This window comes from Roseivirga sp. (genome assembly GCF_049099775.1).
Lineage (GTDB): Bacteria > Bacteroidota > Bacteroidia > Cytophagales > Cyclobacteriaceae > Roseivirga.
The window spans coordinates 345572-403242 of the sequence record NZ_JAGDZM010000001.1 but is presented as its reverse complement, the minus strand read 5'-3'; the positions used below and the strand labels follow the sequence as shown (position 1 = coordinate 403242).

Genomic DNA, 57671 nt, shown 5'->3' with positions numbered 1-57671 from the left:
TGATCCTTGCCAATTCTTGATTCAACTTGGGGACAAACCTAAAGCTGATGAAGAATCTATATTTCGCATTTCTATTTCTTTTAATTGCTGCTTGTCAGCCCGCTGGAGATGATGAAGTCTCAAGATGGGAGGCCCAAGCTGAGCAAGTTAATATTATACGCGACGATTACGGTGTTCCCCATATTTATGGTAAAACAGATGCTGATGCTGTTTTTGGAATGCTTTACGCACAATGTGAAGACGATTTTCCACGAGTGGAAAGAAATTATTACTGGGCCATTGGCCGCTTAGCAGAAGCTGAAGGAGAGTCGGCACTTTACAGTGATCTAAGAGCAAGACTCTATATGACTACTGATGAAGCAAAAGAAGCCTATGCTTCAGCACCGGAATGGTTAAAGGTGCTATGCCAGGCCTATGCCGATGGAATCAATTACTATCTACATACCCACCCAGAAGTAAAACCAAAAGTACTCACCCGATTCGAGCCGTGGTTTCCGATGTTCTTTTTTGAAGGATCGATCGGTGGAGATATTGAAAGCGTTTCTACAAGACGAATTGAAAATTTCTACGGAGAAGGTAAAGCCACTGCTATGGCCGATTTTCTTCCGCAAGATGTATTAGAGGAAGAGCCAAAAGGATCGAATGGTTTTGCTATTTCAGGTGAGCATACAGCCTCAGGTAATGCGATGTTACTCATCAACCCACATACATCATTTTATTTCCGAGGCGAGTCTCAAGTTGTTAGCGAAGAAGGACTGAATGCCTATGGTGCTGCCACGTGGGGTCAGTTCTTTATCTATCAAGGATTCAACGAGAAAAATGGCTGGATGCATACTTCGACCCGTGTGGATTTTATGGATGACTTTTTAGAGACCGTTCAGGAGAATGACGGAAAGCTTCAATACAAATACGGAGAAGAATGGAGAGATGTTGAGGTTTCGGAAGTGACCTTGAAATACAAAGATGGTGACGAGATCAAAGAGAGAACTTTCCCTACTTATAGAACGCATCACGGACCGATAACGGGTAAAATCGATGATAAATGGGTTGCTACGAAACTAAATTGGGAACCTGTTGACGCATTAATTCAGTCATTTACAAGATCTAAAACCAGTAATCATGATGAATTCTGGGAGATGATGAAAATTAGAAGGAATTCTTCTAATAACACCGTTTATGCAGACGCCGATGGTACAATCGCCTATTATCATGGAGATTTTGTACCGAAAAGAGACCCTCAGTTTAATTACCAAAGACCAGTTGATGGTAGCAACCCAGCCACTGATTGGCAAGGGATGCATGAGCTAGATGAAATCATTACGATTGTAAATCCGGGAAATGGATGGATTCAAAACTGTAATTCAACACCATTTACTGCCGCTGCGGAATTTAGCCCGAAGCGGGAAGATTACCCTTTCTATATGGCACCAGACGCTGAAAATTTCAGGGGCGTACACGCAGTACAAATGCTAAGTAATGTGAAAGACCTTACCATAGATGGTCTAATTGAGTTGGCTCATGACCCATATCTCCCAGCATTTGAAAAAGTTATTCCAGGCTTACTTAAGGCGATCGAAAGAAGCCCTGCTAAAATGAGAAGTTTAAAAGGACCTTACGAAGTATTGAATAAATGGGATTTGAAAACATCTAAAGAATCTGTGGCCATGACGCTAGCCCATTTCTATGGTAGCCTTTACATGAGAAAAGGCAAGAACCCTCAAAGACTAAGCGGCAACGAAAGATTCGATTATTTCGGGACAGGCTCGCCATATGAGGAGCGAGTTTCTATTTTTGAAGAAGCTGTAGCTCAAATTGAAACGGACTTTGGATCTTGGGAAACGCCTTGGGGAGAGTACAATCGCTTCCAAAGACTTTCTGGTGATATGGACTTAAAATATGATGACAATGCGCCAAGTATACCTGTTGGAATGACGACAAGTCGTTGGGGTGCTTTGGCAGCCTACGGCGCAAGAAATTTCGATGGTTCAAAACGCATTTATGGTTACCGCGGTAATAGCTTTGTGGCTATGGTAGAATTTGGAGATCGTGTGAAAGCTAAAAGTATGTTGGCTGGCGGTCAGAGTAATGATCCAAATTCTCCACATTTCGACGATCAAACTCAACGCTATGCCGATGCTCAGTTTAAAGATGTTGCTTTTTATAAAGAAGACGTAGAAGCCAGAGCGGAAGAAACATATCAGCCAGGAAAACGCAAGTAATATTAGGTCATCAATTTCAATGAGGCCCAAAAGCAAAGCTGCCTGTATTGAGTTACTCAATATAGGCAGCTTTTTTATTTCTTTCTATTCATTCTGTAAGGAATCCACTGGGTTTTGCCTTACGGTATTCCATGTTTGACTGGAGACCAAAAGTGAGATTAGAATAGCAAAAATCAGAAAGGCTCCGGCGAAGTGATAAAACTTCAGTGATAGGGGTACTGAGAAATCTGGAGATACCTCTTGAAAAATAAAATATGCCGCAGGTCCGGCGATTAGTCCGGCAATAATGAGCTGTGTGAACGTAGAACGTAAGAGTAATTGAATCACCTGCTGAAAACTTGCACCTAAAACTTTTCTGATTCCAATCTCCTTCTCTCTAGTTTTGGCCTGGTACATAGCCATACCAATTTGTCCCATTAGCGTGATAGCAATTATGGAGGCGAACACAAACACTAGTGCCCGAACCATATTTCTAAACTGCTTTAAGCTATTGTCTAAAACATCATCAAAGAAGACAGGATAAAAATCGTATTCAGGGTAGCGAGTTTGGTATAGTTCGCCTATTTCTTTTAGTGTTCTAGCAAAAGAGACCTCATTCAGCCGCATCATCAAGGTTGCATAAGGGTATTCATTTTCAATCAGAATCGCTGCTGGTTTTGCTACTTCAGTAGGGTCGGTAAGGTTTAAATCATTGATTATTCCTAAGACAGGGTAAAAATCTCGACCAAGTGAGAAGGTTGTCTCATCAAAACTTTTGATTGAATCACTCAATGCTTTAGCAAAAGCACTGTTGACCAAGAAATAGGGGCGGTCTTGCTGCGCTTCTTTATTGGTCAGCCACTCAATTGAATTACCAAAAGTGGCCACAAATCCACTGTCTGCGTTAAGAACTGCACTCGTAAAACTGTTTTGTGATTCTTGTAAATGATGTTTTCGAACCCCATAATTACCAAATGTTCTTGCATATGGTACGCTGCCAACACCAGCGATAGATTCGACTCCATTAAGACGCGCTATTTGGTTCCTAAATACAGTGGTTAGACTATCAGAGCCAGGTAAGTCTATGGCAACAATTTTTTCGCCATTAAATGGGGTTGCCTGATTCAGAATGAGTTTTGATTGTGATAAGACTAAGAAACCCAAAGTAAAAACCAATAAGCTCACTGATACTTGCGTAATAATGATGCCTTTTTTTATGAAGCCAACTGAAAACTGGTTTTGATTGATTGACTTCCTGAACAGTGTGAGAATCGAAAGTCTAGAGAAGAATAATCCAGGTATAATCCCAGAAATGAGCCCAGTTAAAAGTGCAAACAAGAAGAAGACCGACACTTGTTCTACCGTTAGATTTTCTTGGAAAGCAAAATCCGTGAAAGAAGCAACACTAGGCCCAAGGAGTTTGAATATCAATAAGCCAAAACCTAAACCAAGTAATGATAAGAGCGTGGTTTCAATGAGAAACTGATATATAAGAGAGTGCCTGCTTGAACCAAGTACCTTAGATATTCCAACCTCCTTTGTCCTAGTAAGAGCGCTAGCCATGGCCAAGTTGGTGTAATTAAAAATTGCTATGATTAATGTGACTAAAATTAAAGCCATTACCATTTTTTGCGAATCCTTATCGAGTAATGCTGCTTGGTTTGAACTAGCGTTTGATTGTGCAACCTCGGCGAGAGGTTCAAGTACATAATTATAGTAAGTGTCTTTCTCTGCATTATTCAGTTCTTCATTAATATTAACTGATAGCTGAGAAAGCTTCTGCTGAACATATTCTGGGTCTGTTTCAGGTAGAAGTTTCAAATAAAGATGCTGCATAGTATATACCTGCCAACTGGTATAGAAAGGAGAACCCGTATGGTCTACAAATTCGCTATGCAAAAACTCAAAATCTAGATGTGATACCTCTGAAGGAGTCTCCATAACACCACTAATGATGTACTTGCCTAATTTAGAACCAATGACAGTTTCTTTAGAATAGTATTGGTCCATCACCTTCTTCGTTATAATGATGTTTTTAGGATTAGTGAAAAGGTCTTCCTCATTGCCTAAAATCATTTCGAAATTAAAGACTTCGAAAAAGCCCTTACTAACACCTTGGCCCAATATAGATCTTGATGATCCCTTTAAGTAGGAGTTAGTATACATTACTTGCTGTTGGATAATGACAATGTTTTCAGCCTCGGGTATTGCCTCTTGTACTTTTTGATAAAGCGAGATTTGAGTTGTAGCACTAAGGCTAGGACCATTTAAGTCTTCTATTTCCAAGTTTACACGATAAATGCGGTCACCATCCGCAAACTTCTTATCCAACTGATAATTCGAGTAAATGGCATTAATACAGAACAGACATACAGCCAAGGCCGCTGCAAAACCTACGACATTAAGAAGGGTATAGGATAAGTTCTTTTTCAGGTTTCGAATACTAATTTTGAGGAAGTGTCCTATAAGAGATTGACGCATAATGCTATTGATAAATGTTGTTTTGACCACCGATGGTCTGATCATTTTGATAACTTCTTTTCTGTATTGGCGAGCAGCCCTTTTTTGTCCTATCAACGAAGAGTTTTCGAAGAATTCTTCTTCCAAATCACCCTGTAGCTCTAAATAATATTCCTCCTTACAAAACCAGCGGAAGAGTTTTGTATATAGACTGGGAGGGGAGATTTTTTGACTAGACATTTTTAAAGGCGAGTTGGCTACTAGGAATCCTATTCCAAAGACTATCTCGCATATCACGTAACTCATGAAGAGCTGACTTTCCTTTGTTACTCACTTCATAGTAGCGCTTTGGCCTACCTCCGCGTGCTTCATTTGCCTCACCTTGCCGAGATTTCAAATAGCCTTTTTCCTCCAATCGCGTGAGTGCCGTATGTAGCGCGCCTCTACTGATAGCAGTGCTTCGATTACTATTGATTTCTTTTTTGATACTGACGCCATAAGCATCATCTCCTAACACCAAAATTGTAAGCAAGGCAAGTTCTTGAAATTCGCCTAAATGTGAACCTTTCATAAGTATCTAGTTCTAATATGAAGACTAAAGTAAGTGTTTATGTTCTAAAATGAAGACATGATTCCAAAAAAAGAGTAGAAACAACAGTTTCTACTCTTAATTAGGTGTTTATTGGCCAGTTATTTTTCTAAGAGTTCGGATAATTTCTTTCTAAGTTCCTTTGGCTTAATGTTGATAGCTGCAATATTTCCTTCAGGATCGAGTAAATAGTTTGAAGGTAAATATTGAATTTTGAGTTTTTTCAGGGTTTCATTGCTAAACTCACCTTCAGCTATAGTGTTTTCCCAAGTAAGTCCATCTTTTTCTATCGCGTTTAGCCAAGCAGATCGACTGGCGTCGATCGAAACACCTAGAATATCAAATCCTTTTGTAGAAAATCCTTTTCTGATTTCTACCAATTCAGGGTTGGCAATTCTACAGCCTCCACACCATGAAGCCCAAAATTCAACGAGTAAATAGGAACCTCTGTAATCTTCAACGCCAATAGCCTGACCATCTACATTCGGAAAATCGAAAGTAGGAAATGGGTTGCCAATTTTGGTACTCTTGAGCTTTTCAAGAGAGACTTTAAGAGCATTCAAATCATCTTTAGATTGAACGGTAGTGTCTAATTTGCTAAACAATGACATAGCCTCTTCGAAAGTGAAGATGGGGTCCATGATGATATCAGAAAGCATGGTGCCGATCAACTGATTCCTCGGATTTTGAGAAATAACATCGTCCATTTTATCATAGAATAAGCTTCTGAACTCTTCTTTCTCGCTGTTCTCTTCGAAAAAGGACACGATGTCCATAGTTATATCGTGCGTTTTATTTCCGCTAATCGAGGTAATGGAGGTTACGTTATTCTGGATTGAAATTTTTACTGTGGTTTTACCATCTTCTAGGTATACACCGTCAGTAACATAGCCGTTCTTGGTATGAATTCTTGCTTCCGTAACGTGAGTAACCTTACCCTTAAATGAAAACTTATTGTCTATTACCTTAAGGCTGTCTACCTTTTTTTCATAGCTTAAATAGATGTAGTCATTGTAGTCTTGTTCGATAGAACCTACAATTTCAAAATTCAGCGTGCTCTGAGCCTTTCCATAGATACAAACTAAGGAGAGGACTATTATACTCAGTGTTTTTCTAAAGTTTTTCATGTTGCTTTTATTTTTGTGTGAATTGACTTTTAAAATTTCATATCCGTTTATTCATTTCTCAAAGAAACACTTGGGTTCAAGCGTGCAGTCCTTAATGTTTGAAGGAGAATAACGCCGACAACTAATCCGGTGAGCCCCAAAACACCCTCAATTCCAGCAATTAGGCTAATGTGCGTATCAACCGATATTTCGAGCATTAATAGACTTCCAATTATGGAGTAGGCGAGTGGTGCTGAGATTAATAATGCGATAACAAGTGTTTGTAGTGTACCACCCAATAGTAGTTTAAGCAATTGTGCGCGACTTGCGCCAAGAACTTTTCTTATGCCTATTTCTTTGGTCCTGCGTTCGGCATTGTACAAGGCCATTCCGAGTTGCCCTAATACAGCAATAAGGATTACGCAAATCCCAAGAAACCATATCGTTTTAATGATTCCTGTTAATAAAGCATAAGAATTCTTAATCTCATCTTCTGTAAATATGGGTTCAAAAGTACTTTTGGTGCTTAAAGTGCTATAGACCTCATTCACTTCTTCGAGTGTCTCATTTAAGTTCTTTGAATCTATGTCAATTGAAATAATGTTCATTTTGGCATCCTTATCGGCCAATTCAATCACAAAAGGAATTTTGTATGACTCAAGGGCATTTCTAACGAAATCATCCATTACACCACCTATATATTTCAATTCAGCTGGCTGACCTCTGTAACCACTTAGCAAAACCTCATGGTTTATTGCACTATCTATTGGGATTTGTAAGCGTTGAAGAAATAATGGGTTTACTAATATTTGATCCGATGTTTTTGTCAATTTCTCAGGTTGATTTCCCTTCAATATCTTGAGGTCATAAACAGCACTGATATTATAATCTGCCAATGCCTTGTAAATAATGATGGTATCTCGACTGTTTGGGTAATATGCTTTATTACTCGTGTTATGATCTACACCAGGTGTAAATGAACTAAGCGAAAAAGCTTTAATTGAAGTAATCTTAGATAGCTCGTTTTGTAGTACATCTGTATCTATTTCATGTGTTTTGAATGTAACTACACCTTCATAATTAAAGCCAAGGTCTGATCTTAGAACTTGCTGATAAATATTGTTGCCAAAGGCCATTAATAATACAGCCAGCATAGAAATGGTCAACTGTGAACCAGTTAACACTTTCCTAAGTGTTGGAACAGACAGGCGGTTCTTTAACAACTTAGCTTTGACGGCATCTAAAGGATTAATTCTAGCAAAATGGAGTGCAGGAAGAATACCTACCACTATGCCAATAAGAAGGCTAAAAATGAAAAATGAGAAGACCAATTTTGTATCTAAAGTTTCTGCAAAAACACCTGATATTTCTTCCAGAACCGACGAAAAAGTCATGGCAAAAAAACGATAACTTATCAGTGCAAGAACAAATGCAAAAGCAGAGAATAGTACCGTTTCAGTCAAAAATTGACCAACTATCTGTAGTTCGGTACTTCCGTTAATTTTTCTGATGCCAATTTCTTTGGTCCTTTGGATACCTCTAGCAATAGAAAGGTTGGTGTAATTAAAAACGGCAATCAGGAGAATTATAAGACCAAGAAGTAAAATAGGAAAGAGCAATGACTTGCTCACAACATAGGTATAATCAAAAGTTATGAATTTACCGAAGGTGATGTCTTTTACCAGTTGACTAGAAAATATAAAACTTCTGTTTTTAGTTTCTGGAACTGCTTTAATGCTCTTAGAAATACCCAAAAGCTTAGCGTCTAATTGGCTTTGCGTGAGTTGATCGTTCAACCGAAAATAGATGAATTCACCACTCGCTGGTTCCCAATTTCTTAAATCGCTGCTAACAGATTCTCGATTTAGTTTTTCAGAAGGAAGGTAACCCAAGGCTTGAAAATCGAGATGTGAAACCGTTTTCGGGTTTTCGATAACTGCTTTAATTACCTTGCCATCCAAGGTTGTTTTACCAATGGCACTTTTATCGGGAAATACCTTTCGAGCAATTTCTTCGGTAATAACTATACTGTTTAAGTCATCGAATAAACCAGAAGGATTACCCTCTAAGATTTCAAAATTGAATAATTCAAAAAAATTGTCGTCAACAAGAATGCTTGAAGCAGGAAGACCTTCATTCCCCCAATCGAACTTGTAAGTAGGACCGAACGCGACAATAGACATTATTTCAATTTCCGGCAGATCCGTTTTAAGAATCTCGATTAAAGGTGTTGGGTTAGTGGCGCTATTGATCTGAAATCCGCTTCTTTTAGATTCTTGAGTTAGAATTCGATAAAACCTATCATTTTCAGGGTGTTGATGGTCCTCCGATAAGCCTGTCAAAACCATGTTTACAATGAACATACAGACGGAAAGTGCTGCACCAAGACCGAGTATATTGATGGTACTGTAGACTTTGTTTCGTTTTAAGTTTCTAAGCGAAAGGATAAGGTGAATTCGAAGGAGTGATACATTAAATAAGCCGGGTAACTTATTCTTCAATTTTAAAACTGAAGGACGTACCATTTTTAGAACCTCTTTGCGGTATACGGCTTTTGCTTTTTGATCTCCAAACTTCTCCTGATTGATAAAATACCTTTCTTCAAGGTCTCCTTGGAGTTCTTCAAAAAACGAGTCATCACAAAGCCATTCGAATAGCCTTGTCCAGAATTTTGGGGTATTATTCATTTCTCAAAGACTCAGACGGATTTACTCTTGCTGTTCTCCAGGTTAAAGTCGACACTAGTCCGGCTACAATAACTGTTAAGCCCAATATTGCCTTTAGGAATATCCAAACGGTAGGCTTGAAAGGCGTATTAATTTCGCCCATGAAACTTGTCGCAAAGAGCTGATAAGCTAAGGGTGAAGCAATCAACGCTGCAATTGATAATGTAACCACCGTGTTCTTCAAGAGTAGTTTTATTATTTGACGCATTTTTGCACCTAATACCTTACGAATTCCGATTTCTTTCACTCGGGTTTCTGCATTGTACAATGCCATACCGAGTTGGCCTAGCAAGGAAATAGATATTATGCAAAGCCCTAGAAAACCTAAGATTCGGATTAGGTTGGTAAAAGAACTAAAGGCTGACTCGTAAATATCTTGATAGAACTTAGGCTGAAAACGATCTTCGGGATATACCTTGTCCCATGCTGCTTCCATTTTTTTTATAGCAAGTTTTGTCCGACCCTTTGATGTTCTAATGATAATTTTACCTCTGTTTGCAGGCATTCTATTGGCAACCATTAAGGCGGGTTTATCATATGAGAATACATCTCCACCTGATATTCCGTCTAGTAGCCCAACAACTTTATAGGTTATACCATGATTTTTGACAGTTTCACCTATGATATTCTCTTTATTGAGACTAAGCGTACTGATAAATGATTCATTGATCAACACTTCAATAAAACCATTGTATTCCGTTGATTCCGAAAACCCGGTACCTCGAGAAATTTCAGGTGCAAAGACATCTGCAAATTGATTGTCGCTGAGCATAAAGTTTACCATAATGGTACTATCATTGGAAACAGCGTCTTTAAAGAGCATTGCCCCACTAGCAGAAATTCCTGGAAGCCCAGTGGTTATTCCTGCAGCTTCTACTTCAGATATTTTTCTGAATTCATCTAGTAAAATTTGTGAGTCTCCTTTAATACCATCTATGACTAAAAGACCTTTTTGATCAAACCCTAAGGATGTGGTCAATACAGACTTTCTTTGCTCAACTATAAGTGTAACAAAAATTAAAACGAACATGGAAAGCGTCAGTTGGAAACCAACCAATAGCTTTCTCAATGTGTGGAAGGATAATTTTTTTGATTTGTCTCTTGTCTTAAAAAGAGAAAGCGGTTTAATTTTTGAAAAGTAAATAGCTGGAAAAACACCAGCCAAGAGTCCTGTGATCACCGAAAATAATACAAAGACAAGAATAATTTGTGTGTCTAGAGTTGTCTGGAAAGTCGCTGAAAAGTCGCCAACTACTTCTAAGAATGTTGAACTAAAGTACCGGTAGACAAAAAAGCCTATCAATAAGCCGAGCATTGAGAAGATGAGTGTTTCAAGCAAAAATTGATTGATAATTTGCCATTTGGTACTCCCCACAACCTTGCGAATGCCTACTTCCTTGGTTCTTTGTATAGCCCTTGCTATCGACAGGTTCGTATAATTGAAGCTGGCTATCAATACCATGATTAAAATAAGCGCTGTAAAAATATAAACACCTTCTTTACCGATAGCAGGGCCTAACTCATTAATGGCTTGTTCTGCGAAAACAATCCCTACTACTGGCTGTAGTTTAAATTCGAATTTCTCCTTCGATTCCGAAGGCAAGGCGTTTACATCTTTTGCAATAACCTTTAGCTTTTCGGAAGTTGCAATTGGGTCAAGTCCTGGCATTAATTTCACGTAAGTGAAGTCTTGATAGTGAAACTGCCATGATTTGAAGGCCTGATTCATCGTGCTTTTGAATGACGCTATTGAAGTGATAGCATCGAACGGAATGTGAGATTTTCCGTGCGAAGACTCAATGATGGCTCTGACAATAAAACCATCTTCTGTTACTTTACCTATTGGCTCCTCATCAGGAAAAAGTCTTTCAGCAACTTTATCAGTAATAATGACTGAGTTAATATCATCGAAAATTGAATTTGGGTCACCAGTAATCGTTTTGAAACTGAAAATCTCAAAGAAATTTTCGTCCGTATAAAGACCTTTGAGTGGAATGTCTACACCATTTATCTTGAATTTGGGTTTGAAAGAATTATTGACGTGTGTTACGTATTCAAAATCAGGTATTGACTCCCTCACTAAATCGCTTAATGGGAATCCACTAGCAGCATAGAGATTTTTACCGTAAGATGCCTCTACATAATTCGAAACTCTATAGATTCTTTCAGCATCCCGATGGTGACGGTCTAATTGGTAGCCGGTGTAAAGTAAGTTTACAATGAAAAGACTCACCGCTATAGCGGCACCAAGACCAAAAATGTTGACAACACTGAAAGTCTTATTACGAACCATATTTCTGATGGCTAGTATGAAGTGTATTTTTAGGATGGATGCTCTTATTAGCATAGGGATCTTCTTTTGTAGTCCGATTACGGAGGGTCGGATCATTTTTATGACTTCTTTTTTATAGATCAATTTTGCCTTTTTGGAGCCTAGTTTTTCCGTGTTGCGATAGAATCGCTCCTCTAGGTCGCCCTGTAGTTCTTCGGCAAACTGATCGTTGCAAAACCAACTGAATAGCTTTGTCCAATACTTTGGCAGTTGGTTATTCATTATGGAGTGATTCTGATGGGTTAAGGTTGGCGGTTTGCCATGTCTGAAGCACCACTATGGCTATTATGGCAGCCCAGAGGACTAAAATTCCTTTTATAATTACACCAATAGGAAGGCTTAATTCGATAGCAAATTGTGGTACGATAGACTCATTAAAGAAAAAGTAAACTGACGGAATTGCTATTAACGCACTCACAATAAGTGTGATTAAAGTATTTCTTGCGAACAACTGGGCCAGTGAACTGAAATTGGCACCTAGGACTTTCCGAATACCTATTTCCTTCACCCTACTTTCTGCATTAAATAAAGCGATGCCGAACTGGCCAAGCACAGCAATAAGGATAATTATTGCACCTGTCAACTCCATTAAATGCATCATTCCGTAAAATGCAGTATAGTTCTTGGCTATAATATCATCGACATAAATTGGATTAAAAATCTGATCTGTAGCGCTCATTGAAAAACCAGATTCGATTTTCCTAAGTGTATTAGGAACGTTGTTTGATCTGATATCAAGCGTGATATATTTTGTTTGAAGGCTATCAATTTTGTTTCTAATTGCTAGTGGATAGTTGCTTCGAGAGGTAAGGCCAGAAAAGGTGAAATCTTCCAGTACTCCCACAATTTTTAGTTCCTCTTCCAAGTCATAATGCATGACTTGAACGGTAGAACCAATGGCATCTCCTATAGGAAGGTTGATCCTTTTTAAGAAGGGCTCATCTACTAAAATTTCATTTGGTACACCTTGAGTAAAACCAGGGCCAATTTTGAGCTTTGGCGTATATACTTCATGGAAGTTTACATCAGCAATGCCGTATAGCGTAGCGAAGGTGTCTTGCTTATTTTCACTAACCATAAACCTCCTATTCATATTTCCTGTTCCTGGAATCATAGAAGATGAAGTGTAAGACTTAACTTCAGGTATTTTATCGAGCTCGGCGGTAAAAATATCTAGGTCAATTTTATTAATGGGCACTGCCATAAGGCCATTCGTTTCGTAGCCTAAATCGGCATTGAGGACCTCATTTTTTTGATGAGTTATGAGCGCGATAAAAAGTATGCTGAATGTGGAGACGCAAACTTGAATACCAACAAGCGCCTTTTTCATATTGGGTAAACTGGCAATGCTCTTTTTTAGTCTATTGTTGATGGCTAATAGCGGTGATATTTTGGCAAAGTGCAGCGCGGGAAAAATGCCGGCTGCAAAACCAACCAAAATACTAAACGCACCAAACCAGATGAGCATTTCTGTGTTTAAGCTCGGGCTAAAGAGCGAGGAAAATTCTTGAATGTAGTTTTCAAAACTCGGTAACACTAGCTGATAGGCGAATATGGCCAAGGCCAAGGCTAGTAAAGAGAAAATCGTTGTTTCTGTTAAGAATTGGGAAATGACTTGCCATTTTGTACTTCCTGTAAGTTTTCTAATTCCTATTTCTTTTGAACGCTGAAGCGACCTTGCAATGGATAGGTTTGTATAGTTAAATCCGGCCAGGGCTATCAGAATAGTAATGGCTATAATGAGTGCAATTAATGTAGCTTGAGGATGAACCGGGCGCATTTCTATCATGAATTCTGGCCCAAACATGATGTCGCTTAGCCTTTGTGTACCTAGTTCTATCTTCGTATTTCTACCAGCACTTTCCTCTATTTTGTTATTGTATAGGGTAAGTAAACTATTGACATCACTGATAGAAGTGTTTTCAGCAAGGCGGAAATAATTAAAATGGTCATTCATGTATTCTCCCCAATTGAAGAGTCTGGCTTGTCGTTCTTCAGGACTCATTCTGCTCCCCATAAAGCCTACGTTGTGAATGAAATCGAATTTTAAATGAGATATTTTGTCAGGAGATTCTATAACTGCTTTGACTACTGCACCTGAATTACTCTTTTTTCCAATTGGGTTTTCATTCCCAAAGAGTCTTTTAGCAGCCTTATCGGTAATTACAATCGAACTGTAATCTTTGAAAATGTCTTGTGGGTTTCCAGCGATTACCTTGAAATTGAAAACATCGAAGAAATACTCATCAACGGAATAGCCAGCAATGGAAATGGTTTCACCTTTTACATCATATGAGCCAAAGATATTTGTGAGAAAGAATGTAGAGGTTTCAATTTGAGGCATTTCCTTTAGATGCCTATCAAGCGCATAAGGGGAGGAGGCCAAGTTTAGTGTCCTTTCTGGTGTGGTAGCTTTGTTAGTAACTCTATAAATTCTTTCTGAATTTATGTGTTGTTTGTCGTAGCTATAGCCGGTGTAAATCATGTTTACGGCAAAAAGACATAATGTCATTGCTGCAGCTAAGCTAAATACATTGACAGCGCTAAATACCTTGTTGCGCTTCATGTTTCGTGCCGTGAGCACGAGATGCATTTTAAAGATGCTAAATGAGAATTGACGTTTCATTTTTGTTGTTTTGATGACCGAAGGACGAAGCATTTTTAATACTTCTTTCCTATAATTTTGACCTGCCACTATTTCCCCTTTGACCTTATAATCGTAGAAATAGCGCTCTTCTAAATCGCCCTGCAATTCCTCGAAGAAGTCGTTGTTACAAACTCTCCTAAACAGGGTGGTCCAGAATTTTGGGGTTGAATTCGAATTCATTAACCCTTGATGTTTTGTATTGAGATTTTTGGAACACTGCTCCATAGATCATCTCGAACTGACTTGGCCTCTTCAAGTGCATTTTTCCCCAAGTTGCTCACTTGGTAGTAGCGTTTTCTTCTGCCACCTCGTTCTGCAGTTGCTCCACCGTACTCGGATGAAATAAATCCTTTCTCGTCAAGCCTTGTCAGTGCTGTGTGCAATGCACCCCGACTAACATCTCTTCCTGTTCTGCTCGCAATTTCATCTTGAATGGTGATGCCATAGGCATTTTCTCCCAGGACTAATATGGTCAGCAGAACAATCTCTTGGAACTCTCCTAAATATGTGCCTTTCATGATTTAATACTTAAATGAAGACCAAACCTAATGATTAAATTCTTAAATGAAGACATAATGACTAAAAAAATATTGAGCGTAAACGGAGAAACCCTCTTTATATTCATTAAAGAGGGTTTTGTTAGGGAGTGTATTATTTTGTAGTAGCCAGCATTTCTCTACTTTTTATTTCTTTTTTAACTTGTTTGAAATTGGCTTTGGTTACTTTTTCACCAGTGCGCAAATGATGTTCAATGGCGATGAAATAATCGTTGATAAGTTTTTTGAAACTGCCTTTCGCAAAGCCGCCCATAAAGGCTGGTTTGGTCCGGTATTGCATCGTAAAAGTCATTAAGCTAGTACCATTACCCAAGTCATCAACATTATATACCGCTCTAGTATATTCAGGGTTAACCGGAAACCTTCCTGCTTGAGATACTTGGTTTGTAAAAGACATGGTTTCTGGGGAATAGTCTACCATTTTTTCTTGAAGATATTGGGTGTGCTTTTGGTTGAAATAGCAAACACGCTCAGCACCTTCCTCAGCTTTTAAACTGCCATTAATATATTCTGACTCAATAATTTTGGGGTGAGAATAGGCTACTGCTCCGTAGTCTTCTCCGACAATAGCCCAAACTCTTTCAGCTGGAAAAGGAATTACTTTTGATACTTCGAATTTTTGTACCTTTTTTTCTTTTTGCGCTAATGCAGTAGTACCTGCTAGTGTTGTGACTGCCATCATTAAAATTGTTAATAGATTTCTCATGATTCATTTTTTTTAGTTAGAGCAAGAGATCATCTATGTGTTACAACCTTAATTGAGATTTAATAGTGAAATGACACGTTCATCGCTTATAAAATCGTTTAAGAATTCTTTCTTATCGAAGGTGTCATTATAAGGCAGTTGGCTATGAAGCGCCAGAACCTTTTCCTCCATCAAATCGGAAAGGTTTTCGGGGCTATCGCCTATGTAATTCTGAAATGAAGCGTATTCTTCGCGATTGAAGAGTAAGTTCTTACTATCTAAAATTTGATTTTCAACTACTGCAGTCACCTTTTTGTGGCACCGGCAGGGATTAGATTTATTTACTAGGCCGCATTGATTGTTCATAAAGTTGAAGAGATCCTTTTTGGCCCTTGAAAGTCTAACCCTAAAATTACCTTTACTAATACCTAAAATATCAGCACCAACGGTGTGGTCTGCGTTGAATAAAGAGCCTAGAATGTAGACAAGCCGCTGTTCTCTTGTTAAACATAGCAACATGCCCGACATGCATGCCATATTCATTTCGCGTATTTCAACTGCTTTTTCTTCAATTTCTATTAATGTTATTTCTACATCGGGTAAACCAGTGAGTCTTTCTGTAAAAGCATCAAAATCTTCGTTTACAAGGGTTTCGCGTTTTTGCTTCTTCATTTGAAGAAAATGGTTCGTAACAATTCGGTAAAGCCATGTTCTAAACTCAGATTCTCCACGAAATTTAGATAGGTTGGTGATGACTTTTACCATTACCTCCTGCGTTATATCTTGAGCGTCATCAGGCATTTGCACCATTTTCCAGGCGATATTGTAAATGTATGGCTGGTGTTTTTTAAGCAGATTTTCAAGTGCGTTTCTATTGCCTTTTATGGCTTGCTCGATTAAAGATTGGTCGTCCTGATCAGTAGAGTATGCGGTTGTGAAATGATTCATAACAAGTCTGTTTTACTTATGATCAGAAAAAAGGTAATGTGTTACAACATTATTGAAAGTAAATAGAAAAGCCCAACACTTGCTTGTTGGGCTTTTACTTTTGATTCTTATAAAACTATTCTGATTTGAGGCTCTTGATTGGGTTTGCCCGTGCCGCTTTTAGTGTCTGGAATGTTATGGTGATTAAGGCTATTCCCATCAAAAGTGCTACTGGCATGATAAAAAGCTTTGGGGAAATGTAGATCTTAAAGGCAAAGTCCTCTAGCCATGATCGTATTCCGAAATATGTGATGGGTATAGCAATGGCGTTGGATATTAGAATAAGGGTCACATAATTCTTCGAGAATAGGAACGTAATGTTAGTTAGTTTGGCACCCAGAACCTTTCTTATACCTATTTCCTTTGATTTTTGGAGCATTTGGAAGGCAGTTAAGCCAAATAAGCCAAGGCAAGAGGCAACAACCGCGAAAACGGCAAAGCTGTTGAATATCTTACCAAATTCTTGATCGGCTTTGTACTGCTCATTGAAAAAGTCATCTAAAAAATGATATTCAATCGGGTTACCAGGGAAGTTCTCCTCGTAAGAGCCCGTTATTTGACTAATCACTTGCTCGGTGTTTTGCATATTAAGTTTCAATGAAAAATGCCTTTTTGAAGCGTTCGAAAACAGAAAAGCACTTGGGGAGATCTTATTGTGCAAAGACTGCCAGTTATGGTCTTTCATAACTCCTCTAACTGGAATTACTTCACCACTAACTACCATTTTTTTGTTGATGGCTTCCTCAGGAGTACCGAGATTATAGGCTTTAACGGTGGCTTCATTGATAATCAGGCCATTTGCTATGCTTATATCCTCGGCTTGTCTAATTGGATCTGAAAAGTCTCGCCCAGATATCATTTCAATTTCGTACGTAGGAATGAAGTCTGAGTCAATCCATGTAATGCTAATTCGTTTTCGGGTGGACTTATCATCTCCATCTTTATACATTTCTGTTCCCCAGTTATAACCTGCTCCAGGAATACTCCTAGAAGTGGCAAACTGCTCCACTGATGCGATCGCTTTGGTTTCGTTTCTAAACTTTTCAAAGCTGGTATAGGCTATGTCCGTTTGAGGTCCATTGACTACGAGAATTCTATCCTTTTCAAAGCCTGTAGATTGGTTTCTCATGAATTTTAGCTGTTCGGTCACAGCATAAGTACCCGCGATCATCAAAGTGGATATTACAAATTGGAAAACGACTAATATTTTTCTCAGAGGGACTTTTCCTGAACTAAGCGTTTTATTGCCTTTTAGTGAATCCGTTGTTTTGAAGGCTGACATCACGAAGGCAGGATAAATACCGGCCAATAGAGGTCCGATGAATATCATACTGCCGATAATGGTCAGCGTAACTGGGTTCGACAGGTTAAGGTTAAAGTCGTGCCCAATGATTAAGCCCATTTTTGGTAATAAGCCATAAGCAATACCAATCGCCAAAATAGTGGCCAATAGATTTATCCAGAAGGATTCGGTTAAGAACTGAACAACAATTTGTCCTTTAACCGCACCCATTGCCTTTTTCACACCAACCTCGCGGCTTCTTTCTGCCGCTTTAGCAGTTGACAGATTAATGAAATTGATCCAGGCAATTACAAGAATAAAAGATGCGATTAGTATTAGAAAGTAAATAGAGGTCATGGCACCTTCTTGGCCTGTTCTTTCTGACTGAAGGTGGAGCTCTTTGATGGATTGAATGCTGGGAATGCGTTCTTCGCCATTTTGCTCCATTTCTTCTCCCACATATTCTTCCATTAAAGAAGCTATCTTTCCTTCTACTATATCTTCGGTAGTTTGATGTATTAATTGGACGTAAAGCTCAAAGTTGCTCCACCCCCAAGCCGCATCGTCACTTTGGTACTGTGAATCCTTTAATACATTGCTCATAGGCAAAAGCATATCAAAGGCTAGATGTGAGTTCTCGGGAAAATCTTCAAAAACTCCAGCGATCGTAAATGTACCAGATTCACCCCAGTTACCTATTATATTCAAAGTCTTGCCAACTAGAAGGTCGTTAGTATCACCAAAGTATTTCTTCGCCGTCGACTCAGAAATCACAACAGACATTAGGTCATTTAATGCTGTTTTCGGATTACCAGATAAAAAATTGAGTGAGAACATATCAAGGAAGACCGGCTCCACAAAAAGAATGTCATACTCTTGGAATGCGGTTGAGCTAGTCGAGTCAACTAAGGTGCTTACTACGGCACCGTCTGAGTAGGTGTGAAGAAGCGATGCTTTTTCTATTTCGGGTGCCACTTTTCGGATGGCTGGCCCTAAACCGAAACCTACATTTTCGTTTGTGCCTTGATCTACTCCATTTTGATACCGGGTCATGTGCACTCGGTAGAGAGTCTCTGAGTTTTCAAACTGTTTGTCGAAACTTAGCTGAAATGCCACATAATGTGCAATGATCAAACAAGCCGCAATACCTAAGGCTAGGCCACTAATATTTATAAATGAGTAAAGTTTATGCTTTCCGAGATTCCGAAGTGCAATTTTTGAGTTGATGCTGAACATACTGTTGTCAATTTGAGTTTTGAATAAATTTTTGACAGCAAAAGGTCTGAAAAACCTAATGACGTCTATGTAGTAGTAGAACCGAGCCGACCGAGCTCCTCTTTGTTCATATCTTTTGTTGAAATCCTCTTCAATGTCTCCCGAAATATCCTCGTATAAATCTGACTTGCAGTACCACTTTAGGAATCTTTTAGGGAGAAAAGGAGGTGTATGACTTTTCACAACCTTAGTCATGTCTGCCAATTCACTTGAAACACTTGCTCTGGCATAGCATTCCAGAATTGATCACGCTGATCTCTGGTTTCTTGCAGTGTTTTGAGTCCGTAAGCAGTAATGGTAAAGTATTTTTTCCTCTTACCACCGCGGATCTTGGTAGCTTCCCCAAAACTACTTTCTATCAGGCTCTTTTTTTCGAGCCTGTTCAAAGCAGCATGAACGGTACTCAAAGTTACTTTTCTGCCAGTTTTCTCTCTTATCTCATCCTTTATAGCTACACCATACGCTTCAGGATATAAGACCCCAATAGTGAGCATAACTAACTCCTGAAATTCACCCAGATTTGTTCCCTTCATTGAATTAAATTCGTAAATGACGATTTAATATTAATGATTAAATTCGTAAATGACAATAAAATAAGAATTTGAATCTGTTGAGCACGTTTAAATCAGTCTAGGCTAGCACAGTTGGTTCGGGTAAATATTGCTTTAAATTAAGCACGGGTAGCCTGTAAATGAATGACAGGTAGGTCGTATGAAGACTTACCTGTCATGCTGATTGTGTAGCTATTGAGTTCTTAAAGTCTGTGCTGGATTTGATTTAGCAGCCTTCCAAGTTTGGCTTCCAATAGTAAAGAAACCAATTATAAAAATGACGAGCACACCTGAAAAGAGTTCTACCACACCAATGTCAACCCTGTTGGCCATATCGATTAGGATTAGAGAGTCGAATACAAAGTAGGTGACTGGTACGCCTATAAATGCGGCAATACATAGCAACCACATAAAGCTTTTAGCTAATAATTTTACTAAACTACCTTCCGTTGCTCCTAGCACTTTGCGGATACTTATTTCTTTCAACCTAGTTTCTGCCGTATAAACGCTCATGCCCAGTAAACCCATGGCAGCAATGGATATGGTAAGGAGGGCAAGAAAACTCACCACAGTAAAAAGGATACTGAAATCAGCGTAGGCTCGCTCTATTCGTTCTTCATAGAATTGCGCCTCAAAATCATGAACATCATCGACTTCGGTCCATGCTGCTTCAATTTTATCAATAGCTGCAGGTAAGTCGGTAGTATTTACTTTCAGATTCATTATATAGTACTGTTCACTATTGTGTCTGAAGCCAAACGGTTCTATTTCTTCTTGAATTTTTCTATAATGAAAGTCTCTGACCACACCAATAATTCTGAGTTTATTTTCATTTACCTGAACATACTTGTCAATGGCTTCAAGTGGAGTGCCAATGCTGAATCTTTCAAGGGCGCTTTCATTGAGAATAATCTCAGTTTCTTGATCACTTTCTTTGGCTTTACCTGAAAAGTTTACACCAGCTATTAATTCGTGTTTCATAAGCGGTATATAATTTTCGTCTATACCATTATAGTATAAGGTGATTGAGTCCATTGGGTCTTCAAACTTCATGGTTGAACCATAAGTACTACCTGTACTTACTACTAAGGTAGATTTGGCAATTTCTGTAACCTCAGGAATTGTACTGAAAGCATTTTCGAGCATTTCTAAATCGTTATTCTGAACCCGAATGTTCAATACATTTTCGGTATTAAACCCCAGGTCAAAACCAAGCGCATATTTGTATTGCTTATTACCAATTGTTGCAGCTACTATGAATGTAATGGACAATGTGAATTGAACAACGATAAGTGCTTTTCTCATATTTACTTTCGAGAATAGGCGAGTAGAACCAGAATTCTTTAGTGCATTGATAGCGTTGAGTTTTGAAAGAAATAGTGCAGGAAAAGTTCCTGCTATTACACCAACAAGGACTGCGAAAAAGAAGAAATATAGGAAGAGAACGGGTTTAGTCTCTAGTCTGAAAGCGTCAGCAAGTTCCGGCAATAGGTTCTGAAATTGAGGTTTAATCAACTGCATTAAGAAGAATGAAATGATTAGGGCGACTATGGAGATGATCGTCGCTTCTACAATGAACTGCGTAAATATGTGCCCTCTGGTAGCACCTACTACCTTTCTTACACCCACCTCTTTTGACCGTCTAAGTGATCTGGCTATAGATAAGTTTGTATAATTAAAACCAGCTGATAGGATTACAACAAGTGTAAGTCCACCAAAAATATAAATCACTTGAATACCGATAGTTTTACCAATGTTGTTAGACATTTCAGATTCTAAGACAATGTTAGTCATTGGCTGGAGTCGAGTTGTGATTTTAACTCTACTAGCACCTTCGTTTTCTTCATTACTTATGATTTGTAATTTCTGATCTACTTGAGCTGGATCCGTGTTTTCATCTAGTTTTACATAGACATAGTTACTCCAGATATTGCTCCATGCAATCCAATAATCATTGTCTGGAATTTCTTTCTGTTCATTAATGAATGTCGATAGGGAAATGAGCGATTGGAATGTCATGTGAGACTCATGTGGAGGTTTTGCTACAATTCCTGTAATGGTGTAGTTTTCACCTTCTCGAGTTGTTATTATTTCTCCTAAAGGATCCTGACCTGCATAAAGCCGAGTGGCAGTTTCATCTGTAATAACAATTGAATGTGGTTCTGATAATGCAGTTTCAGCATTACCCCTTAAAAGGTTGAAGGAAAAAACCTCGAAGAAACTTTTGTCCGCATACCGGCCGGATACTGGATAAACTCGATCTCCCAGTTGAAAGTCTTTACCATAGTTACTTGCAATTATAACTGACGATTCAATACCTGGAATTTCCTTTTGTGTACGCTGGCCGACTAGAATTGATGTGGAGGCAAAGTCACTTGGGTCTTGTTCTAAGAACTGATGCTTAGTAACGACTCTATGAATTCTATCATAATCTTTATGAAACCTGTCATAGCTGAAGGTCTCTGAAATGATTGAGATAACGAGTAAACATATCGACATGCTTATGGCAAGTCCGACGATATTAATTGCGGAGAATAGTTTGTTGCGAACTATACTCCTGACCGATGTTTTGAAATAGTTTTTAAACATAACGTATTGAGTTAATTGATCTAGTATGACTAGTTTTTTGACCGTGTAAGGCTTAAAGAATTTGAATACATCAATGATGTAGTTGAGGCGCGCCTTACGTACACCTTTCTCTTCAATATTTCTATCAAAGTACTCATGAAGGTCTCCTTGTAAATCTTCTAGTATGTCTGCTCTGCAGTACCATTCTAAAAATTTACGGGCCCAGCGTGGTGGATGAGTACTGTGCTTTTTCATAAAAATTTTAAGTTGAATTCAGGAACAAGGCTCCATAATTGATCGCGTTGCTCTTTCACTTTTGTTAAAGCCACTTTACCTGCATGACTAATGGTGAAGAATCGTTTTCGCCGACCACCCCTCGCTTTTGTGGGTTCTCCTAGATGGGATTTCACGTATCCTTTCTTCTCCAGCCGATTTAATACTGCATGGACCACACTCAGTTTTACTTTCCTTTCGGTAACTCTTTCAATTTCATCGCAAATAGCTACGCTATAGGCTTCACTTAAAAGTGCAGCTATTGTTAGTAAGACGACTTCTTCAAATTCTCCGAGGTTTGTTCCTTTCATAAACTAAAGTTTCTTCTCTATTTGTATAAGTAATAAAGCTAGCGAAAGTGTTTTCTTATACAAAACATGAATAAATAGTGAGAGTTCATTTCGTAGCGTAAGGTTACATGCTTAGAATGATTTGCCAAAGCCTTCAGAACTGAAGCGGGCAATGGCTGTACTCAACCGTCAGATTTTAAACATAAAAAAAGCGTATCACTTAGTTGTAATACGCTCCTTTAAATATTTCAAGACATTTTAGATAGTCATAATGTCAGTTTCTTTTTGATCTAGCAGTTCATCCAGTTTCTTTACGTATTGATCAGTAAGCGTCTGAACTTTTGCTTCTGCACTTTTGATGTTGTCTTCAGAAACCCCTTCGCCTTCTTTGAGTAATTTTCTTAATTCCTCATTGGCATCTTTTCTAGAATTTCTTACCCCAACCTTACCGTTTTCAGTAACTGATTTAGATTGTTTTACTAATTGGGTTCTTCTTTCCTCAGTTAATTGAGGTACGCTAATGATGATGTTTTCACCATCACTTTGCGGGTTAAAGCCCAGATCGCTATTCATAATAGCACGTTCTACGTTGGTTAATACTGATTTTTCCCAAGGCTTGATGAAAATAGTTCTTGCATCGGGTGTCGATATTGAGGCTACTTGGTTAATTGGGGTAGGGGTGCCATAATACTCTACCATAATGCCATCTAGCATACTCGGCATTGCTTTACCTGCCCGAATTTTACCTAATTCAGATTTACTATGTGCAACAGCCTTCTCCATCATTTCTTTAGCTGTCTCAAGATAAATTTCAATTTCTTCCATAAGAATTAGCTTATAAGTGTTCCAACTTTTTCTTTGCCAAGAACCAGTTTTTCCAAGTTACCTTTCTTGTTCATATCAAATACAATGATAGGAACATTGTTTTCCTGACAAAGCGTAAATGCTGTCATGTCCATAATATTGTATCCTTTACTAATGACTTCTTTGAAGCTTAGATTTTCAAATCTTGTGGCATCTGGGTTTTTCTCAGGATCTTCAGTATAAACACCATCTACACGGGTTCCTTTTAATACTACATCCGATTCAATTTCAATAGCGCGTAAACTAGCAGTAGAATCTGTGGTGAAATAAGGATTACCGATTCCGGCTCCAAAAATTACAATTCTGCCTTTTTCTAAATGGCGAACTGCTCTTCTTCGTATAAAAGGCTCGCAAACGGCTTCCATCTTAATACCCGACATAAGCCTTGTGTACATACCATGTTTTTCAAGTGTGCTTTGAATCGCCATAGCGTTGATTACAGTGGCAAGCATGCCCATATAGTCACCTTGCACTCTATCTATACCTGAAGCTTCGGCCTGAACGCCTCTATATATATTACCGCCTCCTATAACAATGGCTACTTCAACGCCTTCTTCATGAATTTTCTTTATATCCAATGCGTATTGTTCCAAGCGACCTGGATCAATTCCATAGTTTTGTTCGCCCATTAAGGCTTCACCACTCAGTTTTAAGAGAACTCTTTTGTAACTCATGTTATCTTTTAAAATTTTATCAATACTTGACCCTTTTCTACACTATTTCCTTTGCTGATCTCAATGCTTTGTACAACACCATCCCCCTGAGCTTTCAATACATTTTCCATTTTCATGGCTTCGAGTATGACCAGTTGGTCTCCCTTTTTTACTTCCTGTCCTATTTCAACAAGAATTTGAAAAATCAAACCTGGCATTGGCGCTTTAAGATCATTGACAACAGTGGTGTTTAGATTGTCAATCCCCATTTTAGCTAATAGTAAATCCATCTTGTCTTTAAGTTCAATCTCGAAAACAGATTTATTCACTTTTATAGTTGCCGACTTTGTTTGGTAATCAATAGATAGCACCTCAGCGCGAAAGCTTTGGTTGTCTTTTATAATAAGGTATGTGCTGTTATTCTTTTTGTTTAATGACCAGTTGAATGGATGGCCATTACAGATGAGTTGATCCCCGTTAAATTCTAGAGAAATCTTTTCCTCGTTACTAGATTGCGTTTGAAACATTGAATAAACTTTTATCGCTTAAAACGATGTGGAGGAAGACGCTTGAGTACCAACAGCGAAATCACGCAAATATATATAACTATTTTGAATCAGTAGGTGCAGATTAGCTGCAAGTTTTAGATGATTACTATGGGGAAGTATATTTTCCATAAATCGGCCTGCAAGCCCGTTTTAGGCTTGTTTTTAAGCATAAAGAAAAAGCTTCATCTTTTTATTGCAATTATTTGAATAAAATAAAAAAGGGTCTAATTTTGCAGTCCCTTTCCCAGAAAGGGTTTTTTATGCGTTCATTCACGTTCTGAAAATCAAAGGGGGGATACCAAAGCGGCCAACTGGGACGGACTGTAAATCCGTTGTCTTATGACTTCGCAGGTTCGAATCCTGCTCCCCCCACAATGACTTATTTGTTATACAAAGAAAGTCAGTCACTTAGCCAATTTTAAATGAAAATTTAAAGAGGTTAAGAGAAAAAGCGGGTGTAGCTCAGTTGGTAGAGCGACAGCCTTCCAAGCTGTAGGTCGCCGGTTCGAACCTGGTCACCCGCTCATATACTTTGAGTTCCGCGTAGATGTTTTGCGATAGTAAGTTTATAAGACTTTCAATCGGGAACTTAAAAGCTGAAAAGCCGATGTAGCTCAGGGGTAGAGTGCTTCCTTGGTAAGGAAGAGGTCACGAGTTCAAATCTCGTCATTGGCTCTAAAGAAATTAAGGGTGAAAAATTCACTCTCAATGCAGATTTTTAATTTATAAATTGAATATTAACTAATTTTCAAACATGGCTAAAGAAACCTTTGACCGTTCAAAGCCGCACGTTAATATTGGTACTATCGGTCACGTTGACCACGGTAAGACCACATTAACAGCTGCGATTACAAAAGTTCTAGCAGACGCAGGTCTTGCTGAAAACAGAGACTTTTCTTCAATTGACAATGCTCCTGAAGAAAAAGAAAGAGGTATTACTATTAATACTTCTCACGTAGAGTATACAACAGAAAATAGACACTATGCACACGTTGACTGTCCAGGTCACGCCGATTATGTGAAAAACATGGTTACTGGTGCTGCGCAAATGGATGGTGCTATTCTTGTAGTTGCTGCTACTGATGGACCAATGCCTCAAACAAGAGAGCATATCCTATTGGCACGTCAGGTAGGTGTTCCTGCTTTGGTTGTGTTCATGAATAAAGTTGACTTGGTTGACGATGAAGAGCTTTTGGAGCTTGTTGAAATGGAAGTAAGAGAATTACTTTCTTTCTACGAATTCCCAGGTGACGATATTCCTGTAATCCAAGGATCTGCTTTAGGTGGATTGAATGGTGACGGAAAATGGGTGCCAAAAATTCTTGAATTAATGGCTGCTGTGGATGATTACATTCCACTTCCTGAGCGTTTAACTGACAAAGATTTCTTAATGCCTGTAGAGGACGTATTCTCGATCACTGGTCGTGGTACTGTTGCTACTGGTAGAATTGAAAGAGGTGTTATTAACTCTGGAGATCCTGTTGATATTATCGGTATGGGTGCAGAAGACATGAAGTCTACTATTACTGGTGTTGAGATGTTCCGTAAGATATTAGATAGAGGTGAAGCTGGTGACAACGTAGGTTTGTTGCTTAGAGGTATCGAGAAAGCTGATATTAAAAGAGGAATGATTATCTGTAAGCCTGGTTCTGTTAAGCCACATGCTCACTTCAAAGCTGAAGTTTATGTGCTTTCAAAAGAAGAAGGTGGACGTCATACTCCATTCTTTAACAAGTACCGTCCTCAGTTCTACTTAAGAACAACTGACGTTACTGGTGAAATCAGACTTCCTGCTGACATCGAAATGGTAATGCCTGGTGATAACGTAACTATTGAAGTAGAACTTCATAGCCCAGTTGCGCTTGAAAACGGACTTAGATTCGCAATCAGAGAAGGTGGTAGAACTGTAGGTGCAGGTCAGGTGACTGAAATCCTTGACTAGTCCTTCTATCTAAATAGATTTTTATTATAAACGCGTTTTCGATTTTTTCGGAAACGCGTTTGTTTCGTTATTATAAATTTTCTACATTTGCAGCCCGTTTCGGGCTTCTGTCGCGTTTGCAGTACTTTTTCTACTCATAAAAACCTTCAGAAGAGCGACTTGTAAGTAGTTGATATTCAATTGTTTGCATGGTTTTGGGGCAAATGGAGTTTAATACGGGTGTAGCTCAGTTGGTAGAGCAGTGGTCTCCAAAACCAAAGGTCGTGAGTTCGAATCTTACCACCCGTGCAAAATAAAAGGAGTAAAACCGATGAGTAAATTAAAGTCCTTTATTACTGCTTCTTATGATGAGATGAGGCATAAGGTAAGCTGGCCTAAGTATTCTGATCTTCAGAGTAGTTCAGTGTTAGTGTTGGTCGCCTCGTTAATCTTCGCACTTTTTATAGGTGTGATAGATTTGGGTTTCGATAAAGTGATGGATTTGTTTTACAATCTATAAGAAACAATCAATAGAATGTCAGAACTAAGTTGGTACATGGTTAGAGCCGTATCTGGCCAGGAAAGAAAAGCGAAAGATTATCTTGATAACGAGATTGATCGTGAAAATTTTTCAGAACAGATTCCCCAAGTGATGATCCCATCAGAGAAAGTCTATGAGATCAGAAATGGGAAAAAGAAATCTCGTGATAGAAATATGTTTCCTGGTTATATCATGGTACAAGCCGATATATCTAATGGTGAAGTCATTCACATGATTAAAAATATCCCTGGAATCATAGGGTTCTTAGGTCAAAAGGCTGGCCAGGCTTCCACTCCGCCAGTCCCATTACGTCAAGCAGAAGTCGACCGTATCTTAGGTAAGGTTGAAGAGATTGATGATTTTGACGAGCAACTAGATTCCCCATTTATAGTAGGAGAGACCTTGAAAGTAATGGATGGTCCTTTTAGTGGATTTACGGGAGTAATTGAGGAGGTATTTGAGGAACGAAGAAAACTTAATGTTATGGTTAAGATCTTTGGCCGAAATACTCCGGTTGAATTAAGTTACATGCAAGTAGAAAAACAAGATTAAGATGGCTAAAGAAATAGCTGGTTATCTGAAGTTGCAAGTCAAGGGAGGCCAAGCCAACCCTTCTCCGCCGGTAGGTCCTGCACTTGGTGCAAAAGGACTTAACATCATGGAGTTTTGTAAACAATTCAACGGACGTACTCAAGATAAGATGGGACAGGTTATACCTGTTGTTATCACAATCTTTGGTGATAAGTCTTTTGAATTTGTAATCAAAACACCTCCAGCACCGGTAATGCTGCTAGAAGCTTCTAAACAAAAGAAGGGTTCTGATGAGCCTAACAGAGTTAAAGTGGGTAGTGTTACATGGGATCAGGTAAAAGAGATCGCTGAGGTTAAGATGCCGGATTTAAATGCTTTTACAATAGAATCTGCTATGAAAATGATAGCGGGTACTGCGAGAAGTATGGGGTTAAGGGTGACAGGTAAGGCACCTTGGAATAACTAAAGATTTGTACAAATGGCAAAATTGACAAAAAAGCAAAAAATAGCTTTTAGTAAATATGATCCAGCCAAGCAATACGCATTAAATGAAGCTGCAGGAATTGTTAAGGAAATTAACAATGCCTCTTATGATGCTTCAGTTGATATAGACGTACGTTTAGGAGTGGATCCTCGTAAGGCCGACCAGATGGTGAGAGGTGTAGTTGCACTTCCTCATGGAACTGGTAAACAAGTAACAGTGCTTGTGCTTTGTACTCCTGATAAGGAGCAAGAAGCTAAAGATGCTGGTGCAGACCACGTTGGGTTGGACGACTACATTTCAAAAATTGAAGGTGGTTGGACTGACATTGATGTGATCATCACTATGCCTACTGTTATGGCCAAAGTTGGTCGCTTAGGTAGAGTATTAGGACCGAGAGGTCTTATGCCAAACCCAAAAGCGGGTACTGTTACGCTTGATGTTGCGAAAGCAGTTCAAGATGTAAAAGGTGGTAAAATCGACTTTAAAGTAGATAAAGCTGGTATCATTCATACAAGTATTGGAAAGTCTTCTTTCTCTCCGGAGAAAATTGCTGAAAATGCTAGAGAGGTACTACAGACAATCTCTAAACTGAAACCTGCATCGTCGAAAGGTACTTATTTTAAAAGTGTCAATATTTCGACTACGCAAAGCCCAGGAGTTAAAGTAGATACAAACTCAATTTCCGGACTATAATTATGAATAGAGCAGAAAAAGCAATACTAATCGAAGAGTTGGTAGAGAAGTTTTCACAAAACGACAACTTCTATATAACTGATGCTTCCGGAATGACGGTAGCTGAAACCAACATGTTGAGAGGTTTGTGCTTCGAGAATGGAATCGAGTACAAAGTGGTAAAAAACACTATGGTGCAAAAGGCTTTGGCGCAGTTAGATACTGACTACGTTCCTTTTGACGAGAGTGTATTGAGAGGTTTTACAGGCGTTATGTTCTCTGGTGAGAACGCTAACTCACCTGCAAAATTGATCAAGGAATTTAGAAAAAAATCAGGCATGGAATCTCCATTGTTTAAGGGCGCGTCTATTGACACGGATCTTTTCATAGGAGAGGAAAATTTAGATATGCTAAGTAAGCTTAAGTCTAAGGCTGAGCTAATTGGCGAAGTAATTACTATACTTCAATCTCCTGCTAAGAATGTTATCTCTGGTCTTCAAGGCTCTGGTAATAAACTTTCAGGAATCCTTAAGACGTTGTCTGAACGTGAAAATTAATAACAAACAAGATTTACAAAACTTTATAACAAATAATTAAAATGGCAGACTTGAAAGAATTCGCAGAGCAGTTAGTGAACTTAACTGTGAAAGAAGTTAACGAACTTGCTGATATCCTTAAAGACGAATACGGAATCGAACCTGCAGCTGCTGCTGTAGCTGTTGCTGGCCCTGCTGCTGGTGGTGGAGACGAAGGTGGAGCTGAAGAAAAATCAGAATTCGACGTTGTATTAACTGCTGCTGGTGGTGCAAAACTACAGGTAGTTAAACTAGTGAAAGAATTAACTGGTTTAGGATTAAAAGAAGCAAAAGAGATCGTAGACAGTGCTCCTAAAGCTGTAAAAGAAGGAGTTGCTAAAGACGAAGCTGAAGCACTTAAGAAGCAGCTTGAAGAAGCTGGAGCTGAAGTAGAGCTTAAGTAATTTGATTGGCCATTGTATAATGGCTTTGGAATAGACCCTGATCTTCCGAGATCACGGGTCTTTTCCTGTTTGTATACATTTTAGGGAATTGTCCCTTACCAGCATCCTAGTGGATGCGACTATAATTATTTGATAACAAAAAAATTAAGGCCTTGGCTATTCTAGCAAATCAATCAAAAAGAATAAACTTCTCTTCGATTAAATCAATATTAGATTATCCTGATTTCCTTGATGTTCAGGTTAAGTCGTTTGAAGACTTCTTCCAATTAGAAACACCAGCGGATAAAAGAACTCAGGATGGTTTGTTCAAGGTTTTCTCTGAGAACTTTCCGATTTCGGATTCGAGAGAGAATTTCGTTCTTGAATTCGTAGATTATTTGGTTGACCCACCAAAATACGACGTTGCAGAATGTATCGATCGTGGTTTGACTTACTCTGTGCCGCTAAAAGCGAAACTTCGTTTGACTTGTAATGATGAGGATAATGAAGATTTCGAAACGATTGAGCAAGAAGTATTCTTAGGTAACATTCCTTACATGACCATTAAAGGTTCATTTGTAATTAATGGTGCTGAAAGAGTAATCGTTTCTCAATTACACAGATCTCCAGGTGTATTCTTTGCGCAAAGCAAGCACACCAATGGAACCCCTTTATATTCAGCCAGAATTATTCCTTTTAAAGGATCATGGATTGAATTTGCTACAGATGTAAACAGCGTAATGTATGCTTACATCGATAGAAAGAAAAAATTCCCCGTTACTACGCTTTTAAGAGCTATTGGTTACGGTACAGATAAAGATATTCTAGACCTTTTTGGCCTTTCTGAAGAGATAGGTGCTAAAAAAGCAGCGTTGAAAAAGGCTATTGGCCGTAAACTAGCTGCGAGAGTTCTAAGAACTTGGGTTGAAGATTTCGTAGATGAAGATACAGGAGAAGTTGTATCTATTCATAGAAATGAAGTGTTGTTAGAAAGAGATTCAGTTCTTTCTGAAGAGCATGTTGATATGATTATGGAAGCTGATGTTGAGTCAGTTATTCTTCATAGAGAAGATATCAACATTGCAGACTACACTATAATATACAATACCCTTTCAAAGGATAACTCAAACTCTGAAAAAGAAGCAGTAGAGCAAATCTATCGTCAGTTAAGAAATACTGATGCACCGGATGAGCAAACAGCTCGTGACATTATTCAGTCACTTTTCTTCTCAGACAAGAGATATAACTTAGGTGAAGTAGGGCGATATAGAATTAATAAGAAGCTAGACCTTCAGATTGATTCCGAGAAGCTTGTTTTAACTACTGAAGATATAATCTCAATTGTGAAGTACTTGATCGGTTTGATCAACTCAAAAGCAATTGTTGATGATATTGATCACTTATCTAACAGAAGGGTAAGAACAGTTGGTGAGCAGTTATATGCTCAGTTTGGTGTTGGTTTAGCGCGTATGGCTAGAACCATCAAAGAAAGAATGAACGTGCGTGACAATGAAGACTTTAAACCAGTCGATTTGATTAATGCAAGAACGCTTTCTTCAGTAATCAACTCATTCTTCGGAACAAACCAGCTTTCTCAGTTTATGGATCAAACGAATCCATTGGCAGAGATTACGCACAAAAGAAGAATGTCTGCATTAGGGCCAGGTGGTCTTTCAAGAGAAAGAGCAGGTTTCGAGGTACGAGATGTTCACTATACTCACTATGGTCGTCTTTGTACAATTGAAACACCAGAAGGTCCAAACATTGGATTGATTTCATCTCTATGTGTTCATGCTAAAGTCAATAGCATGGGATTCATTGAGACCCCATATCGAAAAGTAAACAGCGGTAAAGTAAATATGTCAGATGACATTATTTACCTAACTGCCGAAGAAGAAGATACGCATAACATTGCTCAGGCAAATGCACCTGTACAGGAGAGCGGAGTTTTCGTAAATGAGAAAGTTAAAGCGAGATACGAAGGTGACTTCCCAGTAGTAGAGCCGAAAGAGCTTACTTACATGGATGTTGCACCGAACCAAATTGTATCTGTTGCGGCCTCTTTAATTCCATTCTTAGAGCATGATGATGCAAACCGTGCCCTGATGGGATCGAACATGCAACGTCAAGCAGTTCCATTGTTAAAACCGGAAGCACCAATTGTTGGTACAGGTTTAGAGGCAAGAGCTGCACGTGACTCTAGAATGTTAGTAATTGCTGAAGAAGCGGGTACTGTACATTTTGTAGATGCTACTAAAATTATAATTAAGTACAACCAGAGCAAAGAAGATGAGTTAATCAACTTTGATACTGAGTACAAAACTTACGATCTCATTAAATTTAGAAGAACTAACCAAGACACTACGGTTAACTTGAAACCAATCGTTCTTAAAGGCGAGAAAGTAGAGAAAAACCAAGTGCTTTGTGAAGGTTATTCTACCCAAAACGGTGAGTTAGCACTAGGTAAGAACCTAATGGTAGCTTACATGCCTTGGCAAGGGTATAACTTTGAAGATGCAATTGTTATCTCTGAAAGAGTAGTAAGAGATGATGTTTATACGTCAATTCACATTGATGAATACGAACTTGAAGTTAGAGACACTAAAAGAGGTCAAGAAGAATTAACTTCTGAGATTCCTAACGTAAGTGAGGAAGCAGTGAAAAACCTTGATGAACATGGTGTCATCAGAGTAGGAGCTGAAATCAAAGAAGGTGATATTCTAATTGGTAAAATCACCCCAAAAGGTGAGACTGATCCTACACCAGAAGAGAAACTCTTAAGAGCTATTTTCGGAGATAAAGCAGGTGATGTTAAAGATGCTTCATTAAAAGCTTCTCCTTCATTAAGAGGTGTGGTTATCGATACAAAACTTTTCTCTCGTCCTAAAAAGGACAAAGACCTTAGAGCAAAATCTAAGAAAGAAGTTGAAGTATTGAAGGCACAATACAGCAAGGACTTACTTGAAGTAAGAACTCAAATTATTGAAAAATTTGTATCATTATTAGAAGGCAAAACTTGTAGTGGTGTAACACACAAATTTGGAGATGAAGTAATTTCTAAAGGCGTAAAGTTTAATAAAAACAATATCTCTAATAATCTATTCCCTGAAAAGAATATCTACAGAGATGAAAGTAACTATAGCGTACAAGAAGAAGTAAACTTGGTTTCTGACCTTAACCTTGATGGTTGGACAGAAGACGATAAAGTTAATAACCTTGTTGTTAGAATAGTTAAGAACTATAACCTGAAGCGTAATGCCATTACTGGAGAATTCAAGCGTAGAAGATTTACGATTGAAGTAGGTGATGAATTACCAACAGGTATTGTACAGCTTGCAAAAGTATACGTTGCTAAGAAACGTAAACTTAAAGTAGGTGATAAAATGGCCGGTCGTCACGGTAACAAAGGTGTTGTAGCAAGAATCGTTAGAGAGGAAGATATGCCTTTCTTAGATGACGGAACACCAATGGATATCGTATTGAACCCACTAGGTGTACCATCAAGGATGAACATCGGACAGATTTACGAAACTGTTTTAGCGTGGGCAGGTCTTAAACTAGGTAAAACATACGCGACTCCAATTTTTGATGGAGCAAGTATGGAAGAAGTGGAAACTGAATTAACAGCAGCCGGTCTTCCAAGCGCAGGACGTGAATACCTAAATGATGGTCTAAGTGGACAAAGATTTGATCAGCCAGTAACTGTAGGTATAGCTTACATGCTGAAGTTAGGTCACTTAGTAGATGATAAGATGCATGCAAGGTCTATTGGACCTTACTCATTGATTACGCAGCAACCGCTTGGTGGTAAAGCACAATTCGGTGGTCAGAGATTTGGAGAAATGGAAGTATGGGCACTTGAAGCATTTGGTGCTTCGCACGTACTGCAAGAAATCCTGACTGTAAAATCAGATGATGTAATTGGTAGGGCGAAAGCATACGAAGCGATTGTTAAGGGAGACTCTATTCCTAAGCCTAATATTCCAGAATCATTTAATGTACTGGTACATGAGCTTAGAGGACTAGCACTTGAAATCACTTTAGACTAATTACAATTTGGGTTTGGTTTAGGCCACAATTAAGAATTAAAAAAAGCTATGGCATTTAAAAAGAATAGAAAACTTAACAACGACTTCAACAAGGTCACTATTAGTTTAGCTTCTCCTGAATCTATCCTTGAGTCTTCTCATGGTGAGGTTACACAGCCAGAAACTATTAACTATAGAACCTACAAACCTGAAATGGGCGGTTTATTCTGTGAAAGGATATTCGGACCTGTAAAGGATTGGGAATGTCATTGTGGGAAGTACAAGAGAATTCGATATAAAGGTATCATCTGCGATAGGTGTGGTGTTGAAGTAACCGAGAAAAAGGTTAGAAGAGAGCGAATGGGCCACATTGAGTTGGTCGTTCCTGTTGCACACATTTGGTATTTTAAATCGTTGCCGAATAAAATAGGTTACCTACTTGGGTTGCCAACAAAAAAACTGGATCAGATTATCTATTATGAAAGATATGCGGTAATCCAACCTGGAATTAAAGAAGAGGAAGGCATTAGCTACATGGATTTCCTTACTGAGGATGAGTACTTAGATATCCTTGATAAGCTTCCACGTGAGAATCAAATGCTAGATGATGATGACCCAGAGAAGTTCATCGCTAAAATGGGTGCTGATGCACTTGAAATGTTATTAGCGAGACTTGACTTGGACAGTATGTCTTATGCTCTTCGTCACCAAGCAGCAACAGATACATCTCAGCAGAGAAAGGCAGAAGCCCTAAAACGTTTGAGAGTAGTTGAAGCTTTCCGTGATGCAAAAACTAGAATCGAGAATCGTCCTGAGTGGATGATCATCAAAATGGTTCCAGTAATTCCACCAGAATTGAGACCATTAGTGCCTCTAGATGGTGGTAGATTTGCTACGTCAGATTTAAATGATCTTTACAGAAGAGTTATTATTAGAAATAACAGACTGAAGAGATTAATAGATATTAAAGCACCTGAGGTAATTCTTAGAAATGAGAAACGTATGCTTCAGGAAGCTGTTGACTCACTTTTCGATAACTCTAGAAAAGTAAATGCAGTTCGTTCTGATGGAAACAGAGCATTGAAATCTTTAAGTGATATGCTTAAAGGTAAACAAGGTCGATTCCGTCAAAACCTACTAGGTAAGCGTGTTGATTACTCTGGTCGTTCTGTGATCGTTGTAGGTCCTGAGCTTAAACTACATGAGTGTGGTTTACCTAAGAATATGGCTGCTGAGCTCTTCAAACCTTTTATTATCAGAAAACTGATAGAAAGAGGAATTGTGAAAACAGTGAAGTCGGCAAAGAAAATTGTTGATAGAAAAGATCCAGTAGTTTGGGATATCCTTGAAAACGTATTGAAAGGACATCCAGTACTATTGAACAGAGCACCAACACTACACAGATTAGGTATCCAAGCTTTCCAGCCAAAACTAATTGAAGGAAAAGCAATTCAATTACACCCGTTAGTATGTACTGCATTTAACGCGGATTTTGATGGTGACCAAATGGCTGTGCACGTGCCACTAGGACATGATGCTGTGTTAGAAGCAAGTACTTTGATGCTTTCTTCTCATAACATCTTGAACCCAGCCAACGGAGCTCCAGTAACAGTGCCATCTCAAGACATGGTGTTGGGACTATACTATGTGACTAAGGGTAGAAGATCTACTGACGATCACAAAGTAGCTGGAGAAGGTATGCGTTTTTACTCTGCTGAAGAAGTAATTATCGCAATGAACGAAGGTGTAGTTTCTAAACATGCATATGTTCATGTCAAAACTAGAGTTCGTGAAAACGAAGTGTTGGTAGACAAAGTAATCGAGACTGTTGCAGGTCGAGTTCTTTTCAACCAAAGTGTGCCAGAAGAAGTAGGATACGTTAACGAGTTATTGACGAAGAAAAAGCTTCAGAAGATTATCCAAATGGTTGTTAATATTTGTGGTATCGCAAAAACAGCTAAGTTCTTGGATGATATTAAGGAACTTGGTTTCCAGATGGCTTACAAAGGTGGCCTATCAATGGGATTGAATGACATTCATATTCCTGATAACAAAGTAACACTCGTTGACAGTGCAAAAGAAGAAGTGGATGCTGTATGGCAAAACTACTTAATGGGTCTTATCACTGACAATGAAAGATATAATCAAGTAATTGACATTTGGACACGTGTTAACACGAAGTTGACAAACGGTTTGATGCAAGAGATGGAAGAAGATAACCAAGGTTTCAATTCCATCTTTATGATGATGCACTCAGGAGCCCGTGGTTCTAGAGAGCAGATTCGTCAGTTGGGTGGTATGAGAGGTCTGATGGCTAAGCCACAGAAAAACCTTGCAGGTTCTGTAGGAGCCATCATTGAAAACCCAATTCTTTCAAACTTTAAGGAAGGTCTAGATGTACTAGAGTACTTTATCTCTACTCACGGTGCTCGTAAAGGTTTGGCCGATACAGCATTGAAAACTGCAGATGCAGGTTACCTAACAAGACGTTTGGTAGATGTAGCTCAGGATTGTGTAGTGAATGAAGAAGATTGTGGAACACTAAGAGGATTAACAGTATCTGCACTAAAAGATAACGAAGATGTGGTGGAACCACTTTCTGAAAGAATCTTAGGTAGAGTTTCTGTTCATGATATTTACGACCCTATTTCTGAAGAACTACTTGTTGCTTCAGGTGAAGAGATCACTGAAAAAATAGCAGACTTAATTGATGAGACAGCTATTGAAGATGTTGAAATCAGATCTGTATTAACATGTGAAACTAAAAAAGGTGTTTGTGCTAAGTGTTACGGAAGAAACCTCTCAACCAATAAAATGGTACAGAGAGGTGAAGCTGTTGGTGTAATTGCTGCACAGTCAATTGGTGAACCAGGTACACAGCTTACATTAAGAACATTCCACGTAGGTGGTACGGCTTCCAACATTGCTGTAGATGCAACGGTTAAAGCCAAGTTTGCTGGTGTAATTGCTTTTGAAGAATTAAGATCACTACCAACTACTAATGATGAAGGCGAAAAAGTCAACATTGTAATGGGTAGAACTGGAGAAATTCAGATCCTTGATCCTAAGACTAAGAAAGTCTTAATCTCAAACCATGTGCCTTACGGTGCTATTCTTCAAGTAAAAGAAGGACAGAAAGTAGAAAAGGATGACCAACTATGTAAGTGGGATCCGTACAATGCTGTTATTCTTTCCGAATTTGATGGTACAATCGAATTTGATGCTATCGAAGAAGGAATTACTTACAAAGAAGAGTTTGATGAGCAGACTGGTCACAGAGAAAAAGTAATTACGGATACAAAAGATAAAACGAAGAACCCTGCGGTTGTTGTAAATGCAAAAGCAGATTCTAAAGCATACAATATTCCAGTTGGAGCTCACTTAGCAGTAGATGCAGGTGATAAAGTGAAAATTGGACAGCCATTGGCGAAGATTCCAAGAACAATGGGTAAATCGAGGGATATCACAGGTGGTCTTCCAAGAGTGACTGAATTGTTCGAAGCACGTAACCCGTCTAACCCGGCAGTAGTGTCAGAAATTGATGGTGTTGTAACTTATGGAGGAATCAAAAGAGGTAACAGAGAAATCTTTATTGAGTCTAAAGATGGAGTGAAGAAGAAATACATGGTGCCATTGTCTAAGCACATTCTTGTACAAGACAATGACTTTGTAAGAGCAGGTTACCAATTATCTGATGGTGCAACGACTCCTAATGATATCTTGAATATTCAAGGACCAACTGCAGTTCAAGAATACCTAGTAAATGAGATACAAGAAGTATACCGTCTACAAGGTGTGAAGATTAACGATAAGCACATTGAGGCGATCGTTAAGCAAATGATGCAGAAAGTTGAGATCATGGATGCTGGTGATACGCAATTCCTTCCAGGACAAGTAGTAGATAAGTTTTTGTTCAGAGAAGAGAATGATGCCATTCTTGATATGAAAGTAGTTTCTGAACCAGGTGAGTCTGAAAACTTGAAAGCTGGACAGATTGTAACACCTAGAGATCTTAGAGATGAGAATTCTAGCCTAAGAAGAAAGGACATGAAGTTAGTAGAAGTTAGAGACGCTCAACCAGCAGTTTCTAAACCAAAACTTCAAGGAATTACACAAGCTTCTTTGGGTACTGACAGCTTTATCTCTGCAGCATCATTCCAGGAAACTACCAAAGTATTAAGTGAAGCTTCTATCAGAGGTAAAGCTGATACGTTGAACGGATTGAAGGAAAATGTAATTGTTGGTCACTTGATTCCAGCCGGAACAGGTATGAGGCATTACAATGACCTGATCGTTGGTAGCCAAGAGGAGTATGATAAATTACTAGCTGCCAAAGAAGCTTACAGAGCTCAGGCAGAAGAAAGTGAAAGCGTAGAACTCTAAGCACATGGCAGATCAGAACGAGCAAGCGAATCAGAATCAATTAAATATTGAATTGTCCGAGGAAGTAGCCGAAGGTCAATATGTTAATTTGGCTATGATTGCTCATTCGAACAGTGAATTCGTAATTGATTTCATAAAAATGATGCCTGGAGTACCCAAGGCAAAAGTGAAATCGAGAATTGTAATCACGCCAGAACATGCCAAGCGTTTGCTTTATGCGCTAAAGGATAATATCGATAAGTTCGAGAAAAACTTTGGTCCAATAAAGCAAAGCGAGGAGCCACCTAAGTTTCCAATGAATTTTGGAGGCACAGTTGGCGAAGCTTAGAAGGCAAAAATTATAGAGAATAGAAGGGTTGCTTCGGCAACCCTTTTTTTATGGAAATAAGCGAGAGCACCAGTATTGAGGACCAAATATCTAATCTAATTTTATTTAAGATCAGGTGTTTGTTTCGAAAACATCTTTCGTTACCTTTGCAGTCCGAAAATTGCAACTAGGAAAAAATTAATTTAAAAACAATTGTAAATGCCTACTATACAACAACTAGTAAGAAAGGGTAGAAAGAAGTTGACTTCAAAGTCAAAGTCTCCTGCGCTGGATAGCTGCCCACAAAGAAGGGGTGTTTGTACAAGGGTATATACGACTACACCTAAAAAGCCTAATTCAGCTATGAGAAAAGTAGCTAGAGTAAGGTTGACCAATGGTAAAGAGGTGAACGCATATATCCCTGGTGAAGGTCATAACCTTCAAGAACACTCAATTGTCTTAATCAGAGGAGGAAGAGTAAAAGACCTTCCAGGTGTAAGATATCACATTATTCGCGGTGCGTTAGATACCGCAGGAGTAAGCGGAAGACTTCAAAGAAGATCGAAGTACGGAGCTAAACGTCCAAAAGCAAAAAAATAGTCAATCAAATAAGCAATGAGAAAAGCTAAACCAAAGAAGAGATATATTCTTCCTGATCCTAAGTTCCATGATACTTTAGTAACAAAGTTCGTGAACTACCTTATGGTCGACGGAAAGAAGAGTATTGCCTACAACACGTTCTACAAAGCAATGGATATTGTAGAAGAACGAACTGGTGAGAATGGTCTTGAAACTTGGAAGAAAGCATTGAGTAACATCATGCCGTCAGTCGAAGTGAAAAGTAGAAGAGTAGGTGGTGCTACTTTTCAAGTACCTATTGAGGTAAGACCAGGTCGTAAAACCTCACTCGGTATTAAATGGATGATCATGTTCGCTCGTAAGAGAGGTGAGAAAACCATGACTGAAAAACTAGCTGGAGAAGTAATTGCTGGTTCAAAAGGTGAGGGTGCAGCCGTTAAGAAAAAAGACGATACGCACAGAATGGCCGAGGCCAATAAAGCATTTTCACACTTTAGATTTTAATTCCTAGACTAAAATGGCAAGAGATTTAAAATTAACTCGGAACATAGGTATTGCAGCGCATATTGATGCAGGTAAGACTACAACAACCGAGCGTATACTGTATTATACTGGAGTATCTCATAAAATCGGCGAAGTTCACGATGGAGATGCTACTATGGACTGGATGGAGCAAGAGCAAGAAAGAGGTATTACTATTACTTCTGCTGCCACTACTGTATTCTGGCCTTATAAAGACAATGAATACCATATCAATATTATTGATACTCCTGGTCACGTTGATTTTACTGTTGAAGTAAACAGATCATTACGTGTGCTAGACGGCTTGGTGTTCTTGTTTTCTGCTGTTGATGGTGTAGAGCCACAATCAGAAACTAACTGGAGACTTGCAGATAACTATAAAGTTGCTCGAATTGGCTTCGTTAATAAAATGGACCGTGCTGGTGCAGACTTCTTAATGGTTTGTGGACAAGTAAAGGAAATGTTAGGTACTAAAGCAGTGCCTTTACAATTGCCTATCGGTGCAGAAGAAAACTTTAAAGGTGTAGTTGACCTTGTAGAGAATAAAGCAATTATTTGGAACGAAGCCGATCAAGGAATGACTTTCGAAGAAATTGAAATTCCTGCTGATATGGTTGACGAAGTTGCTGAATATAGAGAAGGACTGTTAGAGGCTATCGCTGAATACGATGACTCTTTATTAGAGAAGTTCTTTGAGGATCCTGATTCTATTACTAAAGATGAGATTCTTGCAGCTTTAAGACAGGCTACTATCAATTTGGACTTTGTGCCAATGATGTGTGGATCAGCCTTTAAAAACAAAGGAGTTCAAACTCTACTTGACTATGTGATGGAATTACTTCCTTCACCAATGGATAGAGATAGTATTGTTGGTGTAGATCCAGACACTGAAGAAGAGGCTTCAAGAAAGCCATCTCCGGATGAGCCGTTTGCATCTCTAGCATTTAAAATTGCTACAGATCCATTTGTAGGTCGTCTTTGTTTCGTGAGATCATACTCAGGAATGCTGAACTCAGGTTCTTATGTGTACAACACAAGAACTAATAAGAAAGAGCGTATTTCTAGAATCTTCCAAATGCACGCCAACAAGCAGAATGCTATTGATAGCTTACATGCTGGTGATATTGCTGCAGTTGTAGGATTTAAAGACATAAAAACAGGAGATACACTGTGTGACGAGAAGAATAAGATTGTATTTGAATCTATGGACTTCCCTGATCCAGTAATTGGATATGCAATTGAGCCTAAAACTCAGGCAGACGTTGATAAACTAGGTATGGCTATTGCTAAACTAGTGGAAGAAGATCCAACCTTGAAAGTTCATACTGACGAAGAAACAGGTCAAACTATTCTTAGAGGTATGGGTGAGCTTCACTTAGATATTATCATGGATCGTATGAGACGTGAATTTAAGGTAGAAGTAAATCAAGGAGCACCGCAGGTGGCTTATAAAGAATCTATCAACTCAACTGTTGAGCATAAAGAGGTTTATAAGAAGCAATCAGGTGGTAAAGGTAAATTCGCTGATATCGTATTTGAAATTGGCCCTGCTGATGAAGATCACGACAAAGACGGATTACAATTTGATAATGATATCAAGGGTGGTATAATTCCTAGAGAATTCATCCCTTCTGTAGAGAAAGGGTTTGCATCCGCAATGGTAAACGGTCCTTTGGCAGGCTATCCGTTAGAAAGAATGAAAGTGAGACTCTTCCATGGTTCATTCCATGATGTCGATTCAGATGCACTATCTTTTGAAATGGCTGCTAGACTTGGTTTTAAAGAAGCGGCTAGAAAAGCTACTCCTAAATTAATGGAACCAATTATGGGTGTAGATGTAGTGACTCCAGATGAATATACTGGTAGTATCACTGGTGATCTTAACCGTAGAAGAGGAATGATGAAAGGTATGGATACCAAAGGTACTTCCACTGTTGTTAAAGCAGATGTACCATTATCTGAACTATTCGGTTATGTAACTGATTTGAGAACAATGTCTTCAGGTAGAGCAACTGCTTCATTGACGTTCTCTCACTACGAAGCTGTGCCAAATCATATTGCTGAAGAGGTAATCAAAAAATCAAAAGGAGAATAAGCTGTAAATTTTACTATAATGACACAGAAAATTAGAATCAAATTAAAGTCATACGATCACAACTTGGTGGATAAGTCATCAGAGAAAATTGTGAGAGCAGTAAAAACTACCGGAGCTGTAGTAAGTGGTCCTATTCCACTACCTACAGTAAAAGAGAAATTTACAGTATTGAAGTCACCACACGTGAATAAAAAGGCACGTGAGCAATTTCAGCTTTGTACTTACAAAAGATTAGTAGATATCTACTCTTCAAGTGCAAAAACTGTAGATGCTTTGATGAAGCTTGAATTACCTTCAGGTGTAGATGTAGAAATAAAGGTTTAAGTACCTTACATAATATAGAGTAAAGGGGCTCGCTGTAAAGCGAGCCCTTTTTTTTGTACAGAGGGAGGAATATAAATTGAATATTATTTGATTATACTTTAAATTGAATAAAATACAGTTAGAAGTATAAACCTCATGAAAATGCTAAAAAGATCTATTGTTGGAATACCTATCATGTTGTTATGCTTTTTTGTGAATGCGCAAACTGGAAATCAAAGCTGTGAGGCGGGCGGAGAGATGTGGGTTTGCGGTAAGCAAGAACAGCTTCAAGCGCACGACGATTTCGAGAAAAATTGTTCCGATCAGGAATATCAACCTTGTACAGTCTTAAGGACAATAATTGACGTTTGTTCACCAAATATGCGGGAAACGGCAGTTTTTCAGGAGGGTGGCCCCAATTGTCCATTAAACAACCCTCAAAAGACTTAGATGCTCGTTAATCATTGATGAAGATGTATAAGTTTATATTGGGATGCTTTTTTTTGATCCTTCTAGGGATGGTTGTTTCGTGTGATCATAAAGCTCAAGAATCAGTATCAGGTTTTTCGATATCCAAATTTATTTTTGAAGTTGATTTGCCTCCATCGGTGTCTCCAAATTTGTCATTACCATTTATTTGGTTTGAAGAAGAGGATGAATTTTTAGCAGCATACAGCTATACTGATCATAGCATAGTTATTATAAATCTTTCTCAGAGGGCGTTTGTGAACAAAGTTAGACTAATTACCGAGGGTCCTGATTTTGTTCAGTCCGTTCGTGCTATTTCCATTTGGGATAAGAATACCTTATTAATTGGAGGTAATGATTACATAACTCTGATTACCCTTGAAGGAAAAGTTATACGGAGACTTCTTATTAATAATACGGATTCGGATTTTACGGGCTTTGACTTTACGGTGGGTAGGTTATCGGTCAATAAATATTCGGGTCTACAGTATAGTCCATCGGATAAATCAATATTAATGGAAGTATATTATTTCACTAAACAAAGTGATGCAGAGGTTAACCCGTTAATGGTCAGTTTGAATCTAGAAACTTTGCATATAGAGCAAAATAGTGTTCCTGTCAAACTATTTAGAACTGCTGGTAACTATGGGGAACTGAGAGGAGTAAATTTTTGGCGAAATAATGATGTGTTAACAATAAATTATAAATCATCCAGTCAGGTTCTGATTAAGAACTCAATGGGTGAAAGTATTTTTTCAATGAAGTCTAATAATACGCCCAATGATGCTGGCCCTATAGAGGTAATGTCAGGTAGCTCTAATGTGAGTATATTCGAACATCAAGTTAGATCAGCAAATTTTTACCCAGTTATTACTGACAATTACAGAAATCTGTTTTATAGAATAGTTAAGGGAGAAAACATCAATTTTGAAGATGATGAAGATTTTTACCTTTCTGTGGCCTCAAAGGATTTTGTTGAATATATGGAAATACCATTTCCGAAAGGGTACTATATATTCGGTATACCGTCAAAAGAGGGGCTGATGTTTATTGCCTATAATAAGCATGATGACAAATTGGAACTTGTTAATTACAGATTTGAACTGGAGAAATAGTATTTCCTGGATTGCTAAGTCGAAGATTTATTTGTTACTGCTATGTTTTTTGTATGGCTGTAATGCTAATAATAGTTCTGTTGGTAAAGGAGTATTTAATTTTGAACCAAATCAAAATGAAACTATACAGATTTACCCTGCGCCCAAATTGAGGTCACCGTCTTTCGAGATTAGTGTAGATTTTATAGCAGGAAGGCCTCGTTTGTATAAAAGCTATTACGGGAATGATTCGATCGATTTCTCTCCACTAAGTTATGGGCAGTTGCAAGGCTATTTTTCAGTACGAGTAGTAAGGGTACAAGATGGTTGGCTGCAAGTGGTTACTGATGAATCTACAGGTGCTTTGGGTTGGATAGTAGCTCCAAAAACCGAAATTGAGAGCTGGGAGAATTTTCTGACTTCAGTACATCACATAAATGGTAAAGATGGTCGTTTGTACAAGTCGCCTAACTCCAAAGAGACACATAATTCTAATGGCAACTACTGTTTCAACCTTATAGAAATTCAGAATGATTGGTTGAAAGTCTATCATAGTGCAGATCGATGTGATGACAAAACCGTCTGGGATACGGGTCCCTCGGGATTTATTAGGTGGAAAAAAGATGGAAAGCTGCTCTTAAACTTCAGAATGTAAGTATTGCACAGGTATCTTGAAATTTCCCCTTCTTTTTTAAACCCCTGCCTTGTAACAAAATATTAAATTCCTATCTTTGCAATCCGTTTTGCGGGAGCCCTATGTTTATGGGTTAGAAAATGATTTAAAAGATGTCTGGAATTATCGGAAAAAAAATCGGAATGACTAGCGTATACAGTGTCGATGGACGTAATGTCGCATGCACGGTGATAGAAGCTGGTCCTTGCGTTATAACGCAAGTAAAAAATCAAGAGACAGACGGATACCAAGCTGTTCAATTAGCTTATGGAGAGCGTAAGGAGAAGAATACTCCAAATGCATTGAAAGGTCACTTTAAGAAGGCCAATACAACTCCAAAGAAAAGTGTAGTTGAGTTTAGAGATTTCCGAGAGGAGTTCGAAGGTATGGTAGCCTTAGGTAATGAAATCACAGTTGGCGATGTTTTCAAAGAAGGTGATTTTGTTGATGCCATTGGAACTTCAAAAGGTAAGGGTTTCCAGGGAGTAGTAAAGAGACATGGCTTCGGCGGTGTTGGTCAAGCTACTCACGGACAGCACAACAGATTAAGAGCCCCAGGTTCTATTGGCGGTGCTTCATATCCTGCAAGAGTATTTAAAGGTACTAGAATGGCAGGAAGAATGGGTAATGATCGTGTAACGGTAATTAACCTAGAAGTAATGAAAGTTGTACCAGAAAAGAACCTTATCGTAGTGAGTGGTTCTGTGCCTGGAGCGAATAATTCAATCGTAGTCCTAGAGAAATAAGAAGATGGAGATTGCAGTATTAAAAAATAGTGGGGAAGACACTGGAAGAAAAGTAACGCTTTCAGATGATATCTTCGGTATTGAACCAAACGATCACGCCATCTACTTAGATGTGAAGCAATTTTTGGCTAACCAACGTCAAGGAACTCACAAGTCTAAGGAAAGAGCAGAAATCTCTGGTTCTACAAGAAAAATAAAGAAACAAAAAGGAACAGGTACAGCCAGAGCTGGTAGTATCAAGTCTCCTGTGTTTAGAGGTGGTGGACGTGTATTTGGTCCTAAGCCAAGAAACTACGGTTTTAAGTTAAATAAGAAGTTGAAAACGCTAGCTCGTAAATCAGCAATGACTTACAAAGCGCAAGACAACAGTCTTATGGTATTGGAAGATTTCTCTTTCGATGCGCCAAAAACGAAAGACTTTGTGAATGTTTTAAACAGCCTGTCTGTAGCAGATAAGAAAACGCTTTTTGTAGTGTCTAACACTGATAAAAACGTAGCAATATCAAGCAGAAACATTCAAAACGCTAAAGTGACAACTGCAGATGAATTAAGTACATATGACGTGCTTAACGCTGACAGAATGTTGATCAGCGAAAGTTCTGTTGAAAAACTTCAAAACCTACTAAAGTAAGATAGACATGAGTGTTTTAAAGAAACCTTTAGTAACAGAGAAAGTATCAGGCCTTAACGAAATCGGTAAGTACGGTTTCATAGTGGACGAAACCGCTAATAAGGTAGAGATCAAGAAGGCTGTTGAAGAAATGTATGGTGTTACAGTAGAAGATGTTAACACGATGAGATACCAAGGTAAAATGAAGTCTAGGTATACTAAAGCCAGAGTGATCGCAGGAAGAAAGAATTCCTTCAAGAAAGCAATCGTAACGGTAGCCGAAGGAGAAGTAATAGATTTTTACAGCGGTATTTAATTAGAGAGCAATGGGCGTTAAGAAACTAAGACCAATGACACCGGGAACAAGGGGCAGAATCGCTCCTGACTTCGCAGATGTAACAACGGCTACTCCTGAGAAGTCTTTGTTGGCTCCTCTGAAGAGATCCGGTGGTAGAAATAACTCCGGTAAAATGACCATGAGATACCTAGGTGGTGGTCATAAAAGAAAGTTGAGAATCGTTGACTTCAAAAGAGAGAAGTTTGACGTGCCTGCAACTGTTAAATCTGTAGAATACGATCCATCAAGGTCGGCAAGGGTAGCTTTGTTGTACTATGCTGATGGTGAGAAAAGATACATAATCGCTCCTAACGGACTACAAGTAGGTCAGACAGTAATTTCTGGCGAAGGCGTAGCACCAGAAGTGGGTAATGCATTGCCTCTAGCTAAAATTCCATTGGGTACAATTGTACACAATGTAGAATTTAAGCCAGGTAAGGGTGCTGCTTTAGCAAGAAGCGCAGGATCATATGTGCAGCTTGTCGCTAGAGAAGGTAAATACGCAACGTTGAAATTACCTTCTGGCGAAATGAGAAATATTTTAGTGACGTGTATGGCGACTATCGGTTCGGTAGGAAACTCTGATCATATGAACGTAAGGCTTGGAAAAGCTGGTCGTAAGAGATGGTTAGGTAGACGTCCAAGAGTAAGAGGTGTAGTAATGAACCCAGTCGATCACCCAATGGGTGGTGGTGAAGGTAAATCTTCTGGAGGGCATCCAAGATCAAGAAATGGTCTTTATGCTAAAGGTCAGAAGACTAGAACACCTAAGAAATACTCGAATAGATTGATAATTGGTAAAAAGAAGAAATAATGGCACGTTCATTAAAAAAAGGACCTTATATCGATTTCAGACTTGAAAATAAAGTCGATGCCATGAATGGTTCTGGTAAGAAATCAGTAATCAAGACATGGTCAAGGAGATCAATGATATCACCTGAATTCGTAGGTCATACCTTCGCTGTACATAACGGAAATAAGTTTATTCCTGTATTTGTAACTGAAAATATGGTAGGTCATAAATTCGGTGAATTCGCTCCTACAAGGAATTTTAGAGGTCACATTGCTAAAAAGGATAAGAGAAGATAATGGAAGCTGTAGCTAAACTTAATAATGTTCCTACCTCTGCTCGTAAGATGAGAATGGTTGCTGATATGATCAGAGGCCAAAGAGTGAACAGAGCATTGAACATCTTGAAATTCGAAGCTAAGGAAGGCGCTGCTAGACTAGAAAAGCTTTTGTTATCTGCTATTGCTAACTGGCAAAGCAAGAATGAAGACGAAAGATTAGAAGATGCAGATCTTTATATCAAGTCTATCACTGTTGACGGTGGCCGTATGCTGAAAAGATTGAGACCTGCCCCTCAGGGAAGAGCTCATAGAATCAGAAAAAGATCAAATCATGTGACGCTTGTAATCGCTTCTAAGAACGATGCAGCAGTTACCGCTGAAGTAGTTGAAGAAGTAATTAACGAAACTGAGAATAAATAAGATGGGACAGAAAGTAAATCCTATTGGTTTCCGCTTAGGCGTCATCAGAGGTTGGGACTCTAACTGGTATGGTGGAAAAGACTTCCCAAGTAAATTGGTAGAAGATCAGGAAATCAGAAAATACATCAATGCTAGGATCCCTAAGGGAGGAATCTCTAAGATCATCATTGAACGTACCATCAAAAGAATAACTATTACGGTTCACACTGCCAGACCAGGTGTTGTGATCGGTAAAGGCGGTCAAGAAGTTGATCGAATTAAAGAAGAATTGAAAAAATTGACTGGCAAAGATGTTCAGATCAATATTTTCGAGATCAAGCGTCCTGAATTGGATGCTAAGTTGGTAGGTGAGTCAATCGCACAACAACTTAAAGCAAGAATATCCTACAGAAGAGCAATGAAGCAAGCAATCGCTTCTGCTGTAAGAGTAGGTGCTCAAGGTATTAAAATTAAATGTTCTGGTAGATTAGGTGGTGCTGAAATGGCACGTACTGAAATGTATAAGGACGGTAGAATACCATTGCATACACTTAGAGCTGACATCGATTATGCCATCTCTGAAGCCGATACCGTATACGGAAAGATTGGAATCAAAGTGTGGATATTCAAAGGTGAAGTATTAGGTAAGAGAGACCTTTCTCCGAACATTGGTGGTGGAAACAGCAATATGGGTGGAGACCGAAGAGGTGGAGGATCTAGAAGACCTAATAGAAGTAACAATAGAAAGAAGTAATCACTTTTTTAAAGAAGAGAGAAGATGTTACAGCCAAAAAGAACTAAGTATAGAAAAATGCAGAAGGGCCGTGTGAGTGGACTTGCACAAAGAGGTCACACACTGTCTTTTGGAACATTTGGTATTAAGTCGCTAGAGCCAGGATGGATTACAAGCCGTCAGATTGAAGCTGCTCGTATTGCTATGACAAGAGCGATGAAAAGAGAAGGTCAAGTTTGGATTAGAATTTTTCCAGACAAGCCTGTTACAAAGAAACCTGCTGAAGTAAGGATGGGTAAAGGTAAAGGAGCACCGGATTATTGGGTTGCAGTAGTTAAGCCTGGTACTATTCTATTTGAATCTTCAGGTGTAAATATTGAATTAGCTAAGGAAGCCTTGAGGTTAGCCGCTCAGAAACTTCCGATATCTACAAAATTTGTTGTTCGTAGAGATTACGTTGGAGGATAGTTATGAAGAATTCAGAAATCAAAGCTCTTGAAATTGAAGAGCTAAACGAAAAACTTAGAGCTGAGGAAGATGGTTTCCAAAAGTTGAAATTTGCGCACGCAATTTCTCCTATTGAGAATCCGATGAAAATCAGAGAAGCGAAAAAGTTGATCGCGAGATTAAAAACAGAAATAAGGGCTAAGGAACTTGCTAAATAGATGAGCATGGAAACCAGAAATCTGAGAAAAGAAAGAGTCGGGATCGTAACTAGCAACAAAATGGATAAAACCATTACTGTAGCAGTTGAGAGAAGAGAAAAGCACCCGATGTATGGAAAGTTTGTTAAGAAGACTTCCAAATTTGCTGCTCATGACGAAAAAAATGATTGCGGTATCGGTGATACAGTAAAGATCATGGAAACTCGTCCGCTGAGTAAGAACAAGCGTTGGAGATTAGTTGAGGTAATTGAAAGAGCTAAGTAATTATGATCAGGCAAGAATCAAGACTTAACGTAGCGGATAATAGTGGTGCCAAAGAGGTGCTATGTATCCGTGTATTGGGCGGTACTAAAAGAAAGTACGCCAGTGTAGGTGATATGATCGTGGTCTCAGTTAAATCTGCTCACTCATCAAGTAGCCTTAAAAAAGGTACAGTGTCAAAAGCTGTTATAGTTAGAACCAAAAAAGAAGTAAGAAGAAAAGATGGTTCTTACATCAGGTTCGAAGATAACGCTGCTGTATTGCTGAACCAAAACGACGAACCAAGAGGTACTCGTATGTTTGGCCCAGTTGCAAGAGAATTGCGTGAAAAGCAATTCATGAAAATTGTTTCATTAGCTCCAGAGGTACTATAATTATGAGTAACGCAAAGAAACTTCACGTCAGAAAGGGCGACAAGGTTAGAATTCTTTCTGGTAACTATAAAGGAAAAGAAGGCGAAGTATTAGAAGTTCAACCTTCTAAGTACAAAGCTATAGTATCAGGTTGGAACATGGTTTCTAAACATGTTAAACCTTCTGCTGAAAATCCCAATGGTGGAATAGATAAAGTTGAAGCTCCTATTCATTTATCAAATCTTATGGTAATTGATCCAGCAACGGGTCAAGCTGCAAGAACTGGTAGACAGTTGAATAGCGATGGAAAACTAGAAAGATATTTTAAAACCAAGAAATAGGTTATAAATAATGGCTAGTCCTAGATTAAAAGATAAATACAAAGAGGAAATAATTCCTGCTTTGAAAGATAAGTTCCAGTATACAACTGTAATGCAGGTACCTAAAATCACTAAAGTAGTAGTGAATAAAGGTATTGGTGCAGCAGTTGCCGATAAGAAATTGGTTGATATTGGAGTAGAAGAATTAACTACAATCACTGGTCAGAAGGCTGTTGCTACTGTGGCTAAAAATTCAATCTCGAACTTTAAGTTGAGAGAAGGAATGCCAATTGGAGCAAGAGTTACATTGAGAGGTGATCAAATGTATGAATTCATCGACCGTCTATTGAACATTGCGCTTCCTAGGGTTAGAGACTTTAGAGGTGTGAAGGACAAAGGTTTCGACGGACGTGGAAACTATACATTAGGAATTAAAGAGCAGATTATTTTCCCAGAGATCTCGATCGATAAGATTAAAGCAATTTCTGGAATGGACGTTACTTTTGTAACAACTGCTAATTCCGATGAAGAAAGTTACGAATTGTTGAAGGCGTTCGGAATGCCTTTCGCTGGTGGTAAAAAAAATAACGACTAGAAATGGCTAGAGCATCCATAAAAGCAAGAGAAAGAAAAAGAGAAAAGCTTGTAGCGAAATACGCAGATAAGCGTGCGAAGCTAAAAGCTGAAGGCGACTACATTGGTTTAGATAAATTGCCAAGAAACGCTTCTCCTGTAAGACTTCACAACAGATGTAAGTTGACAGGTCGTCCTAAAGGATACATGAGAAAGTTCGGTATCTCAAGGGTGACATTTAGAGAAATGGCATCTGCAGGTAAAATACCTGGAGTGACTAAAGCAAGTTGGTAAGCTATTTTTCTTTTATTAACTGAAAATATTTAATACCTTTGCAGGCCGGTTTAGGCAGGAAGGTATTCAACATTTATAAAAAGTACGATTCTGGGAGATATCGCCAGAAAACCAAGTGAGTAAGCAATTGTTGTCTCACAAAAAATAAAACAATGACTGATCCAATAGCAGATTATTTAACGCGACTAAGGAACGCCATCAGTGCGAATCATAGAATAGTCGAAGTCCCTTCATCAAAGGTGAAGAAGGAAATCACAAAGGTACTGCACGACAAGGGCTTTATCCAGAACTTTAAGTTCGAGCAAGCTGGTCCTCAAGGCAACATCAAAATTGCCCTAAAGTACAATCCATCTACTAAGCAACCGGCTATCGTTAAGCTTGAAAGAATAAGCAAGCCAGGTTTGAGAAAATACGTTGGTGCTGCCGAGTTACCTAGAGTTCTTAATGGACTGGGTGTGGCGATCGTTTCTACTTCTAAAGGTATTATGACCGACAAAGAAGCAAGAGCACATCACATTGGCGGAGAAGTTTTGTGTCACGTATACTAAGAAGGAGGAAAGACAATGTCACGAATAGGTAATCAACCCATTAATCTCCCTGAAGGTGTTTCTATCGATGTTTCTGCAGATAATGTAGTGACTGTAAAAGGACCAAAAGGAGAATTAAGTAGAGAAATTAACCCTGAAATCAAGATCACCCTTGAAGAAGGATCGCTTAACGTAGCAAGACCTACTGAGCAAAAAAGACATAAAGCATTGCACGGTTTATATCGTTCTTTAATCAATAACATGGTTATTGGTGTTAACGAAGGATATAGAAAAGAACTAGAATTAGTTGGTGTAGGTTATAAAGCAGCTGTTTCGAACAACATTTTGGAGCTTAACTTAGGTTACTCACATAATATTTATGTAGCCGTTCCAGAAGAAGTTAAAACGGAAGCTAAAATGGAGAAAGGTAAACCTCCAGTAGTTACGCTGCAGAGTACTGATAAAGAACTTATCGGTCAAGTTGCAGCAAAAATTAGATCACTTAGAAAAATTGAACCTTACAAAGGTAAAGGTATCAGATTCGTGGGTGAGCAAATTAGAAGAAAAGCTGGTAAAACTGCTGCTAAATAATAGAGATCATGGCTGTTAGAAAAGGTAGACTAAGAATAAAGCAGAGTATTAGAAGTAAGATTTCTGGTACTACTGAAAGACCTAGAATTTCTGTATTCAAAAGTAATGCACAAATTTCGGCTCAGATTATTGATGATGTAAAAGGACACACACTAGTGGCCGCGTCTTCAGCAGAGTTAGGGGCTAAAGAGAACACCAACGTAGCGATGTCTAAAGAAGTTGGTAAAAAATTAGCAGAGAAAGCAGTGGCTTCAGGTATCACAAGCGTGGTGTTTGATAGAAACGGTTATATATATCACGGAAAAGTTAAAGCTTTGGCGGAAGGTGCTAGAGAAGGCGGCCTTAAATTTTAATTGAGATGAGTCAGAAAGTAAAAAGTATTAAGGCTAGTGACATCGACTTGAAAGAAAAAGTTGTTGCCATTAAGAGAGTTGCCAAAGTAGTAAAAGGTGGTAGAAGATTTAGTTTCTCTGCAATTGTTGTAGTAGGTGACGGAAATGGTGTTGTTGGATACGGTTTAGGTAAGGCTAATGAAGTAACAGACGCTATTACTAAAGGTATTGACGATGCTAAAAAGAACTTAGTGAAAGTGCCTATTTTCAAAGGTACTGTGCCTCACGAAGTACTAGGTAAGTATGGTGGAGGACTTGTTCTTGTGAAGCCAGCTTCTGAAGGTACAGGAGTAATTGCTGGTGGTGCGATGCGTGCAGTATTTGAAAGTGCAGGTATTCACAACGTTCTAGCAAAATCTAAAGGATCTTCGAATCCGCATAACGTTGTAAAAGCTACTTTCGATGCATTATTGCAAATGAGAGATCCATTGGCTGTTGCACAACAAAGAGGTGTTGAGTTAAGCAAAGTTTTTAACGGTTAAGAGATCATGGCAAAGGTTATTATCACGCAAGTAAAAAGTACCATTGACAGACCTGAAAGACAAAAAAGGACTATCAAAGCCCTAGGTCTTGGTAAAATCAACAGATCAGTAGAAGTAGAGAATACTCCACAGATCGCTGGTATGATTAATAAAGTAAATCACCTTGTATCTGTAAAGGAAGCATAAGATGAAACTGAATACATTAACGCCTGCAGAAGGCTCAACTAAAAATAGTAAAAGGATAGGACGTGGTACTGGTTCTGGTAGAGGTGGAACTTCTACAAGAGGACACAATGGTGCTAAGTCAAGATCTGGTTACTCTCGTAAATCTGGTTTCGAAGGTGGTCAAATGCCTTTACAAAGACGTGTTCCTAAGTTTGGCTTTACTAGTCCGAACAGAGTGGAGTATAAGGCAATTAACCTTGACACACTACAGGAATTATCTGAGAAGACTGGAGAAGCTACAATAAATGTAGAAACTTTAATTTCTAATGGTCTTGCTGGAAAGAACGACCTGATTAAAGTTTTGGGAAGAGGAGAATTAAAGTCTAAAGTAGATGTAACTGCTCACAAGTTTTCTACGTCTGCATTAGCAGCAATTGAGAAAGCAGGAGGAACAGGAACAAACATTTAAGTTCATGAAGAAATTCATTACCACCATAAAGAACATTTTTTCCATTGAAGAGCTAAGAAATAGAATCTTGGCTACTTTGGGATTCTTGGTCATTTTCAGACTTGGCTCATTCGTAGTGTTGCCAGGTGTTGATCCAACACAGCTAGTAGATGCTGATGGTGGTATTTTTGGAATTCTAAACTCATTATTAGGAGGTTCTTTTAGTAGAGCCTCAATTTTTGGATTGGGTATTATGCCTTATATCTCAGCATCCATTGTGATTCAATTAATGACAGTGGCAGTGCCAAGTTTCCAGAAAATGCAAAAGGAAGGAGAATCAGGGAGAAAGAAATTAACTCAGATTACTCGCGTTCTTACAATTTTAGTAACCTTAGCGCAAAGCTTCGGATACATTAAAACAGCAATAATTGCTCCTGGAGCAGTATCGCCGAGTGTAGACCCTACATTATTCATGGTATCGTCAATGATTTTGTTGACAGCAGGTACTATGTTCTGTATGTGGTTAGGCGAGAAAATTACTGACAAAGGAATCGGTAATGGTATTTCTATGCTGATTATGATTGGAATTATTTCTAGTCTTCCAGCAGCAGCAATTAATGAATTCTATGTGACCAATGGTTTGAATAGAGCCTTATTCTCACTAGTAGAAATTGTTGCATTGTTCTTCGTCGTTATTGTAACTGTTGCTTTGGTTCAGGCCACAAGACGTATACCAGTGCAATACGCGAAACAAGTAGTAGGTGGTAAAGTGTATGGCGGTCAGCGTCAGTTTATTCCACTCAAAGTAAATGCATCAGGCGTAATGCCAATTATCTTTGCACAGGCACTAATGATTTTGCCTACTTTGATAGGTCAGATTTGGGCTGAAAATAGTGATTTCTGGTTGAAAGTAACACAAGCATTTGTGAATCCATTTTCATGGCAGTACAACCTTGTATTTGCACTACTGATAATAGCATTCACTTTCTTCTACACAGCAATTACAGTTAATCCTTCTAGTATGGCGGATGACTTAAAAAGAAACGGAGGCTTTGTACCAGGTATTAAACCAGGAAAGCCAACTTCAGACTTTATTGGTGATGTAATGGATAAAATTACATTGCCAGGATCTATATTTTTAGCGATCATAGCTATCCTACCAACTTTTGCATACAATGCAGGCGTAGGTCAGTCATTCTCTTATTTCTATGGAGGAACGTCGTTACTAATTATGGTAGGTGTAATTTTAGATACACTACAGCAGATTGAAAGCTACCTACTCATGAGACATTATGAGGGTATGATGAAATCTGGTAAAATGAGAGGAAGATCTCAGAATATGGCAGTTGCGTAAAATGATTTTTTACAAGACTGAGGAAGAAATTGAACTGATTCGTGAAAGTGCCCAAATATTAGGGAAAGCACACGGTGAAGTTGCCAAGCATGTAAAGGCTGGCATAAAAACGCAAGATCTGGACAAGATAGCTCAAGAGTTTATCGCAGATCACGGAGCCAAAGCATCCTTTAAAGGATACAATGGATTTCCAGCAACGCTTTGTATTTCTGTGAATGAAGTTGTAGTTCACGGTTTTCCTAGCGAATACGAATTGAAAGACGGTGATATAATCTCTATAGATTGTGGAGTCTTCTACAAAGGTTTTCATAGCGATTCCGCTTATACTTACCCAGTAGGAGATATTTCATCAGAGACTTTAGCACTGCTTAAAGCAACGAAGGAGTCGTTGTATAAAGGTATTGAAGAAGCCAAGTTTGGTAATCGAATTGGAGATGTAGCCTACGCTGTCCAGAATTTTGTGGAAGAAAGAGGATACACCGTCGTTCGGGAATTGGTTGGTCATGGATTAGGCAGAAGCCTACATGAAGGACCGGAAGTTCCAAACTATGGTAAACGTGGTAGAGGCCCGAAATTGAATGAAGGATTGGTAATAGCAATAGAGCCAATGGTCAATTTAGGAGTTCGAAACATTGTTCAAGAAAGTGATGGATGGACTATTAGAACGAGAGATCGTCAACCATCAGCACATTATGAACATACTATCGCCATCTTCAAAGATAGAACAGAGATATTGACAACGCATAAATACATAGAAGAGGTAGTAAAACTTTAATATGGCTAAACAAGGATCAATAGAACAAGACGGAACAATTGTAGAGGCTTTGCCCAATGCAACATTCCGTGTAGAACTAGAAAATGGACATATTGTGTTAGCGCACATCTCAGGAAAAATGAGAATGTTCTATATAAAAATATTACCTGGTGACAGAGTGAAACTCGAAATGTCACCATATGATTTAACAAAGGGTAGAATTACTTACAGGTATAAATAAAAAACGATGAAAGTAAAGGCGTCCATCAAGAAGCGTAGCGCTGATTGTAAGGTAATCCGCAGAAACGGAAAGTTGTACGTGATTAACAAGAAGAATCCTAGATTCAAACAAAGACAAGGATAATTATGGCAAGGATTTCAGGAGTAGATATTCCAGATCACAAAAGATCCGAAATTGGTTTAACATACATTTTCGGAATTGGTCGTAGTTCGGCTAATTATGTGCTGAATAAGGCAGGTATTGATGTAAATACCAAGATTGGTGATCTTGATGATGATCAACAAAAAGCGATCAGAACTATCATTGGTGAAGAGTTCAAAATCGAAGGTGTGCTAAAATCTGAAGTTCAATTGAACATCAAGCGTTTGATGGATATTGGATGTTACAGAGGCTTAAGACACAGAAGAGGTTTACCTGTTCGTGGACAGCATACTAAGAATAACTCTCGAACCAGAAAAGGTAAGAGAAAGACTATAGCTAACAAGAAAAAGGCTACTAAGTAGTAACAGCTGATAAAATATTATAAAGATGGCTGAGAAAAGAAAAGATAAAGCAAGAAAGAGGATTGTACAGGTGGATGCACTTGGACAGGCGCACATTAAGGCGTCTTTCAATAACATCATCATCTCATTGACTAACCAACAAGGTCAAGTGATCTCTTGGGCTTCGGCAGGGAAAATGGGCTTTAAAGGCTCTAAAAAGAACACCCCTTACGCTGCTCAACAAGCAGCTCAAGATTGTGCTCAAAAAGCATATGATTTGGGTTTAAGAAAAGTAGAAGTCTTTGTGAAAGGACCTGGTGCAGGTAGAGAATCTGCCATCAGAACTATCCAGAATACTGGTATAGAAGTTACATTGATTAGAGATGTGACACCATTACCACATAATGGATGTCGTCCTCCAAAAAGAAGAAGAGTTTAATTTAGAAATTATTAGTAATGGCAAGATATAGAGGTCCAAAGGCTAAAATTGCAAGGAGATTTAATGATCCTATTTTTGGTCACAGCAAAGCATTACAAAAGAAGGCTTATCCTCCTGGCCAGCATGGCAGAGGAAGAAGAAAGAAGCAGTCTGAATATGCAATCCAGTTAATGGAAAAGCAAAAAGCTAAATACACTTATGGTGTTTTAGAAAGACAGTTTGCGAACCTTTTTGATAAGGCTTCAAGAAGATCAGGTATTACAGGTGAAATTCTACTTCAAATGTTGGAGACTAGACTGGACAATGTAGTATACAGATTAGGAATTGCACCAACGAGACGAGGCGCAAGACAATTAGTATCTCACAAACATATTACTGTTAATGGTGAGGTATTGAATATTCCTTCATATCAAGTATTAGATACTGACGTGATTGGCGTAAGAGAGAAATCTAAATCTCTTGAAGCAGTTACTGACAGTTTGGGTGCAAATTCTGTACAGAAATACCCATGGTTGGAATGGAATAAAGCAGAGATGACTGGTAGAATGATCAACATTCCGGCAAGAGAAGATATTCCTGAGAATATCAAGGAACAGTTGATAGTCGAGCTTTACTCTAAGTAATACATTTAAGAACCTTTAAAATTTAGATATATGTCAATACTAGCATTTCAAATCCCGGAGAAGGTGGTGATGGAAAAGGCAGACGATTTTCACGGTCTGTTTACTTTTAAACCATTGGAAAAAGGTTACGGGGTAACTATTGGTAATGCACTTAGAAGAATTTTACTTTCTTCTTTGGAAGGCTATGCTATCACAGGTATTAAAATTCCAAGTGTACTTCACGAGTTCTCTACTATTGAAGGTGTTGTAGAAGATGTATCTGAAATTATTCTAAATCTTAAGAAAGTAAGATTTAAGAAAATCTCTGATACTGTAGACAACAAGATCAATGTAGTGATCGAAGGACAAGACAAATTCACAGCAGGTGACATTGGAAAATTCACTTCTGCTTTTGAGATTTTAAATCCAGAAGATGTGGTTTGTCATTTGGACAACAATATCAAATTCGAAATCGAATTGACTATTGAAAAAGGAAGAGGATATCTTCCTGCTGAAGAAAATAAGCCATCTGAGCAAGTTTTTGGATTTATTCCAATCGACGCAATTTTTACACCTATTAAGAATGTAAAGTATAGCGTAGAAAATACAAGGGTAGAGCAGAAAACTGACTACGAAATGCTTGTATTGGATATAAAAACTGATGGTTCTATCCATCCTGAAAA

62 protein-coding genes and 4 tRNA genes (1 of these 66 cut by a window edge) are annotated in these 57671 nt (G+C 38.6%); 50 read left to right on the top strand and 16 right to left on the bottom strand.

Features of this window, described 5'->3' with window-relative positions:
- Positions 1–47: 47 nt before the first annotated feature.
- On the top strand, positions 48–2219 hold the full coding sequence (locus tag JXQ92_RS01970) for an acylase (protein ID WP_421984893.1): 2172 nt from the start codon (positions 48–50) through the stop codon (positions 2217–2219).
- 84 nt (positions 2220–2303) lie between these two features.
- Here JXQ92_RS01970 and JXQ92_RS01965 read toward each other — a convergent pair whose 3' ends face one another.
- The 16 genes from JXQ92_RS01965 to JXQ92_RS01890 form a co-directional block, all read right to left on the bottom strand.
- A complete protein-coding gene (locus JXQ92_RS01965; RefSeq protein WP_421984892.1) occupies positions 2304–4898 on the bottom strand; it encodes an FtsX-like permease family protein in 2595 nt (864 codons plus the stop codon).
- Positions 4891–5229: a PadR family transcriptional regulator gene (locus JXQ92_RS01960; protein WP_421984891.1), complete on the bottom strand. Its 339-nt coding sequence runs from the start codon at positions 5227–5229 to the stop codon at positions 4891–4893. The genes JXQ92_RS01965 and JXQ92_RS01960 overlap by 8 nt, the downstream gene beginning before the upstream one ends.
- A 119-nt stretch (positions 5230–5348) precedes the next feature.
- A complete protein-coding gene (locus JXQ92_RS01955) occupies positions 5349–6374 on the bottom strand; it encodes a thioredoxin-like domain-containing protein (protein ID WP_421984890.1) in 1026 nt (341 codons plus the stop codon).
- Between the two features lie 47 nt (positions 6375–6421).
- Entirely contained in the window at positions 6422–9040 is a 2619-nt protein-coding gene (locus tag JXQ92_RS01950; RefSeq protein ID WP_421984889.1) for an FtsX-like permease family protein, read from the bottom strand.
- Positions 9033–11633 (bottom strand): FtsX-like permease family protein, encoded by a 2601-nt coding sequence (locus tag JXQ92_RS01945; protein ID WP_421984888.1) that lies wholly within the window; start codon positions 11631–11633, stop codon positions 9033–9035. The genes JXQ92_RS01950 and JXQ92_RS01945 overlap by 8 nt, the downstream gene beginning before the upstream one ends.
- On the bottom strand, positions 11626–14238 hold the full coding sequence (locus JXQ92_RS01940; RefSeq protein ID WP_421984887.1) for an FtsX-like permease family protein: 2613 nt from the start codon (positions 14236–14238) through the stop codon (positions 11626–11628). Before JXQ92_RS01940 ends, JXQ92_RS01945 begins: the two co-directional genes overlap by 8 nt.
- Positions 14238–14576, bottom strand: coding sequence for a PadR family transcriptional regulator (locus JXQ92_RS01935; RefSeq protein ID WP_421984886.1), 339 nt, complete (start codon positions 14574–14576; stop codon positions 14238–14240). Before JXQ92_RS01935 ends, JXQ92_RS01940 begins: the two co-directional genes overlap by 1 nt.
- 133 nt (positions 14577–14709) lie before the next feature.
- Positions 14710–15321 carry an SRPBCC family protein gene (locus JXQ92_RS01930; RefSeq protein WP_421984885.1) on the bottom strand — a complete coding sequence of 204 codons (612 nt, stop codon included), beginning with the start codon at positions 15319–15321 and terminating at the stop codon, positions 14710–14712.
- Positions 15322–15369: 48 nt separating this feature from the next.
- The gene (locus JXQ92_RS01925) at positions 15370–16248 is read right to left on the bottom strand and encodes an RNA polymerase sigma factor (protein ID WP_421984884.1); all 879 of its coding nucleotides are present in this window, start codon (positions 16246–16248) and stop codon (positions 15370–15372) included.
- Between the two features lie 115 nt (positions 16249–16363).
- Positions 16364–19039, bottom strand: a complete 2676-nt coding sequence (locus JXQ92_RS01920; protein WP_421984883.1) for an ABC transporter permease — start codon at positions 19037–19039, stop codon at positions 16364–16366.
- Positions 19036–19377, bottom strand: coding sequence for a PadR family transcriptional regulator (locus tag JXQ92_RS01915; protein WP_421984882.1), 342 nt, complete (start codon positions 19375–19377; stop codon positions 19036–19038). The genes JXQ92_RS01920 and JXQ92_RS01915 overlap by 4 nt, the downstream gene beginning before the upstream one ends.
- A gap of 210 nt (positions 19378–19587) precedes the next feature.
- Entirely contained in the window at positions 19588–22218 is a 2631-nt protein-coding gene (locus JXQ92_RS01910) for an ABC transporter permease (protein ID WP_421984881.1), read from the bottom strand.
- Positions 22215–22547, bottom strand: coding sequence for a PadR family transcriptional regulator (locus JXQ92_RS01905; RefSeq protein ID WP_421984880.1), 333 nt, complete (start codon positions 22545–22547; stop codon positions 22215–22217). Before JXQ92_RS01905 ends, JXQ92_RS01910 begins: the two co-directional genes overlap by 4 nt.
- Positions 22548–22784: 237 nt before the next feature.
- Complete coding sequence (gene frr / locus JXQ92_RS01900) at positions 22785–23351, bottom strand: ribosome recycling factor (protein ID WP_421984879.1); 567 nt, start codon at positions 23349–23351, stop codon at positions 22785–22787.
- A 5-nt stretch (positions 23352–23356) separates the two neighbouring features.
- Positions 23357–24064 (bottom strand): UMP kinase, encoded by a 708-nt coding sequence (gene pyrH, locus JXQ92_RS01895; RefSeq protein ID WP_421984878.1) that lies wholly within the window; start codon positions 24062–24064, stop codon positions 23357–23359.
- 8 nt (positions 24065–24072) lie between these two features.
- Positions 24073–24570 carry an acetyl-CoA carboxylase biotin carboxyl carrier protein subunit gene (locus JXQ92_RS01890; protein ID WP_421984877.1) on the bottom strand — a complete coding sequence of 166 codons (498 nt, stop codon included), beginning with the start codon at positions 24568–24570 and terminating at the stop codon, positions 24073–24075.
- Positions 24571–24880: 310 nt separating this feature from the next.
- Between JXQ92_RS01890 and JXQ92_RS01885 the strand changes: the two genes are divergently transcribed.
- The 49 genes from JXQ92_RS01885 to JXQ92_RS01645 form a co-directional block, all read left to right on the top strand.
- Positions 24881–24963: transfer RNA gene (locus tag JXQ92_RS01885), tRNA-Tyr, on the top strand.
- 79 nt (positions 24964–25042) lie between these two features.
- Positions 25043–25115: transfer RNA gene (locus tag JXQ92_RS01880), tRNA-Gly, on the top strand.
- A 79-nt stretch (positions 25116–25194) separates the two neighbouring features.
- Positions 25195–25266, top strand: a tRNA-Thr gene (locus JXQ92_RS01875).
- 79 nt (positions 25267–25345) lie between these two features.
- Complete coding sequence (gene tuf / locus JXQ92_RS01870; RefSeq protein ID WP_421984876.1) at positions 25346–26533, top strand: elongation factor Tu; 1188 nt, start codon at positions 25346–25348, stop codon at positions 26531–26533.
- Between the two features lie 215 nt (positions 26534–26748).
- A tRNA-Trp gene (locus tag JXQ92_RS01865) sits at positions 26749–26821 on the top strand.
- A gap of 22 nt (positions 26822–26843) precedes the next feature.
- On the top strand, positions 26844–27032 hold the full coding sequence (gene secE / locus JXQ92_RS01860) for a preprotein translocase subunit SecE (RefSeq protein WP_421984875.1): 189 nt from the start codon (positions 26844–26846) through the stop codon (positions 27030–27032).
- Positions 27033–27047: 15 nt separating this feature from the next.
- A complete protein-coding gene (gene nusG, locus JXQ92_RS01855) occupies positions 27048–27605 on the top strand; it encodes a transcription termination/antitermination protein NusG (protein WP_421984874.1) in 558 nt (185 codons plus the stop codon).
- A gap of 1 nt (position 27606) precedes the next feature.
- The gene (gene rplK / locus JXQ92_RS01850) at positions 27607–28050 is read left to right on the top strand and encodes a 50S ribosomal protein L11 (RefSeq protein WP_069835025.1); all 444 of its coding nucleotides are present in this window, start codon (positions 27607–27609) and stop codon (positions 28048–28050) included.
- A 12-nt stretch (positions 28051–28062) separates the two neighbouring features.
- Positions 28063–28761 (top strand): 50S ribosomal protein L1, encoded by a 699-nt coding sequence (gene rplA, locus JXQ92_RS01845; RefSeq protein ID WP_421984873.1) that lies wholly within the window; start codon positions 28063–28065, stop codon positions 28759–28761.
- Positions 28762–28763: 2 nt separating this feature from the next.
- Positions 28764–29297: a 50S ribosomal protein L10 gene (gene rplJ, locus JXQ92_RS01840; protein ID WP_421984872.1), complete on the top strand. Its 534-nt coding sequence runs from the start codon at positions 28764–28766 to the stop codon at positions 29295–29297.
- Between the two features lie 41 nt (positions 29298–29338).
- Entirely contained in the window at positions 29339–29719 is a 381-nt protein-coding gene (rplL, locus tag JXQ92_RS01835; protein ID WP_069835028.1) for a 50S ribosomal protein L7/L12, read from the top strand.
- Positions 29720–29877: 158 nt separating this feature from the next.
- On the top strand, positions 29878–33747 hold the full coding sequence (gene rpoB / locus JXQ92_RS01830) for a DNA-directed RNA polymerase subunit beta (RefSeq protein ID WP_421984962.1): 3870 nt from the start codon (positions 29878–29880) through the stop codon (positions 33745–33747).
- Positions 33748–33795: 48 nt separating this feature from the next.
- Positions 33796–38109 (top strand): DNA-directed RNA polymerase subunit beta', encoded by a 4314-nt coding sequence (rpoC, locus tag JXQ92_RS01825; protein WP_421984871.1) that lies wholly within the window; start codon positions 33796–33798, stop codon positions 38107–38109.
- A gap of 4 nt (positions 38110–38113) precedes the next feature.
- A complete protein-coding gene (locus tag JXQ92_RS01820; protein ID WP_069835030.1) occupies positions 38114–38437 on the top strand; it encodes a DUF3467 domain-containing protein in 324 nt (107 codons plus the stop codon).
- A gap of 198 nt (positions 38438–38635) precedes the next feature.
- Complete coding sequence (gene rpsL, locus JXQ92_RS01815) at positions 38636–39016, top strand: 30S ribosomal protein S12 (RefSeq protein WP_421984870.1); 381 nt, start codon at positions 38636–38638, stop codon at positions 39014–39016.
- Between the two features lie 15 nt (positions 39017–39031).
- The gene (gene rpsG / locus JXQ92_RS01810) at positions 39032–39499 is read left to right on the top strand and encodes a 30S ribosomal protein S7 (RefSeq protein ID WP_421984869.1); all 468 of its coding nucleotides are present in this window, start codon (positions 39032–39034) and stop codon (positions 39497–39499) included.
- A 13-nt stretch (positions 39500–39512) separates the two neighbouring features.
- Positions 39513–41612 (top strand): elongation factor G, encoded by a 2100-nt coding sequence (gene fusA, locus JXQ92_RS01805; RefSeq protein WP_421984868.1) that lies wholly within the window; start codon positions 39513–39515, stop codon positions 41610–41612.
- 18 nt (positions 41613–41630) lie between these two features.
- Entirely contained in the window at positions 41631–41936 is a 306-nt protein-coding gene (gene rpsJ / locus JXQ92_RS01800; protein ID WP_069835034.1) for a 30S ribosomal protein S10, read from the top strand.
- Between the two features lie 141 nt (positions 41937–42077).
- The gene (locus tag JXQ92_RS01795; protein WP_421984867.1) at positions 42078–42365 is read left to right on the top strand and encodes a hypothetical protein; all 288 of its coding nucleotides are present in this window, start codon (positions 42078–42080) and stop codon (positions 42363–42365) included.
- A 23-nt stretch (positions 42366–42388) separates the two neighbouring features.
- Positions 42389–43498: a DUF4221 family protein gene (locus JXQ92_RS01790; protein ID WP_421984866.1), complete on the top strand. Its 1110-nt coding sequence runs from the start codon at positions 42389–42391 to the stop codon at positions 43496–43498.
- Entirely contained in the window at positions 43449–44132 is a 684-nt protein-coding gene (locus JXQ92_RS01785; protein ID WP_421984865.1) for a hypothetical protein, read from the top strand. Before JXQ92_RS01790 ends, JXQ92_RS01785 begins: the two co-directional genes overlap by 50 nt.
- A gap of 131 nt (positions 44133–44263) precedes the next feature.
- Positions 44264–44896, top strand: coding sequence for a 50S ribosomal protein L3 (rplC, locus tag JXQ92_RS01780; protein ID WP_421984864.1), 633 nt, complete (start codon positions 44264–44266; stop codon positions 44894–44896).
- A 4-nt stretch (positions 44897–44900) separates the two neighbouring features.
- Positions 44901–45527, top strand: coding sequence for a 50S ribosomal protein L4 (gene rplD, locus JXQ92_RS01775; RefSeq protein ID WP_421984863.1), 627 nt, complete (start codon positions 44901–44903; stop codon positions 45525–45527).
- A 7-nt stretch (positions 45528–45534) separates the two neighbouring features.
- On the top strand, positions 45535–45822 hold the full coding sequence (gene rplW / locus JXQ92_RS01770) for a 50S ribosomal protein L23 (protein WP_421984862.1): 288 nt from the start codon (positions 45535–45537) through the stop codon (positions 45820–45822).
- Between the two features lie 10 nt (positions 45823–45832).
- Complete coding sequence (rplB, locus tag JXQ92_RS01765; RefSeq protein ID WP_421984861.1) at positions 45833–46657, top strand: 50S ribosomal protein L2; 825 nt, start codon at positions 45833–45835, stop codon at positions 46655–46657.
- Positions 46657–46932, top strand: a complete 276-nt coding sequence (gene rpsS, locus JXQ92_RS01760; protein WP_421984860.1) for a 30S ribosomal protein S19 — start codon at positions 46657–46659, stop codon at positions 46930–46932. Before rplB ends, rpsS begins: the two co-directional genes overlap by 1 nt.
- On the top strand, positions 46932–47333 hold the full coding sequence (gene rplV, locus JXQ92_RS01755; protein ID WP_421984859.1) for a 50S ribosomal protein L22: 402 nt from the start codon (positions 46932–46934) through the stop codon (positions 47331–47333). The genes rpsS and rplV overlap by 1 nt, the downstream gene beginning before the upstream one ends.
- Position 47334: 1 nt before the next feature.
- Positions 47335–48066: a 30S ribosomal protein S3 gene (gene rpsC, locus JXQ92_RS01750; RefSeq protein WP_421984858.1), complete on the top strand. Its 732-nt coding sequence runs from the start codon at positions 47335–47337 to the stop codon at positions 48064–48066.
- Positions 48067–48090: 24 nt separating this feature from the next.
- The gene (gene rplP / locus JXQ92_RS01745; RefSeq protein WP_069835042.1) at positions 48091–48513 is read left to right on the top strand and encodes a 50S ribosomal protein L16; all 423 of its coding nucleotides are present in this window, start codon (positions 48091–48093) and stop codon (positions 48511–48513) included.
- Positions 48514–48515: 2 nt separating this feature from the next.
- Positions 48516–48710: a 50S ribosomal protein L29 gene (gene rpmC, locus JXQ92_RS01740; RefSeq protein WP_421984857.1), complete on the top strand. Its 195-nt coding sequence runs from the start codon at positions 48516–48518 to the stop codon at positions 48708–48710.
- 6 nt (positions 48711–48716) lie between these two features.
- A complete protein-coding gene (gene rpsQ / locus JXQ92_RS01735) occupies positions 48717–48974 on the top strand; it encodes a 30S ribosomal protein S17 (RefSeq protein WP_421984856.1) in 258 nt (85 codons plus the stop codon).
- Positions 48975–48976: 2 nt separating this feature from the next.
- Complete coding sequence (rplN, locus tag JXQ92_RS01730; RefSeq protein WP_069835044.1) at positions 48977–49345, top strand: 50S ribosomal protein L14; 369 nt, start codon at positions 48977–48979, stop codon at positions 49343–49345.
- Positions 49346–49347: 2 nt separating this feature from the next.
- A complete protein-coding gene (rplX, locus tag JXQ92_RS01725; protein ID WP_421984855.1) occupies positions 49348–49665 on the top strand; it encodes a 50S ribosomal protein L24 in 318 nt (105 codons plus the stop codon).
- Positions 49666–49675: 10 nt separating this feature from the next.
- Positions 49676–50239, top strand: coding sequence for a 50S ribosomal protein L5 (rplE, locus tag JXQ92_RS01720; RefSeq protein ID WP_421984854.1), 564 nt, complete (start codon positions 49676–49678; stop codon positions 50237–50239).
- 2 nt (positions 50240–50241) lie between these two features.
- A complete protein-coding gene (rpsN, locus tag JXQ92_RS01715) occupies positions 50242–50511 on the top strand; it encodes a 30S ribosomal protein S14 (protein ID WP_421984853.1) in 270 nt (89 codons plus the stop codon).
- Positions 50512–50663: 152 nt separating this feature from the next.
- Positions 50664–51059 (top strand): 30S ribosomal protein S8, encoded by a 396-nt coding sequence (rpsH, locus tag JXQ92_RS01710; RefSeq protein ID WP_421984852.1) that lies wholly within the window; start codon positions 50664–50666, stop codon positions 51057–51059.
- A 15-nt stretch (positions 51060–51074) separates the two neighbouring features.
- Positions 51075–51629, top strand: coding sequence for a 50S ribosomal protein L6 (rplF, locus tag JXQ92_RS01705; RefSeq protein WP_421984851.1), 555 nt, complete (start codon positions 51075–51077; stop codon positions 51627–51629).
- An 8-nt stretch (positions 51630–51637) separates the two neighbouring features.
- Entirely contained in the window at positions 51638–51982 is a 345-nt protein-coding gene (rplR, locus tag JXQ92_RS01700) for a 50S ribosomal protein L18 (RefSeq protein ID WP_421984850.1), read from the top strand.
- Positions 51983–51987: 5 nt separating this feature from the next.
- On the top strand, positions 51988–52503 hold the full coding sequence (rpsE, locus tag JXQ92_RS01695; RefSeq protein WP_421984849.1) for a 30S ribosomal protein S5: 516 nt from the start codon (positions 51988–51990) through the stop codon (positions 52501–52503).
- Between the two features lie 6 nt (positions 52504–52509).
- A complete protein-coding gene (gene rpmD, locus JXQ92_RS01690) occupies positions 52510–52689 on the top strand; it encodes a 50S ribosomal protein L30 (RefSeq protein ID WP_069835052.1) in 180 nt (59 codons plus the stop codon).
- Between the two features lies 1 nt (position 52690).
- Entirely contained in the window at positions 52691–53137 is a 447-nt protein-coding gene (gene rplO, locus JXQ92_RS01685; RefSeq protein ID WP_421984848.1) for a 50S ribosomal protein L15, read from the top strand.
- A gap of 4 nt (positions 53138–53141) precedes the next feature.
- Positions 53142–54470, top strand: a complete 1329-nt coding sequence (gene secY / locus JXQ92_RS01680) for a preprotein translocase subunit SecY (RefSeq protein ID WP_421984847.1) — start codon at positions 53142–53144, stop codon at positions 54468–54470.
- A 1-nt stretch (position 54471) separates the two neighbouring features.
- Complete coding sequence (gene map / locus JXQ92_RS01675) at positions 54472–55245, top strand: type I methionyl aminopeptidase (protein ID WP_421984846.1); 774 nt, start codon at positions 54472–54474, stop codon at positions 55243–55245.
- Between the two features lies 1 nt (position 55246).
- Positions 55247–55465 (top strand): translation initiation factor IF-1, encoded by a 219-nt coding sequence (gene infA, locus JXQ92_RS01670; protein WP_421984845.1) that lies wholly within the window; start codon positions 55247–55249, stop codon positions 55463–55465.
- Positions 55466–55471: 6 nt separating this feature from the next.
- Positions 55472–55588 carry a type B 50S ribosomal protein L36 gene (ykgO, locus tag JXQ92_RS01665; RefSeq protein ID WP_045460160.1) on the top strand — a complete coding sequence of 39 codons (117 nt, stop codon included), beginning with the start codon at positions 55472–55474 and terminating at the stop codon, positions 55586–55588.
- A gap of 2 nt (positions 55589–55590) precedes the next feature.
- Positions 55591–55968, top strand: a complete 378-nt coding sequence (gene rpsM / locus JXQ92_RS01660) for a 30S ribosomal protein S13 (RefSeq protein WP_421984844.1) — start codon at positions 55591–55593, stop codon at positions 55966–55968.
- A gap of 25 nt (positions 55969–55993) precedes the next feature.
- Positions 55994–56386 carry a 30S ribosomal protein S11 gene (gene rpsK, locus JXQ92_RS01655; protein WP_069835058.1) on the top strand — a complete coding sequence of 131 codons (393 nt, stop codon included), beginning with the start codon at positions 55994–55996 and terminating at the stop codon, positions 56384–56386.
- A gap of 17 nt (positions 56387–56403) precedes the next feature.
- On the top strand, positions 56404–57009 hold the full coding sequence (rpsD, locus tag JXQ92_RS01650; RefSeq protein WP_421984843.1) for a 30S ribosomal protein S4: 606 nt from the start codon (positions 56404–56406) through the stop codon (positions 57007–57009).
- 30 nt (positions 57010–57039) lie between these two features.
- Positions 57040–57671, top strand: the 5' portion of a protein-coding gene (locus JXQ92_RS01645; RefSeq protein ID WP_069835060.1) for a DNA-directed RNA polymerase subunit alpha. Its footprint extends 358 nt past the window's final position; the window shows 632 of its 990 coding nt (coding positions 1–632); it begins with the start codon at positions 57040–57042; its stop codon lies beyond the right edge, outside the window.

Excerpts from the sequence above, each read along its gene's own strand:
- JXQ92_RS01970 (WP_421984893.1), top strand. The coding sequence starts at position 48 with ATGAAGAATCTATATTTCGCATTTCTATTTCTTTTAATTGCTGCTTGT.
- JXQ92_RS01965 (WP_421984892.1), bottom strand. The coding sequence starts at position 4,898 with ATGTCTAGTCAAAAAATCTCCCCTCCCAGTCTATATACAAAACTCTTC.
- JXQ92_RS01960 (WP_421984891.1), bottom strand. The coding sequence starts at position 5,229 with ATGAAAGGTTCACATTTAGGCGAATTTCAAGAACTTGCCTTGCTTACA.
- JXQ92_RS01955 (WP_421984890.1), bottom strand. The coding sequence starts at position 6,374 with ATGAAAAACTTTAGAAAAACACTGAGTATAATAGTCCTCTCCTTAGTT.
- JXQ92_RS01950 (WP_421984889.1), bottom strand. The coding sequence starts at position 9,040 with ATGAATAATACCCCAAAATTCTGGACAAGGCTATTCGAATGGCTTTGT.
- JXQ92_RS01945 (WP_421984888.1), bottom strand. The coding sequence starts at position 11,633 with ATGAATAACCAACTGCCAAAGTATTGGACAAAGCTATTCAGTTGGTTT.
- JXQ92_RS01940 (WP_421984887.1), bottom strand. The coding sequence starts at position 14,238 with ATGAATTCGAATTCAACCCCAAAATTCTGGACCACCCTGTTTAGGAGA.
- JXQ92_RS01935 (WP_421984886.1), bottom strand. The coding sequence starts at position 14,576 with ATGAAAGGCACATATTTAGGAGAGTTCCAAGAGATTGTTCTGCTGACC.
- JXQ92_RS01930 (WP_421984885.1), bottom strand. The coding sequence starts at position 15,321 with ATGAGAAATCTATTAACAATTTTAATGATGGCAGTCACAACACTAGCA.
- JXQ92_RS01925 (WP_421984884.1), bottom strand. The coding sequence starts at position 16,248 with ATGAATCATTTCACAACCGCATACTCTACTGATCAGGACGACCAATCT.
- JXQ92_RS01920 (WP_421984883.1), bottom strand. The coding sequence starts at position 19,039 with ATGACTAAGGTTGTGAAAAGTCATACACCTCCTTTTCTCCCTAAAAGA.
- JXQ92_RS01915 (WP_421984882.1), bottom strand. The coding sequence starts at position 19,377 with ATGAAGGGAACAAATCTGGGTGAATTTCAGGAGTTAGTTATGCTCACT.
- JXQ92_RS01910 (WP_421984881.1), bottom strand. The coding sequence starts at position 22,218 with ATGAAAAAGCACAGTACTCATCCACCACGCTGGGCCCGTAAATTTTTA.
- JXQ92_RS01905 (WP_421984880.1), bottom strand. The coding sequence starts at position 22,547 with ATGAAAGGAACAAACCTCGGAGAATTTGAAGAAGTCGTCTTACTAACA.
- frr (WP_421984879.1), bottom strand. The coding sequence starts at position 23,351 with ATGGAAGAAATTGAAATTTATCTTGAGACAGCTAAAGAAATGATGGAG.
- pyrH (WP_421984878.1), bottom strand. The coding sequence starts at position 24,064 with ATGAGTTACAAAAGAGTTCTCTTAAAACTGAGTGGTGAAGCCTTAATG.
- JXQ92_RS01890 (WP_421984877.1), bottom strand. The coding sequence starts at position 24,570 with ATGTTTCAAACGCAATCTAGTAACGAGGAAAAGATTTCTCTAGAATTT.
- tuf (WP_421984876.1), top strand. The coding sequence starts at position 25,346 with ATGGCTAAAGAAACCTTTGACCGTTCAAAGCCGCACGTTAATATTGGT.
- secE (WP_421984875.1), top strand. The coding sequence starts at position 26,844 with ATGAGTAAATTAAAGTCCTTTATTACTGCTTCTTATGATGAGATGAGG.
- nusG (WP_421984874.1), top strand. The coding sequence starts at position 27,048 with ATGTCAGAACTAAGTTGGTACATGGTTAGAGCCGTATCTGGCCAGGAA.
- rplK (WP_069835025.1), top strand. The coding sequence starts at position 27,607 with ATGGCTAAAGAAATAGCTGGTTATCTGAAGTTGCAAGTCAAGGGAGGC.
- rplA (WP_421984873.1), top strand. The coding sequence starts at position 28,063 with ATGGCAAAATTGACAAAAAAGCAAAAAATAGCTTTTAGTAAATATGAT.
- rplJ (WP_421984872.1), top strand. The coding sequence starts at position 28,764 with ATGAATAGAGCAGAAAAAGCAATACTAATCGAAGAGTTGGTAGAGAAG.
- rplL (WP_069835028.1), top strand. The coding sequence starts at position 29,339 with ATGGCAGACTTGAAAGAATTCGCAGAGCAGTTAGTGAACTTAACTGTG.
- rpoC (WP_421984871.1), top strand. The coding sequence starts at position 33,796 with ATGGCATTTAAAAAGAATAGAAAACTTAACAACGACTTCAACAAGGTC.
- JXQ92_RS01820 (WP_069835030.1), top strand. The coding sequence starts at position 38,114 with ATGGCAGATCAGAACGAGCAAGCGAATCAGAATCAATTAAATATTGAA.
- rpsL (WP_421984870.1), top strand. The coding sequence starts at position 38,636 with ATGCCTACTATACAACAACTAGTAAGAAAGGGTAGAAAGAAGTTGACT.
- rpsG (WP_421984869.1), top strand. The coding sequence starts at position 39,032 with ATGAGAAAAGCTAAACCAAAGAAGAGATATATTCTTCCTGATCCTAAG.
- fusA (WP_421984868.1), top strand. The coding sequence starts at position 39,513 with ATGGCAAGAGATTTAAAATTAACTCGGAACATAGGTATTGCAGCGCAT.
- rpsJ (WP_069835034.1), top strand. The coding sequence starts at position 41,631 with ATGACACAGAAAATTAGAATCAAATTAAAGTCATACGATCACAACTTG.
- JXQ92_RS01795 (WP_421984867.1), top strand. The coding sequence starts at position 42,078 with ATGCTAAAAAGATCTATTGTTGGAATACCTATCATGTTGTTATGCTTT.
- JXQ92_RS01790 (WP_421984866.1), top strand. The coding sequence starts at position 42,389 with ATGTATAAGTTTATATTGGGATGCTTTTTTTTGATCCTTCTAGGGATG.
- JXQ92_RS01785 (WP_421984865.1), top strand. The coding sequence starts at position 43,449 with ATGATGACAAATTGGAACTTGTTAATTACAGATTTGAACTGGAGAAAT.
- rplC (WP_421984864.1), top strand. The coding sequence starts at position 44,264 with ATGTCTGGAATTATCGGAAAAAAAATCGGAATGACTAGCGTATACAGT.
- rplD (WP_421984863.1), top strand. The coding sequence starts at position 44,901 with ATGGAGATTGCAGTATTAAAAAATAGTGGGGAAGACACTGGAAGAAAA.
- rplW (WP_421984862.1), top strand. The coding sequence starts at position 45,535 with ATGAGTGTTTTAAAGAAACCTTTAGTAACAGAGAAAGTATCAGGCCTT.
- rplB (WP_421984861.1), top strand. The coding sequence starts at position 45,833 with ATGGGCGTTAAGAAACTAAGACCAATGACACCGGGAACAAGGGGCAGA.
- rpsS (WP_421984860.1), top strand. The coding sequence starts at position 46,657 with ATGGCACGTTCATTAAAAAAAGGACCTTATATCGATTTCAGACTTGAA.
- rplV (WP_421984859.1), top strand. The coding sequence starts at position 46,932 with ATGGAAGCTGTAGCTAAACTTAATAATGTTCCTACCTCTGCTCGTAAG.
- rpsC (WP_421984858.1), top strand. The coding sequence starts at position 47,335 with ATGGGACAGAAAGTAAATCCTATTGGTTTCCGCTTAGGCGTCATCAGA.
- rplP (WP_069835042.1), top strand. The coding sequence starts at position 48,091 with ATGTTACAGCCAAAAAGAACTAAGTATAGAAAAATGCAGAAGGGCCGT.
- rpmC (WP_421984857.1), top strand. The coding sequence starts at position 48,516 with ATGAAGAATTCAGAAATCAAAGCTCTTGAAATTGAAGAGCTAAACGAA.
- rpsQ (WP_421984856.1), top strand. The coding sequence starts at position 48,717 with ATGGAAACCAGAAATCTGAGAAAAGAAAGAGTCGGGATCGTAACTAGC.
- rplN (WP_069835044.1), top strand. The coding sequence starts at position 48,977 with ATGATCAGGCAAGAATCAAGACTTAACGTAGCGGATAATAGTGGTGCC.
- rplX (WP_421984855.1), top strand. The coding sequence starts at position 49,348 with ATGAGTAACGCAAAGAAACTTCACGTCAGAAAGGGCGACAAGGTTAGA.
- rplE (WP_421984854.1), top strand. The coding sequence starts at position 49,676 with ATGGCTAGTCCTAGATTAAAAGATAAATACAAAGAGGAAATAATTCCT.
- rpsN (WP_421984853.1), top strand. The coding sequence starts at position 50,242 with ATGGCTAGAGCATCCATAAAAGCAAGAGAAAGAAAAAGAGAAAAGCTT.
- rpsH (WP_421984852.1), top strand. The coding sequence starts at position 50,664 with ATGACTGATCCAATAGCAGATTATTTAACGCGACTAAGGAACGCCATC.
- rplF (WP_421984851.1), top strand. The coding sequence starts at position 51,075 with ATGTCACGAATAGGTAATCAACCCATTAATCTCCCTGAAGGTGTTTCT.
- rplR (WP_421984850.1), top strand. The coding sequence starts at position 51,638 with ATGGCTGTTAGAAAAGGTAGACTAAGAATAAAGCAGAGTATTAGAAGT.
- rpsE (WP_421984849.1), top strand. The coding sequence starts at position 51,988 with ATGAGTCAGAAAGTAAAAAGTATTAAGGCTAGTGACATCGACTTGAAA.
- rpmD (WP_069835052.1), top strand. The coding sequence starts at position 52,510 with ATGGCAAAGGTTATTATCACGCAAGTAAAAAGTACCATTGACAGACCT.
- rplO (WP_421984848.1), top strand. The coding sequence starts at position 52,691 with ATGAAACTGAATACATTAACGCCTGCAGAAGGCTCAACTAAAAATAGT.
- secY (WP_421984847.1), top strand. The coding sequence starts at position 53,142 with ATGAAGAAATTCATTACCACCATAAAGAACATTTTTTCCATTGAAGAG.
- map (WP_421984846.1), top strand. The coding sequence starts at position 54,472 with ATGATTTTTTACAAGACTGAGGAAGAAATTGAACTGATTCGTGAAAGT.
- infA (WP_421984845.1), top strand. The coding sequence starts at position 55,247 with ATGGCTAAACAAGGATCAATAGAACAAGACGGAACAATTGTAGAGGCT.
- ykgO (WP_045460160.1), top strand. The coding sequence starts at position 55,472 with ATGAAAGTAAAGGCGTCCATCAAGAAGCGTAGCGCTGATTGTAAGGTA.
- rpsM (WP_421984844.1), top strand. The coding sequence starts at position 55,591 with ATGGCAAGGATTTCAGGAGTAGATATTCCAGATCACAAAAGATCCGAA.
- rpsK (WP_069835058.1), top strand. The coding sequence starts at position 55,994 with ATGGCTGAGAAAAGAAAAGATAAAGCAAGAAAGAGGATTGTACAGGTG.
- rpsD (WP_421984843.1), top strand. The coding sequence starts at position 56,404 with ATGGCAAGATATAGAGGTCCAAAGGCTAAAATTGCAAGGAGATTTAAT.